The organism is Caballeronia udeis (assembly GCF_001544555.2).
Taxonomy (GTDB): domain Bacteria; phylum Pseudomonadota; class Gammaproteobacteria; order Burkholderiales; family Burkholderiaceae; genus Caballeronia; species Caballeronia udeis.
This window is the reverse complement of sequence record NZ_FCOK02000079.1, coordinates 1-46716: the sequence shown is the minus strand read 5'-3', so window position 1 is coordinate 46716 and position 46716 is coordinate 1. Positions and strand designations below refer to the sequence as shown.

Sequence of the window (46716 nt, the reverse complement as noted above, 5' to 3'; positions counted from 1 at the left end):
TGGGGGCAATCGCGATTTTGCCGGGGGTGGGAAACTCGTGGTAATCGAGCGCGGCTTCGCGGAGTTTGGCTTTGGCGTTATCGGCAGGAGTGGTCATGAGAAGAGGCGATAGAGACGGCGATTGGGCATAGACTAACGACTGTCTGTGAGCGCTAGATTGATTCTGTTGACATTAGCCAGCGCCGAAACGCGCGGGACTGTTGGCTGATCGAAATAAATCTACGTTCAGTCCTGCGCGCGAGGTGACTGTTTCGACGCTTTGCTTTCTTAATCGTGCTCGAGCGCTGCCTTTATATGGCTCGTCTACAGTCGACATGAGCTAGGAAAGTTGAAGATGCACTGGCAAAAATCCACTGATCGTCCCAGTTGCCGCCCCTGCGGACTCGGGAAAGTACATGCCAGAGTACGATCCTGTCGTCACCACCATGTCGGGGGTGAGCGTGATGCCGCGTTGGGTGACGTGATTGACCAGCCAAGGCAGCAGGGTCCGTGGGTCGCCGGCCGGATTGACAGCGGATTCCTTCATGATGGGAGCCTGCTCGAACGAAAACTCCAGTACCGGTTCGCTGAATGAATAGTCGGGATCGTAGGGCCTGAATTCTCCAACGATCAAAGCGCCGTGATTTTGGAGGTCGGCCAGTTGCAGCGACTTCTCGACATTTGGCCATGCTTTATACCGGCTGGAAACTACTTCAATCGCCGCGGCCATCGCACCTATCGCGCCGAGCACGTCCTCGGCCACATAAGGAGCGACGCGTGGTTCAAAGGCCCGGTCAAATTTGAATGCGATTTCTAGTTCGAGCCCTAGCGGAACGAAGCGGCGCCTCGACAAACGCGCTCCGCTCGGCATAACGTCGGCTGCGGGCAAAGGCGCGCACTGGGCCGGGCCTCCCGGCGATTTTGCACCCACCTTCCAGCCGCCGATGGTGGCCCTCAATGCGTCCAGTAGCTCATGCTGGATTGCGTAAGCGGCGTGGGCGTCCGCCGGCGCCACAGACGGGGTGTCGACGACAACTCGGTCGACGCGCGCCTGCGCGAGCCGTTGAAACAGTGGAATTTGGTCGGCCATATCAGACACCCATACGTGAAACAGAACCGGCGTTCGGCGCGGTGCCAGTGTCAAACTTGCTTTCGGGCTGCATGCGCAACGCGAGAACGACCCCGATTGCCATGAGCACCATGCTGCCGGCGAATGGCAACTCCCAACTGCCGAAGCGATCGATCAAAAACCCCGAAAGCACCGGCGATATGATTGCAGCCAATGCTGAACCCGTGTTCATCATTCCGCTCGCGGTTCCGGAATATTCGGGTGCGATGTCCATTGGAATCGCCCACATCGGACCAATCGTCATCTCGGCAAAGAAAAAGCCTGCCGCAAGGCATGCAAGCGACACATACAGGTCATGCGTGAACATGAGCGGGATGAGCGCGAGCAATGTAAAGAACATGCAGATTGAAACCATCCAACTACGAGCACGCTTGAGGCTGCGGGTGCGCTCGAAGATCTTGTCCGTTACGATGCCTCCTAAGGTATCGCCGAGGACACCCGCAAAGAACACAGTCGACGCGAAGAGCGCTGACTTTGTCAGGTTGAGATCGTAGCTATGCAGAAAGTATTGCGGGATCCAGCTCAAGAAAAGCCAGAGTGTCCAGCCGTAACAGAAGTAGACGATCGTCACTGGCAGCATTCGCTTAAATAGCCGCGGGAACGGTACCTTGGCGGGCTTTGCCTTCGTTGCCGGAAGAATCTGAAGTTCTGCCGCGGTGATGCGTGGATGGTCCTTAGGGTGCTCGGTAAAGGTAAGCCACCAGATAGCCACCCAAACCAAGCTGATCGCGCCGCTGATGTAAAAGGCTTCACGCCACCCGTACTTCGCCATCACGATGACGATAGCGGCAGGTGCCAGGGCATTGCCCACACGCGCCGCCGCATGCGTAATCCCCTGCGCAAATCCACGCCGCTCTTTGGCAACCCAGCGGGACATTGCAGCGGTCGCGGCTGGAAACGTCGCGCCTTCGCCGAATCCGAGCAGTACGCGTGCCGCGAGCAGTGACGCCAATCCCCCGGCAAAGCCGGTTAAGACAGTTGCGGCTGCCCACAACGTGCCGCAAAACAGGAGCGTGCGCTTGGCGCCGAATCGATCGCTGACCCATCCACCGATTACTTGAAACAGCAGATAGGGATAGGCGAAGGCGGAGAAAACAAGGCCAACTTCCGTGTGCGATAAATGAAACTCTTTCCCAAAACCTGCCGCAGCCGTACTGACGTTGACCCGGTCTAGATACGTAATGAGGTACATAACGCACAGCATGATCAGAACGATACTGGTCGCACTGCTTACACGATATCGTTTCATCGTTTGTCTCGTTTTATGTTTGGCGGTCGTCAGCGTTGACAACCTTTTTGAGGCCGCGTCTACGCGCAGCTCGTCGGGATAATTCGCTTTACGCCGCGTGCTTCAGCGTCCTCTCTTTTGACTCGGAGGCAAGGTACGCCATTGCTACGGGAAGACCGCTCGCAGCCAGTGGAACGCCCGCGATCTGGAGACCCATTTCGCATCCGCCAAGCGTTGCGATAAGCATCAAGTCATTGCAATCGCCCAGGTGCCCAATGCGGAACATGCGGCCTTTCATCTTGCCGAGGCCCATCCCAAGCGACATGTCGAAGCGTTCGTAAATCACTTTGCGCACCCTGTCTGCATCGACGCCTTCAGGCGTCATCACTCCGGTCAGCACCGGACTGTACACAGCAGGATCAGCGCATTGGATAGGCAGACCCCACGCATTGACTGCTCGACGGCAGGCTTCTGCAAGACGGTCGTGGCGAGCAAAGACGTTATCCAGACCTTCCTCCAGGATCATGTCGAGCGCCTCTGACAAGCCATATAAAAGATTTGTGTTCGGCGTGTACGGCCAATAGCCCGTCTTGTTTGACGCCAGAATTTCGTCCCAAGCCCAGAATGCGCGCGGCAGCTTCGCCGTCTTTGAAGCTTCAATTGCCTTTTGCGAAATCGCGTTGAAGCTGATCCCTGGCGGCAACATCAAGCCTTTTTGCGAACCGGATACCGTGACGTCCACGCCCCAGTCATCATGGCGATAGTCAGCGCAGGCTAAACCTGAAATCGTGTCAACCAGAAATAACGCCGGGTGCCCCGCAGCATCGATTGCGCGACGCACTGCTGCAATGTCGGACGTGACGCCAGTGGACGTTTCGTTATGGACGACACAAACGGCCTTGATGGTGTGCTCTTTGTCAGCGCGCAGCCGTTCTTCGATCATCTGCGCGTTGACTCCGCCTCGCCAACCCTCGATCCCGGGCAAGCCGAGAAACTCAGGATTGAGCCCAAGCCGGTCCGCCATCGTCTTCCAAAGCGATGCGAAGTGGCCGGTCTCGAACATCAACACGGTGTCGCCAGGGCTCAACGTATTCGTCAGCGCCGCTTCCCACGCGCCGGTTCCCGACGCCGGGTAAATAATGACCGGCTGCTTCGTTTTGAAGATCTTTTTGATTCCTTCAAGCACCTTCAGACCGAGTGCGCCAAATTCCGGACCACGATGATCGATAGTCGGATAACTCATCGCACGCAGGATGCGGTCGGGAACCGGGCTCGGTCCAGGAATCTGCAGGAAATGGCGTCCGGCGGGGTGGAAGTCCAATTTGATCACGTCGTTTCTCCATTTGTATTTTGCATTCAAAAAACTATACGCCATATCCGATTCCGTGCCAATTCAAATCTCGACTCGTGTTTACCCCGGTAACATCTGGCCTTCACGGTGAGACAGAGTTTGTAGCAACTGGTCAGATGAACTTTGTATGCAACATACAGGCCACGACGGGTTGCATTCTTTGCCCAAGGCGGAGCGACCAACTGGCATTGGGACAGTGCCCGCTGTGGCGCTAAACCATTACTTGAAGCGGTTCCAGAAGACAGAAATGAAAGGACGGATCACACAACGTGGCGTGCTTATCGCCGCATGCTCGGTTGTCGCTTGCCTGCTGGCGGCATGCGGCGGCTCGGATAACAACAATAGTTCGGTGCCGCATCTGGTGACCAATATCGCGGTGCCCAACTCGACGACCCCGGCCTTTAGTTTTGACATCGGTTATGCGGATCAGGGCAAGTATTTCCTGGCCGACCGTAATAACAAGGCCGTCGACGTGGTGGACACAGCCAGCAATAAACTGATTGCGCAGATGACAGGCAGTTTTGCCGGCAATGGCGCGACAACCAGTTCCTCCGGGCCGGATGGTTTAGTCGGGTTGCCCGGTACGAACACGCTTTATGTGGGAGATGTGAATGCCGTCAAGGTCATGAACACGTCAACGCAAACCCTGACGAAGACGATCCCGATCAGCACCACGGGCAACCGCACGGACGAGGGCTGCTTCGATCCGGACGATCACCTGATTGCCATGGCGAATCCTGCGGACTCGCCGCCGTTCCTGACGTTCATCAACACGGACACTCAGGCGGTCGTTTCGCACCTGAACTTCCCCGGCTCCGCGGGTCTCGAAGCATGCGAATACGACGCGGGCACGAGGAGCTTCCTGATCAACAACGACGGCACTGCGGCCAACCCGGATGGCGAACTCGACGTGATTCCGGCGAGCTCGGTCACCGCTGGCCAACCGGCTGTGACCAAGGCGTTTCCCTTGGGTTCGTGCGCGCCGACCGGCCTGGCACTTGGGCCGAACCAGGATGTAATGGTGGGCTGCGATCCGGGCGCGGGCAACCCACTGATCACGCTGATCCTCGATCGCACCAACGGCAGCACGCTGGCCAAATTGCCGTTTGGAGGAGTGGACCAGATCGCCTACGACAAGACGTCCAACCGCTATTTCCTGCCTGCGCGACACTGGACAGCGAACGGTGTGGCTGCGGCGTCGGGCTTTACGCCGCAGATGGCGGTCATAGACGGTACCAGCCGGACGATCATCACTCAACTGGCAGTCGGCACGGGCGCGCATTCGGTTGCGGTCGACGGCCCTTCAGGGCAGGTCTATGTTCCGTTCCAGGCAGGCAGCGGGGCGTTCCCGAACGGCGGTATCTCGGTGTTCACCGTGCGTTGAACGTGGTGAGGCCGTTGCAGCCATGACACCGTGCAACCATGACCCGATCCGCCCGGCCTTGGGTGGTCGGGCGCGAACTGCGAGAGAGCGTGCAAAGTGGGGGAGATCGGTTTCGTCATGCCGCCACGGCTTAGTGCAAAGTTGCACAGCCTGCTCTGTTCGTTGGTCGGTGCCGGCTTGGCGACGCTGCCCAGATGCATTTGCCGTGAAGCGAGGCGGCTATCTCCAGCTCCGAGACGCGATGGGGCGAGAATTCCTGATTAAAAATCGCAACCCTGACTTGCGCCACGCAATGTGCCCCTAGTGAATGGTCGGCAAGCCGACCGGAATGTCCGAAGCGGAACCACGCGTGAGTTCATTTAACGGATCGATGCACTGTCGGCGGCACTGACCGGTTTGCCGGCAAGATCGTGCGTATCTACCTCGACGGTTGTGGAGAGCCCCACGCGCAACGGATGCTCGGCCAGTTCCGCGGGATCCAGCAGCACGAGTACCGGGACACGCTGCACGACCTTGATCCAGTTTCCGGCTGCATTCTCCGGGGGCAGCATCGAAAAGGCGCTGCCTGTTCCCGGCGACAATCCGCCGATCCGGCCGTGAAACTTGACGCTCGAACCATAGAGATCCGAGACGATCGTTGCGGGCTGACCGATCCGCAAATTCCGGACTTGTCCCTCCTTGAAATTTGCCTGTATCCATAGGTGCTTGAGCGGCACGACCGTCATGAGCGGGATACCCGCGTTGACCGGCTGCCCAACCTCGACCGAGCGCTGGGCGATGCTGCCTTCGACCGGCGCAACGATCACGGTCCGCGTCACCGCGACCTGTGCAAGCTTCACTTGCTGCTCTGCCTGGACCACGGCGGGATCGTCTTCTACTCGCCCTGATCCGCTCATCGCGAGGCCACTGGCTAACTGGCTTTGCGCCGAGGCAAGATTCGCCTTTGCGAGCGCGACGGATTCTGCCGCGCGTGCAAATTCTTCCGTCGACACCACTTCAACGCTCGCCCCCGAACGGGCCTTGAGCATCTGTTCGGCAAGCTTCAGTTCGGCCGTGCGGGCGTCGACGGCGGCTGCGTACATCGCGTTCGAATAGGTCGCGCTGCGCGCCTGCCGCTTCGCCTGGACGAGGCGCGCTTGCGCCTGGGTCAGTGCGGCTTGTGTTTCGGTATCGTCGAGTAGCACGAGCGCTTGCCCCGCCTTCACGTATTGCGTATTGCCGACGGTGACTTCACGCACAGTGCCGGCAGCACGAGCGGCAATCGGCACGACATTGCCGCCGACGTACGCATTGTCGGTTTCCTCCACATAGCGGCCGACAGTCCACCAGTGCACGCCCGCAGCTAGCGCGAGCAACAGCGCTGTGCCGAAGAGCAGCAGGAAGAGCCGGTTGCGGCGCATGACTTTTTTAGGGTGCGGCGCCACGGTCGACGTTCGATCGTCAAGCAGGTTTTCTGTACTCATGCGTTAGCTTGACGAAGGAGGAATGGAAGGTGGGCTTTCACGGGATGTCCGGTTGGTGGACTCGGTTGACGAAGGCTTGGTTTGTTGCGCAGGCATCGCTTCGAAGCCACCGCCTAACGAGCGGATCAGCGCGACTTGCGCGTCGCGCCGGCGTGTCGTGAGGTCGATGAGGCGAAGCTGGTCGTCGAGCAGTGCGTTCTGTTGCTGAAGCACCTCGGTCTGGCGGACAAGGCCGCGACGATGCTGGTCCGCTGCGACTGAGACCAAGTGCTCACGCGCGTTCACGATTTCCTGCTGCTCGGCAATCAGGGCGGTGGTGCTGCGTGTTGCCAGGATGGACCGGGCGACGTCGGTCAGTGCTTCATTGAGCGTGCGGTTATACAGGGCGATCATTTCGTCTGCCTGCGCATAGTCGCCGTCGAGCTGGGCGCGCAGGCGGCCGCGCTCGAAGATCGGCAGGGTGACGGCGGGTCCTAGCGCAAAGAATGCCGACGCGCTGGAGAACAGCGAGCTGATAGATAGCGACGACAGTCCGCCCGCTGCCGACAGATTGATGTTCGGATAAAACGATGCACGGGTCACAGCGATCTTCGCCGTCGCGGCTTCAACACGCAGCCGGGCGGCGACTATATCTGGGCGGCGTCCCAGCAGGTCGAGTGGCAGGTTCGGCGGCAGGGCGGTTTCTTCATTGGCACTCGCCAGCGTTGGCCGCTGCAAGGCAAGACCACGTTCGGGACCTGCGCCAACCAGGATGCCGATCTGCAATTGCGTCTGTCTGATTGCATCGTCGATCTGCTGCGCTTGCGCCTGCAATGTGGCTTGCTCTATGCGTGTAGCCTGGATGTCGGAGGTGTTGTCCATGCCTCGCGTCTGGCGCTCGCGCCGGATAAGGTCGAGTTCTGTCGCTACGCGATGCTTGGCGTCGATGAGATCGCGGCGTTCATAGTCTCCGGCGAGGCGTACATACAGCGTGACCAGCGAGGTCACTATCGTGAGTTGGGCCTGTTGCGCATTGACACGCGAGGCGTCGCGCGAAGACAGAAGCGAACGCGTGAGCGCTTCGTTCTTTCCCCACAAATCGAGTTCATAGTTCGCACCGACAATTGCGCTCCCAGGCGACACCCAGGGATCGCTGAACAGGTTGATCGGGACGGTGGTGCCCTGCACATCGACGCTCGCCGCTCCGTTGATTTCAGGCATGCGGGCTTTGTAGGCGGACAGCATGGCGGTGCCTGTCAGTCCCTCGCTCGCACCGAACTGGTCCAGTTGCGATTGGGCCTGCGCGATCCGCGCGCTTGCTATCTGGATGTCGGGATTAGCCGAGCACGCTTCGGCGACTAGCGTATCCAGTTGACTGTCGTGGAACGATGCAACCCAGTTCGTTTGTGGCCATGAGCCGTTGGCGTCCGTTGCTGCGCTCGGAAGCAGTTCAGCCGGCGGCGTGCGCATCGCAAGCGCAGTACGTGGCGTCGTGTCGGCGCAGCCGCCCGATAGAGCGATGAGCGAACCGAGCGCAATCACGCCGATGCGTTTGCAAACCTGCGCGGAGCGAATAGCGTTGATCCTCATCCTTAGCCGCGCGCGATGCGTGCGGCGAGGCGCGGCCGCGTAGTTTCCAGCGGGCCGAGTCGTCCCAGCAGCCCGTCGACCAGACCGCAGCCAATACTCGATAGCTTCGCGCGTTTGTCCGACTCGAACAGAGAGATCTGCAAGACCTGCAGGAGCGTAATGAAATTTGGCACGAGTGCGACCGGAAAGGATTGAAAATACTTGAGGCTCAGGTGCATGCCATTGCGCGCCATGTAGTACCGGCGCATGGGAGGGTGATTCATCGACGTGACGCGTAGCGGTCCCAGCCGATGTTCCCGCTTGTTGCCAATCCGATGCGAGAGCACGAGCCTCGGTTCGACATAAAACTGCACGCCGCGCACCAGCGCGCGCATCGAATAGTCGGTGTCCACATGATCGATGAAGAGGGCTTCGGTGAAGGAGCCTAGTCGTTCATAAGCGAGCCGCGAGATGACAGAACCCGACGATATAAGGAACGAGCAGGGCTGTAAGGCCGCGCCTTCAGGGAACATCAGCGTGCGCACGTAAAAACCATTGCTGTAGAGCTGCGGCAGGAAGCGCTGGGCGTTCTCATCGTAGATTCTCGGACCGATGGCGAAGGCACGTGCTCCGAGCGCGGCGCACGAGGCGCGCATCATCGGAAAATAATTGACGCTCGTGTGCGAGTCCTGATCGAACAGCACGACGGCATCGAGACCTTGCGCGAATAGTCGCTCCAGCCCGCGGTTAAAGGCCCCCGCAATCCCGCCGCGATTGCCGTTGAACACATAGTCAATACCGTGATCGCCAAGGAGGCCGACGTTCGCGGTGTTGGTAGCCGGCGAGTTGTCGACGGCAAGCAACACGCCGCATCGTGCGCGCAGGTCAATCAGGTTGCGCAACTGCCCGGCCGTCGGTTTATAAAGCACCACCAGCGCGCCGAGCGCGGGCGCTTCGCGGGCCGCTTTACTATTCGCGCTATCGACTTTGAAAAGAATGACGTTGGTTGCGGACATGGGAAACGCCTCAGTGCCCGACCCGCGCGGCCGATATGCCGCGCCACGGTCTGGTGGTCCAGATCAATACCGCCAGCGCCAGGCATACAAGGCTCGCAACGTAGAACAGATCGTTGGTCGCCATCATGTATGCCTGCTGCTGTACGACCTGACGGATCGCGGCAAGATTGCGGTCGCCCGCGAGTCCCATGTTCTGCAAGGCGCGGGCGAACTGCCCCGTGCCCAGAGACTCGTGCGTGACCGACTGCGCCAGCGTGCCGTAGTGATGCGCGGCACGGTTATCCCACCACGTGACGCTTAATGCCGTGCCAAGTGCTGCCGACAAGGTCCGTAGAAAATTCGACATGCCCGATGCTGCAGCGAGTTTTTCATCGGAGATGCGCGACAGGGTCACCGCGCTGAGCGGGATGAAAAAGCATGGTAGGCCGATGCCTTGAACGAACGTCGGCGTGACGATTTGCCAGAACGACATGGTCAGCGTGAAATGCGTGTCCCAGTAGAGCACGGCGAAGAACACGAGAAATCCGAACGACGTGACGAAACGCGCGTCTAGCCGGTCAAGGAACAGCCCGATCAACAGGGAAAACACAAGGGCGAGGATGCCCAGAGGCGCGACCGCCATGCCTGCCTGCAAGGCCGTATAACCCATCACGGTTTGCATCCAGAGCGGAAAGATCACGCCGATGATGGAGAAGCTGATCATGCCGAGCGAGACGACGGCAACGCCGAATGAAAACGCGCGATCGCGAAAGAGACTGAGGTCGATGACGGGATACGGCTCAGCCGACTCCCAGATCAGCAGCGACAGCAGCGCGAGCGCGGCAACGATCGAGAGCGTGATGATCAGCGGCGAGTCGAACCAGCCGTGCTCGCGGCCAAGGTCCAGCACACCCTGCAGCGCACCGACGCCGACCACGAGCAACGCTATGCCGATGAGATCCTTGGGCGGCTGTTTCAGACTGGGCGGGTCGCGCCGCAGGAGCGCCGTGCAGGCGGCGAACGCGAACAGTCCGATCGGGAGGTTGATGAAAAAGATCCAGGGCCAGGAAAACTGGTCGATGATCCAGCCGCCCAGCACCGGCCCGAAGATTGGGGCGAGCAGCACGGTCATGGCCCATAACGCGAGTGCAAATATCCGTTTCTCCGGCGCGAAGGAGCGCAACAGGATGGCTTGCGAGAGCGGCACCATGGGGCCTGAGCACAGGCCCTGCATCGCGCGGCACAGGACCAGCATCTCCAGGTTGCTCGCGATGCCGCACAGCAATGAGGTGAGCGTGAACAGCAGCACGGACCAGACGAACAGACGGGCGTCGCCGAAGCGCTGCGACAGCCAGCCGGTCAACGGCACGGCGATCGCTGCCGCCACCGAATACGAACTGATCACCCAGGTCGCTTGAGCATTCGATACCGCGAGGCTCCCCGCAATGGACGGCACGGCAACGTTCGTCACAGTCGAATCGAGTACTTCGATAAACGTGGCGAGCGACAATGCAAAGCTCAGAAGAGCCAGCCATGCCCCTCGCAACGGTGCTGCGCGGGGTCCGACGCTTTCAGGGACATCGCTGCTCAAGGTGTTCATGGAGGCCGGGGCTGTTCACGTAGGGAAGGGCTGCGAATAAGGCAGCGAAGGCTGCACATAGGGCCGTGCGCGGCACTCAGGCCGCGCGTTGGGCACCGAGCCACGCAACGTCTTCGATATATCGTGCCGCCATCTCGCACGCGTCGGGAGACCTGTCGAGAAGCCACCGCACGTGCGCGCAATACCGCGCAACCAGCGGGTCCGTGGTCACGCGCTTGATTGCCGCTGCGAGTGCCCGGCCGCTCGCGGGACCGTCGATGCGCAGCCCGCAACCGCTTTTCGCCACGCGCTGCGCGTTGTCGAACTGATCGTGTGCGAACGGCGTAACGACCTGTGGAATACCCGCCGCGAACGCCAGAGCTGCCGTTCCTATGCCGCCGTGATGAACGATGGCCGCGCAGTGCTGCAACAGCGTGGACATTGGCACAAAATCGCGGGCTGTCAGGTTTGAGTCTTCAGTCCACCGGGCGCGCGCGCCGCGGGAGAGCACGATTGCCCGTACCCCGGTGCGGCGCACGGCTTCATCGACGGCGTCGAAATACGCGCGCTGGTCGATCTGGGTCGAGCCCGGCGTGAAGACGACCGGCCGCGCTCCTGAAGCGATAAACGCTTTTAGTTCGTCATCGATAGCGGCTGTCGACACATCGTTGAACAGTGGAAAACCGGCCATGAGGTGATTGCGCGGCCAGTCCGGCTGAGGTGGGGCGAACCAGTCCGGAAACAGGCACAACACGCCGTCCGGCGAGTGCAACCACTGGCCGAGGATGCGGCTTGCCGGCGGCAATCCGAGCGTTGCCCGCACGTCGTTTAGTGCGGGACCACAGGCCTTGTCGAGCACGCTCGTCTCGATCAGCGCAAGACACTTTGCCCGCACGGCGCGCGGCAGCCAAATGGGCACAGTGAGGCGCTTATGCGTCGGCGGCGCGCTCGCGGAGAGCAGGGTGGAGGGCGAGACCTGCACCGATACATACGGCGTGCCGTGCACTTCCTGCATGAGCCGCGCGGCGAACGCCCAGAGCGATCCGACAAGCACGGTATCGGGTGTCGTGAGCGCAGCGAGTGTATTGAAGTGCGGACGAATGGACGGCGCGATCAGGTTCCACAGCGTCTTGAACGATGTGCGTGGATCCCACAGCGCAGGGTTCAACATGGCACTCGCGTACTCGTCCCAGGTGCCGATCGGCACGAAGACAAAACCGTTGTCTTCGGCCAGTTCCGCAAACTGCGGATGGGTGCAAAACACGATGCGATGCCCGCGCTGCGCCAGCGTGCGCGCAATGCCGATGAACGGATGGACGTCGCCCGCCGATCCAATCGCCGTGATGATGATCTGTGTCATTTGAATGTCTCGCTGGCTCAATACAGCCAGGGCACGAGCGCGCGAACTTCGCGGCGATAGGTGCGATATGGGTTGCCGAAGTAATCCGAGAGCCATCGTTCTTCAACCCGCACTTTGTAGGCGAGCGACGCGAAGATCAGCGCGAAGCCGATGACGCCGCGCGGTTCTCCGCAGACGAGCGCAGAACCTGCGATGGCCAGCAGACAACCGGAATAAATCGGATGGCGGACGAGGGCATAGGGCCCACTGCGCACGAGTTCGTGCCCCTCCTTCAGCGTGACCGATACGCTCCAGTTGGAGCCGAGATGGCGGCGTCCCCAAACAGAAAACAACAGCCCGGCGACGACCACGGCAAGGCCGAGCCAGTGGCGTAAATCGAAGCCGGCATTAGCGCTATTCCATGAAGCCGAAGCGTCCGGCCATACGATCAGCAAGCAGCCCAAGATAAGCGGAATGGACTGCAACGTACGCGAAAGCCGGTCTTCCCGCTTGACGGTCTGCTTGGCCCAGGACGAGGCTTTCATCCAGTAGGCAAGCCACGCGGCCCAGGGTAACAAGATGGCAATCGAATGGTAAATGGTCATGTTCCGCTCCCGAGATCGAGGTTCATATCCGTGCTCGCAAACGTTTGCGCAAACGCCGGTACAACGGTTGCCTCGGCGCGCGGTTGCTCGCCGGCCTGGCCAGTGCCGAAGCAATCCAGCAGTTCTTCGCGCATGGCCGCCGCTTGGGTTCGCCCTTCGAGTTCAAGAAAATGGCCGGTATTCGGCACGCTGACAAATTGCACGTTCGTGACATAACGTGCGAGTGTCCGGATATCCTGGGTGGTCGTGTATTCATCGAGTTCGCCATTCACGAACTTGATCCGGCTCTTTATATTCACGAGCTTATCAACATAACTTTCCGGCTGGAGCGCGAGGATCTGCTCGGCATGAAATGCGACTTGAGCGTGTTGTTCCTTGGGTATGCTCGTCAGATAGCGATAATTCAGGAGTTTCATGATGCGCGGCAGATGCTTTCCGACTGTATCGTTAAGCAAATGGGCGGCTTGCAGATACTCACCAACCTTGAGATGATCGCGCGCACGGGTCACATAATCGACCATGGCGTCATTGAGAAACGGCGAGAATGAACCGATCACAGCGCGTTCCACACTCGTGTTTTCATGCGATAACGCCAGAAGCGACGCTAGACCGCCCCACGAGACGGAATATAGGAATTTCGGCTGAAACCATCGAATAACGTGCAGGAGAATCTCGACCTCGTCGTCCTTGGTCAAGGTCCATTCTTCTGGATTGTGTTGTCGGGACTGGCCCGCGTAAGGCAGGTCGAAGCAAACGACGTTATAGCGTTCGCTCAAGTACTTGATTGTTTGACCGAATGAAGCGGTGGTCGCCAACGCGCCGTTGACTAGAATGACGTTGTCTCGTCCTTCCGCAAAAACGTGCTGCTCGGTCTGTACAAAAAGTGAATTGGGCAAACGGAGTACGGTCTTCCTGATAGACATGAAACCCCCGAACGTGCTCGGAAAATGGATTAATTGTTGTTCTTGTGATCGTGCCCACAGCTTCGCCGGATATTTGCCGGCGGCGAATACCCTTTCTTCAAGCAGTGATTTGACTGGTTAAGCAGGCATACTAAAGCCTGGGCGTAAGATATGATATGAAGGTTCAAAAAACAAATAAAAAATAAAAATTTTTTACATATTGCAACTGTCACATTTTTTAAAGATTTGTAATGTGCAGCGGCTTAACCGTTCAGAAAAAGTTTGAATCAAAAAGGGTTCGATCTATTGGAAAGTTCGGCGCACCGGTTCCAATGGAGAAAAGCGCCGGGCTGATCGATGGATTAAGTCGACGGAGGTTTAAACGTTAGCGACGGCCGTAACCGCGGGGCCAGCCTGACATCGCGAGGAAGCCAGTGCGCGCCTCACACGCGCTCCGTGCAATCAAATACGTTCAGTCGTGAAGACCCATCTTCCCCGGAGTCATGGCCGCGATGCGGACAACGAGCGCGAGGAAGCAATTGGGCGGCCAGGTTTGCAGCATGTACGCTTACCCGACCGGGTAGGCCACGGCCTTCCTCGGTCGAAGGCCTCGAGTGTTTTATGAACTACGGGTTCCGAACTATCCGTGTCGCTGGATGACACCCCGGTCGATACCCCGTCGAAAAGGCTCGTTTCCGTCGGCGGTGGTCAAGGCGTGTCTTTGGCGAGCGCGTTGTCGAGAGCACAAGCCCGTTCAAGAACCTCGTGGCCAACAGTCGACAACGGCGTTCAGATACAGGTTCACTTGTGACGGAAATAGAGCAACTGAGATGTGCGTAAGGCCGTAAGCATAAATGCCGTAGCCGAACCACTCGGTCGGGTCCATACATGTCGCAGTAAGACGGGATAGACGAGCAAATTTGATTGCTATGTATTGCTTATGAAATGAGCGAGTAGAGCTGCTGCGAAAAATAAGCGCGGATTGCGAAAATCTGCGCTGCGGCCGAGGTCATTACGAACGGGATGTCAGCCAGCGCGAGCACCACCTTTCGCGCCGACGTCCATTTCTGGCGTTATTACGTCCGGAACGACCATGTCCGCCCGCTTTTTGCAGTGTCATGCTCGCTAACCGCGGATGCCCGCAATTCGGGTATGGATTTCAAGGGTTCTGGCACTTTATCTCTGTGGCGTACGGCGTCGGTGTTGCACCGCACGTTTGTGAGTTTTGAAACCGACTGTTTCAATGGCGCTGGTCGGATGAAACGACGCGCTCATTGACACCCTTTATTGGGGCGCGTACCTCATTTCCACTCACAATCGCGACGTCTCAAAACACTGTGCCATTCCGAGTGCTGCATATACTCACTGCTTCCAGATTTGCGGTCGTGAGTGGGAAGAGCGCCATCAGGACTGGGCGCGAGGTGAACGGCATCACGACCACTAACGTAGCCTCGGGCGGAGCGGGCAGTGACTCGCGTGACGCCAGCTCCGCCGGTCCGGCGACCTTACTTCATATACACGCTGTTGCGTCCAGAGGGACAGGTGATAAGACGCCCGTACCAGCGAGGTTTTACCCGATACTTTTCCCTAACATACCGTCGATGTGCGTGCTCGATGTAGTGAAATCAACACCAACGAGGTCGAGAAGTGTTTGGGAAGGTTGGGGACGAATGCGATTCCGGCGCTACCCGCTCTCTCGGACATCAAGCAAACAACTGAAAACCATCCTGCTTGTGGATGACGAACTTAGCGTCGTGAACGCGTGGAAGCGTATCCTGCAATTGGAGGGCTATCGAATCGTGACCGCTACCAATGGCCGTGCTGGGCTTGTCGCCGCCAGGGAGGAAAGGCCTGACCTCATCATCACAGACCGGTCAATGCCAATAATGGACGGCGTTAAGTTTTGCATCAACTGAAGGTTGAGCAAGAGCTTGCTCGTATTCCTCTCATTCTCACCAGCGCTGACCCGCTAGGACCTGGCGACGCGGCGCGGTGGGATGAGTTCTGGCAAAAGCCTGTGTCCATCGAGACGATACTGGCATCGCTACTGCGCCTCTTAAGCCCTTAAGCATGACGACTCAGGGCGCTCAGCTTGGTGATCTGAACGCCGGTTCGGCAGGACGCGGCGGGCGGTTCTATGACTGGCGTACCGCTGACCACCTCAACAACAATTGGCCCTTGTCCTGAGGCAAGTCTCGGACACGCCATCGAGGATTCGCCGTGTTCGCTATGAGCAGGGCGCCAGTACGCGGACTCATATGCACCGATGGACTTCTCTATGGGCTTCTCTACGGTATGACAATGACCGCGTTCGCCGAACCGCGATACGAAGGTGAAGCGACCTACGAGAACATAAACCAAAACATGGCGCCGGCCGCGGCCCCCATGGCGGCTGTGGCCAACCATCCCACCACGCGTAACCGCATCGAGATCACGAACTCGCCCATGATCTTCGGATTGACAGCCATAAACATGATCAGTCCCATGATCGGCACCGAGACCACCCCGTTGATAACTGCACTCCAATAGAGCGCCTTGATCGGGTCAATTGGAGTAAAGCCAATAACTATACCCACTATCGTTGATAACACGATGATCCCGTAGAACCGCCTCGCGAGCTGCGGTTTCAGTGCCAGGCTATTACGCCATCTGAATGTTCCAGCCATCGCGTACGCGGCTGACCCGGCCAGCACCGGCAGCGCAAGCAAACCCGTGCCGATGATTCCCAGGCTAAAGAGCAGAAATGCGAATTCGCCTGCAATGGGCTTGAGCGCGCGCGCTGCCTGGGAGGATGTCTGGATGTTCGTAACACCATGAGCGTTTAGCGTCGCCGCCGTGGTCAAAATAATGAAGAAAGCGACCAAGTTCGAGAAGCCCATTCCGATCCACGTATCCATCCGAATGCGTTTAAGGCTCGACGACCCCTGAGCCGGCGCGTTCTTCAAAGCCTTTTGACCGGTCTCGGCGCGCATCTCTTCGACCTCTTGAGACGCCTGCCAGAAAAACAGATAGGGGCTAATGGTCGTCCCGAGGACCGCGACCACCGTCGTAACGTATTCACTCTTCCAGGACCAGTGAGGAAATATCGTCCGAGTGGCTACTGTCTGCCATGGAATTTGCACGACAAAGACTGTCGCCACGTACGCAAAGAGAGCAAGAGTAAGCCACTTCAGCACGTGAACGTAGCTGCGATAGGGGACAAACACCTGCAACAAAACGGATACCAGTCCGAGCCCGATGGTATAGACGCGCGCCGGACCACCCACAACCAGATTGACCGCCGCCCCCATCGCGGTGAGATCGGCTGCGATGTTGATGGTGTTAGCAACGAGAAGCAAGGCTACAGAGCTGTAGAGCAGCCAAGCCGGATAGAAACGTCGGATGTTGGTAGCGAGTCCATGTCCGCTGACTCGCCCCAATCTTGCGCTGATCACCTGGATGGCTACCATCAGCGGGTACGTAATGATGATGGTCCACAGCATGTTGAAACCGAACTGCGCCCCCGCCTGCGAGTAGGTGGCAATACCGCTGGGATCGTCGTCCGCGGCGCCCGTAATCAGGCCGGGCCCTATTTTTTGCAGCCAGGATTGAACTTCCGTATCGGACGTGTCGGACGGGTTGATGTCGATGGACATATAAGGCATCAGTTCGGTTGAACGGCCCGCAATCGGTACGGGGGTGGGCAGCGTGCCTTATAAATCTCGCAAAATATCGAGGGTGAGTTACGTCGTTAGCAGGGCAAATGATTCCGTGTGGGGAGAAGCATCACTCTCAGCTTGCAGGACAAACCCGAATCGATAAATCTGCTCGGATTCCCCGTCTGGATGGGGAGTGGGACACGATGGTTGCCTTCACATCGAATCTCTTTAAAGGGTCATTGGCAACTACTCAGCAAATAGCGTACCGAGGCGCTACGCGCTCGTCCTTCCTCTGGAACTCCCGCTACGAACGGGAGCCCAGTGAAATTTTACTTGCAATCCGAACGAGTTAATGGGGAACTCCATGGGGTATCGAAGCGACTATGCTCTTATCAACAGACCGCAGGCGGTAGTTAAACGCGGCCTTAAATATCAAATAGCGATCTGTCAGCCCGTTCGGAACGGTTTTGGGGCTAATTCTTTCGAGCCGGCGCTGAGACGTTCGTATTCGGCGATCAACTGAGCACCGAATAACAGGAGTGTCGCAAGGGCCTCAAGACTGAAGAGGACTACGATCGCGGTGGTGAGCGATCCATATACGACGCTTACCTGAGAAAGCGTCGCAAAATACCAGACTAGTACGTGACGCGTCGCTTCCCATAGTAAGGTCGCCGCGATCGCGCCGGCCAGAGCGTGCCTGAACGTCGGGCGACCGACTGGGATCACGAGATAGATCGACGTCAACACCAAAATTTCTCCTGCAACTCCGAACAGATATAGCAATGCGCGTGAGGCACCGACAAGAGAGACGTGCCAGCCGAATGCGTCAATGCTGCTGGCGCCGACGGCCTGCAAGGCACTGGAAACGAGCGTGACGAGAAGCACACCCAGGCCCAGCGATAAGCTGTAGCAATAGGGGAGCAGCGCGGAAATTAAGAAATGTCGTCGATGAATCGCCACCCGATGTACAAAGATCACTGACATCGCGTTTTCCAGCACGGTGAACGCCAACGAACTGAAGAAAATCATGGTACAGAGGAGTACCCATCCGATCACCGCACGGTGAGCGAGAAAGTTCGTCAACTCCCGAACAATGGCCTTCGCTTGCCCCGGAACCAGCCACTCGAGCAGATGCGCCAGCGAATCAAGAAGCACCGGTTGGTTGACCAGGTGTGATAGCGCGATCACGACCAGGATGAGTAGCGGGACGATCGAAAGCAGCGCGTAGTAGGCGACCGCACCTGCGAGCAGCATCCCTTGGTTCGCGCGAAACGCTTTCAAGGTTTGCACCACGAACGTCGCCGGATGACCCGCGATGGTCCAAAACGTGCTGCCGTAGATTCGTTGCATAACGCCTCCGTGGTGCAGCCGAACGGGTAGTTTCGGGGCGCCGTGCCGCCGCTCTGGCAACCGACCGTGCTGAGTTCACCTGCCTGCGAGGTCGCGAACCGTTCTCGTGATCCACGCGGCCAGGCCCGCTCGAAACGATGTGACCAGGATTTGCCTCGGTCCGAGGATGACCGATCCGACAAGGAATAGGGCGATTAGCGCCGCATTGGGCGTGCGCAAGAGCACGGGACCGGCATCCCGTGAGACGGGTCCTGCTATTCTGTTTTCTCCAGCGCCTACTTTCGAAAGCCGGCTAGCAGACGAGAGTTCCGCGCGCGTTGCCGCCATGCGTGCGAGTACTGCTGCTTGAGCCTCCATATTTTCGTGTATCCCGCGCTTCATTTGATCGCCTCCTTGACAGACTCAACATCGCGGCGGAGTTCTCGTTGCAAAGTCTGAAATGATTGCCCAGGTCGCTGAGCACGTAAGGCAAGGAAGGCGGCAATCGTCACAACGAGCCAAGTTGTGGCAACGCCCCACACGACCCTGAGGAAATAAGGGGTCCCCCAGGCCGACGCAATGATGGCGATGCAAAGGAAGGAAAGTGTGAAAAGAGCGCCGACCGCCAACGCGACCAGCGCAATCGCTTCGTGCAGCAATCGCGTTTTCGTGTCGGCGAGTTCAATGCGGAACAATTCACCGTAGTCGGCCACTCTCTGAGCACAGAATCGGCCGACATTGCGCCATCGCATGATTTTTGATTGCACCGACATTTAACGCTCCCGCATGATGGTGAATCCGGCAATTCCGCGCGGCCCATTTTAGTGGGCGAGGTGTAGTTTTAGGACGCCGAGGTTCATAGGACCCCTCGGACCGGTACTACGACGGCATTGACCCCATTGACCTAATACGGCCGATCATCAGCGCCCGAGTTCTGCGCATAAGCCCGGGAAGGAACATTTCTGCTGTTCGCCCATATCATGCCGGCTATAAAGCTGACAGCGGCGACGATGCCTAACACCGCAAATGGATTCTCAACCGTACTGTCCCGGAAGAGGCTGGTGGTATCCGCGCAGAGTTGCTGCGCCTTAACGCTTAATTCGCGTGCTTTCCCTGATACCTGCGTGGCCGCGTCGCCAACCACACCGCCTACTGCGTCTTGGACCTTGCCTGCTGCTTCTTTCAACGTACCTTCTGCTGTGTCGGTATCCATGACATCCTCCGGTTGGTTACTCTTTCTCCATCGCACGGGACGTGCCAGCCGCCCCGCCAACGAGGTGCCGAATCAGCGCGGAGAACGCCCAAGCGAGGTGCGCTTAAGCGGCGCGAAGAGCTGCGCAAAATTGCCGAAATGCGGTCGACGCAGCGTTCGGCGAGTGTCGAAATGTCGTCACGGCCTGCTGCAGGGACGGGGTGGGTGGCATCTTTGCCATCGAGACTGTTCGGGTCGGCAAATCCTGCTAACACGCGCGCGACTTGCGGTCGCTCTGGGACTTCGACAAGAACGTTTGTCGGCAGGGGACGGCCGTGGCCGAACAAGCGGAAGCGGCTTTCGGAACGAAGTCTAAGTGGGACGGAAAGCGTTCGCGCTGCGGCGCTTTAAACCGTCCCGGCTGTTGACCGCAATCAGGGTGAGAATCATGCCAGGCATCGAAAGCACACACATGGGCTGTATGCGATCGATTCCCGTGGTAGAGACTCGCGCGAGCTGGGAACCGCCGGTCGACGAAGGGCGTCGCGGCGACGGCATAACACTTCCGTCTCTTGAAGATCGCTCGACCACTTGAGCAAGGAGACAACATCACGAAGCTTTACTATTCGCCTGGCGCTTGCAGCCTAGCAGACCATATTGCAATGCACAAAGTCGACATGACCTTCGACCGGATTCGCGTCGATCTGAAATCCAAGCTGACTGAGACCGGACAAAAATTTGAAGAAACCAATCCGAAGGGTTATGTCCCGACACTTGAGATAGACGATGGGCAGATACTCACGGAAAACGTCGCAATCCTTTCACGGATCGCGCGGCACCAGTCGGCGCTTGCGCCAGTGGGGGAACTGGGCGCGCTGTTCTGGCCGTCGCCAATGTCAGCTGTCGCGTTGATGATGTCGCCCGCGCCGTTCGTGCCCAGCGTCTGGCCGCCCGCGAGCTGGTACGCCTCGACGAAGTACAGGCCCGTTCGCTTCGAGAGGCTGTAGTACTGCGAGAGGGTGAACTGCTGATACGAAGCAGCGCTGGTGATGCCGTTCGCTTCAGTCGCGCGCGTGTAGCTGTAGCCGGCCGCGAGATCGAGCACGGTAAGCGGCTTGTAGTGCAGCACGATACCGCCCGTGTTCCAGATCTGCGTATAGAAGAACTTCGATCCCGAACCTGCGATGTATTGCACGTTCGAGTAGGATGCCGAAATGTCCGGCTCGCCGTTGCTGTTCGACGCGCCAGCGGGTGTGAAGCCCGTCATCTGGCGTCTTGTGACCAACCGCGAAGCGGGCGATACGCATGCGCTCGTCGGACTCGTTGACTGGTACCGCTCTGACTCTGTCGCGGTAAGGACGGAGGGGCGAGCGCAGTACACGGGCCGCGATCGTTTATGAGGCGAGGGAATAGAATTGATGTGCGGCGGACGCGCCAGTCCCTTTGATGCATTTCATTTGCCCCTTGCGGATCATGTGCATCATCTCAATGCCGCCCAGAATGATGCTCGCACAACGAAAATCCTTGAAACCGAGCATGGGCCGGGTTCGGCGTTTGATGGCCCGGTGGTCCTGCTCGATGCGGTTGTTCAGATACTTGACCTGACGGATGCGGATGGGTGTTTCGCGTGCGGCGTTGATGGCCTGGAGGGCGGCCAGATTGGCACCGCTCTTATCCATGTTGACCGTCTGCGCTTTCGCCCGGCCAGACCGGTTACGTGACGCCGGGCCGTAGCCCCGTGTCTAGCGGCTATGCTTCGGCGAACGTGTGGCAGAACGTCGACGCGGCCGTGTCGTACAAAATCGGGCGGGGTAGCATCGGGCTGGTCTACACGAACACCCGCTTCCAGGATATCCGGCGCACCGCTTCCACACCGAACACGGGCAACGCGTTCTTCAACAGCTCCGAAATTGACGGGCGCTATTACGTCACGCCCGCGCTGCTTATCGGCGCGTCGTTCGACTACACGAAAGCACCTCACGCAAAGTATGAGTAGATCGATTTCGGTCCGAACTACTCGCTCTCGAAACGCACGGACCTAAATCTGGTCGGCGTGTGGCAGCGTGCATCGGGTGTCGACTCGACCGGTCATGCGGCGGTCGCGGCAATCCGTACGCTCGGGCAGTCGTCCACTCCGACCCAAGTCGCCGTCAAGCTTTCGTTACGTCACCGCTTCTAAACCTGTAGGAGCTAGGACGGTGCGCGGAGATGTCGGCGGTCGGGGTGAAGGGAATGACTGCTTCGCCTCCCTCGCAAGCGGCCATTGTAAGCGCGCGGTGGCGAAATGGCTCTTGAGATGTCGACAGTGGTTCTACGTGAATCGCTACCTATCTGTTCGCCACGTATGGCCAGACGCTGCCCATTTCGATCTATATTGCGGCGACGGGGTTGTTGAGCCTGGTGTGCGCGTTTTTCCTCGCCGAGACTTTCAAGCGGGATCTGTCAATGAGCCGGAAGACGAAGCGGCCGCAGCGCTGGCCGCATCCTCTGCCGCGCTGAGCGCAAATCGATCCGGCTGTAATGCCGTGTATGATCTGGCCGTTTGAGGCGCCGGAGCGGCGGCCTGCGCGAGGCGGTCGGCGAGTCGCTAACGCGGGTTGAATGGACACCTCGTTTTTTTTTGGCGCGTTGCGGTCTTTTCATGGTGTGAACAAGGTGCGCGTTAATGCGCTGCAGAGAATAAACGCGCACCTTGTTCATCCCCCATTAACGTTGCGAGATTAGTCCCGCAGTACAAATATGCTATCGATCTCAACAGTCAGGCCCATTGGCAACGTATAAACGCCCAGCGCACTACGCGCGGGCAAATTGGGTCCGCCGAACAGGTGAAGCAGGACGTCGCTTGCGCCGTTGGCTACCTTGTAGTGCTCCGCAAAAGACGCGTTGCCCCGGACATACACCGTGAGTCGCAGACATCGTTCGATGTTCTCAAGACCATGAGACTCGTCAATGGAAGCAAGGATCATAAGCATTGTGCGTTGAGCCGCTCGTTGCGCTTCTTCCAAGCTGATGTCGTCACCAACAATCCCGACGATGGGCGCGCCATTTTCAATGGGGCCCAGTCCGGACACGTGCAGCAATTTGCCATATGTGGTGACGGTTTGGTATGTGCCGAGCGGACTCATCGGCGATGGCAACGCAAGTCTTAGTTGTTCAAGACGTTGTGAAAGTGTTGGGTTCATTTTTTCCGTTTATAAAAAGAAGCCTAGAACTTCGTCCGGATACCAATTCGCAGGGCTAACTGTTTATCATTCGATGATGCGCCTGCTTCGTCATAAGAACCGGGCGTACCGATAATGCCCGCAGCGCCCACCAATGCCGCCGGCGTATTGCCGCTGTACGATTTCTCATACGTACCGCTGACGTAGACGTCTGTGCGCTTGGAGAGCGCGTAATCCAGGATGCCGGCCCATATGCCCCATCGGCCCTGTGTGTATACCGCATGCGTATAGCCAAATGCGCTGAGGAGCGCCGGCGACAGGTGGTACAGGGCGCCTGCCTCGTACGCGGTCGCTGTCGATGTCGCACCGTTGGCTTCGCCCGCGAATTTCGCGTGCCTGATCGAAGAAAGCAGGCTTGCCGCTCCGATGTCGTATTTGATGGAGAACTCGAGATTCTTTTGGGAGTTTGCACCAAATGCCGTCTCTGCAACGCTACCACCCGTACCGTTGATATTCATGTAGCCAGCAGCGACAGTCAGATTGCGATGGTCATAGCGCAATCCGAAGTTAGTCATGCGGGGTGCACCGATACCACCACCGAAATGGCCGGCCTGATTGCTGAACGCAAACATGGCGCCGAATTTAAACCCATAAAAAACGGGGCTGTAGTATTTTGCTGCGTTGCTTACTGATTCTCCGGCTGTTCGGTCTGCATCGACGGGTATCGTGTTGTACAGGCCTACATAAGGTCCCAGGGTCTGGTACCCCACCAGTTCCGACATCGGATCATACTGGCGGCCGATTGTCAGGCGGCCCCAACTCGCGTCTTCAAAGCCAATAAAAGCTTGTCGTCCGAATATTGCACCGGATCCCATTGCGCCGGTATTCACATTGAAACCATTCTCCAGCTGGAAGATAGTGGACAGCCCACCGCCTAGATCTTCAACGCCTCTAAAGCCGAAGCGGTCGCCCTGCATGATGCCGGTGTCGACGACATAGTTTGCGTGGCCCTTTTGATTGCTGATGTACGTCAGGCCATTGTCGATGATGCCGTAAAGCGTCGTGCTGCTTTGTGCGTAACTGCCGCTCGAGAACAACGACATCAAGCACGGTAACGCGAATTGTTTGAGCTTCAAGTGTGCGACTCCAGCTGTTTTTGTGAGGGGTGCTCGCCTCGGGCTCCTTGCCGTCGCGAGATCTTTCGAAAGACGCGGTGGTCTTGCCAGCGTGGTGCAACGATATCGCTATTATTTTTGTCGTTCTTGCCGGGTTCTGAACCAGGCCTGTAACATGCGCGAAATCAGCGCTTTACCTACGCGAAGACAAGGGAAGGGGGTCAATCGTGTTGACGATCAGTGCGCAAGATATTCCGTTGAGGGCAGTTCCCGCAGGCGCCGTCAACGCCGACACGACAGACCGGGAAGACTGGTGCTCCATGCTGAGTCAGGCGATCATGCCGGCCTATAGTGTCAGACCGGTGTCCCCGCGGTTCCAGGCCAGCATTCGTGGCCGGCGACTGCCCGGCGGTGGCCTCATCGCGCAAATCGACACGTCCGCCCAGGAGTGGTTTCGCATGGGCCATGCTTCTGTAATCCGCCAGACGGATTCGTTCGTTGCGGTGATGCCGTGTGCCGGCGCCGTATCCATTACGCAGCAGGGACGATGCGTATCGTCACAGCCGGGAGAGATCATTTTCGGTCGCTCAATCTGTTCGAGTTCGGTCCTGAACCGCTTTGACGAAGGCGCGAGCGTCTACTATCTGCGGCTGCCGTTCTCGAGATTTCCCGTTCCCACCAGTCGTAAAAGCGAAGTCTTTATCGAACATTCTTCGGGCGACGACGCCGTGTCCGAGATCTTCATGGGTTGGCTGGCATCGGTGATGAGTCGTATCGACGACGTTCCGGGCACGTCATTGCCGCGGGTCGAGCGCGCGCTTTTCGAGGTGGCCGTGCATCTCTATGAGCGGCGCGCGGATAGGGAAAGCGCGTCGGTTAGTGCGCTGCAATTGCGATATCGCCAGTTACTGGACTTTATCGATCTCTCGCTGAACGATCCCAGCCTTTCCGTGAGCGCGTGCGCGAGGGCGCTCGGCATGTCGTCGCGCTATGTGCACAAGTTGTTCGCCGAGCATGGTCACCTGTATGCCGACTACGTGATGCGCAACCGGCTCGAGCGCATTCGCGAGGACTTGCTGAACGGGGCGTATCGCGGCGACGGTATTTCCACCATCTGCTATCGCTGGGGTTTTAACGACGCCGCACACTTCAGCCGGGTCTTCAAGGAGCGTTATGGCATGACGCCCAGCGCGTTCAGAAACGCGATGCCTGCGAGTGATCTTCGTCACCTACGCGGTAGCTAGCGGCGCCAGCGTATGAGCGCGCGGCACTGCGGGTCATCATGCGCTGCACCGACGCGACCGCCATTGACTACCACCTGAGATGGTGCGCTCAAGCGGAGGTGCAGGCGTTGTGGACGAAGCTAGCTACTTTCTGGTTGGCGATATGTGCTAGCTCGCAGTCGAAGAGAGAGAAGCCGTGGAATGCGCCGGGGTACACCGCGAGTTCAGCGGCGTTCGTGTAGGAGAGCCAGCGGGCGTGCATGAAAAGGCTATCGTCCAGTACCGGGTCCGTTGTACCGGCGGAGAACAGGGCTGGCGGCAGGTCATGCAACGAATAACAAAGGGGCGATACTTCCGGATCGTTGCGTAGCCCTTCCGGAACGAAACGCTCCATGAGGGTGCGAAAACTGCGTCGCCCGACGAAGCCATTGTCACTGAGCATCACGCTCGGCGTGCCGCGCAAATCGTACGTGCCCTGGAATAGATTGAGTCCCGCGAGTCCGGCGTAGCTGTGCCGATCACGCAGTCTCAACGCGGCGCTGACCGAAAGATAGGCGCCGGCTGATTCGCCGCCGATCACGATCCGCTCAACGCCGAATTCTCCGGCACACGAGCGCACCAGCCAGAATGCGGCCGCTTCCGCGTCGGCGACAGCGGCAGGATACGGGTGTTCCGGGGCGAGCCGGTAGTCGACGCTCAGAACGATGACTTGTGCATCGTGCGCCAGCCGGTTGAGCATCGCATCTTGGCCCCGTGCCGAACCGGTGCAGAACCCGCCACCATGCAAGTGGAGGTAGACGCCAGCCGGTGAGGCGCTGTTCGACGGGATGAACTTGCGGATGAGGATTGGTCCGCCGGGGCCATCGATCGAAAAATTCTCGGCGTTGAGCGGCAAGTCGTTGGTTCCGAGTTCCAGCAATCCGCTGCCCGGCCCGCGCGAGCGCTCTATGTCCAGCGACAGTTCCCAGCGCGCCGGGGCATCACTGAACTTTTTCGCAATTTTGTCGGCCAGGGCGCGGATCTCATCGTCTACCGCTGCGAGCTCGAAGCGTTGCGGCGATAGGTCAAAACTTTGTGGCATGCATTTGTCCTTGTTCGGAAGTTCGGAAAGCGGAAGCGAGCAATGGCTGCTGGTGAAACAAGACCGGCGCGGGGCGCACGGGACCTCTGAGAACAATACGATGACTTTGGCGCAACGGCTTGCCGTGAACTGCACGCGGCTATAACGACAGGGAATGCCATGGAATCCGTCTTGCAGCGCATAAAGTGCTCGAGTGCGCCATCGACGATATTTAGCGCGTATCCTGACGTTCGATAAACGAGACGGCGCTCACGATGAAACCCAATCAGCTACGTACTTTTCTTGCTGTTGTCGAACAGCAGAGCATCCGCGGCGCCGCGCGCCTTCTCAGCGTTTCGCAGCCGGCGGTGACCAACGCCATGCGTGAATTGGAGGCTGACCTGGGGGTCGTCCTGCTGGAGCGCAGCGTCTCGGGCGTCCGGCTTACGCCCTACGGGCAGGCGTTCGAACCGCGCGCGCGCTTCCTGCTCTCGGAGATGCGGCGTACCCGCGAGGAACTCGATGAGATCCGCGAAGGCAATGTGGGCCGCGTCTCGCTGGCGGCTTCCACGTCGGTAGCGCTGACCCTGCTGCCGAGCGCGTTTCGCGAATTTCGCAGCTTGTCTCCCGGCATCGACGTGCGCCTGAGCGAGGCTTCGCTGCCCACCTCGCTAGCCAAGTTGCGTGACGGAAGTGTGGATATCATCGTGTCGCAAATGATGGAGCCTTCGCAAAGCGAGTTCCATATCACGCCACTGTACTCGAGTCCGCTGGTCGTGGCGGTGCGCTCAGGGCATTCGCTGGCCAGAAGCCGCAGCTTGCGTGAGCTCAGTGACGCGGAATGGCTGCTGCCCTACGACAGGGAGACGGCGCCGCATTTGCTTGAACTACTGTTCGCAGCCCAAGGTGCGACGCTGCCCAAACGCATCGTGCAATGCACGTCGACGGCGATGGGTCTGCGGCTGGTCGGTACCCAGGATCTGATCGGCGTGTTCCTCGAAACGTTGGCCCAAACGGAATTCAAGCACTACGGTATCAAGCGGCTCAAACTGAGAGAGCCGTTGCAGGCGCTAGTGATTTGCATTATCACTCGCCGCGACAGCCAACTCACGCCGGCAGCGCAGCGATTCTTCGACTGCATCAGGCGGCAAGCGCTGCTGGCGCCGGTCTCATCGCCGGACGCCGCAAGCCTCGTGTCCTGAAGCGCCAGCGATTGCTTATCGCCGCCAACAAATTCTTGTCTTTTCCGTGGATTTTGGCGCTCATACGATCATCGCTGGTCAATCGCAGCGCTCGGCAATCACAACGTATAAGGCAGGGATTTATGGCTTCGTCCGACATCGAAGGGAAAAAGCGTTTAAGCAAAAACAAGGCTATTGCCGCGATCACAATCGGCAATGCATTGGAATTCTTTGATTTCACCGTCTACGGGTTTATGACCAGCGTGATCGGGAAAATCTTTTTCCCGTCGATGAGCGCCTATAACCAGCTACTGCTGACCGTCGCGTCCTTTGGCGTTGGGTTCTTGATGCGGCCGCTGGGAGGGATTGTGATCGGCGCGTATGCGGACCGTGCCGGACGTAAGAAAGCAATGGGCCTGACTATCACGCTGATGGCACTGGGTTGCGTGATGATGGCCTTTGCGCCGACGCCAGCTCAGACCGGCATTAGTGCTCCTCTCATCATCGTCGCCGCACGCTTGATCCAAGGCTTTTCCGCCGGCGGTGAAGTGGGCGCATCGACTACGCTGCTGGTCGAATATGCCAGCGCTAATGAGCGCGCTTACATGGGCAGCTGGCAAATTGCCAGCCAGGGCCTCGGTGTGATGGTCGGCGCGCTCTTCTCCGGGCTACTGGTCACGGTGCTTTCGCCTACGGCGCTGCAAAGCTGGGGCTGGCGCTTGCCTTTCGTGGCCGGTTTGCTCATAGCGCCGGTCGGCATGTTTATCCGCCGCCAACTGGACGAATCCGGTACCGTCTCGGTCGAGCGAGCGGGCCGCCGGGACAGCCCTCTCAAGCTGGTTTTGCGTGACCACTGGCAGTCAGTCGTGCTGGCCAGCTTGATGTTCATTTCCGGCACGGTCGGAGTCTACGTCATCGCCTTCTACATGCCGACGTTTGCAGCGAGAGAACTGGGTTTGCCGGTTCAGGTGGGCCTCTGGGCGGGCGTGCTATTCGGTGCCGTAAATTTTGTGCTGGCACCGTACTCAGGGCGGCTCGCAGATCGCTTCGGCCGCAAGCCCGTTATCGTCTGGTCGCGCGTCCTGCTGATCATGGTGCTCTTTCCCGGCTTTCACTGGTTGCTCGCCGTACCAAGTCCGGCCCGGCTATATACGTTGGTCGGCGTGCTCAGCGTGCTCGCAACGACCCAGACACCGGCCCTGCTGGTGATGTTGACCGAGATGTTTCCGAAGGAAGTGCGGGCCACCGGCCTGTCGTTCGTCTACAGCACGGTAGTGGCTGTATTCAGCGGCTTCTCGCCGTTTGTGGTGACGTGGCTGGTCCATCAATCGGGCAACAAGCTGGCGCCTGCCTGGTATTTGCTGGGGATCACGGTGATCTCCGCCATTGTGATGCTGTGGATACGCGACCGTACGGGTGAGACGCTCGACGCCGCAGACGGGGCTGATGCGATCGAGCACGGCTCCAAGTCGCAAGGACGTAAAACCGGTATTGCCTGAATAGACAATTGCCAGAATCGATAACCTTCCTAACAAACGACAGGAATCCTAATATGACGAGAGCCGTGCATTATTTCTCCGACAGCTACGCGCATGCGCGCCGGCAGTTTCGCGACGCCGCGAAGCTACGTGGCGCCGCCATCGAAAGCTACATACTGGAAGGTCACCGCGGCATTGCCGGCGAGGAACTGGCGACCGACGTGGTTCGCATCGGTGCGGACGACGCACCCAATTTGCTTGTCATCACATCGGCGACCCACGGGGTAGAGGGCTATTGTGGTTCGGGCTGCCAGGTTGCGCTGCTGCACGACGACGAGTTGCTGGAACGATTAAAGCCAGCCGGCGTCGCGGTGCTGTTGGTGCACGCTATCAACCCCTATGGCTTCTCTTACTGGCATCGTACCAACGAAGACAACATCGACGTCAACCGCAACTTCATCGATTTCGACAAAGATGCGCCGGTCAATGTCCGCTACGCTGAGCTTGAGGCGCACCTGATTCCCGCCGCTTGGCCGCCTTCGGCCGAAAACGAAGCCTTCCTGACAGACTACGCGGCTAGGCAGGGCCATGCTATCTATGCGAATGCGGTCGGCGGAGGCCAGTATAGTTCGGCGACGGGCATGTTTCACGGCGGAACTTTTCAGACATGGAGCAATCGCACGGCGCGCCGTATTCTTCGCCAGTATGGCGCAGCCGCTGAGCGACTCGGCTGGATCGACGTCCATACGGGCCTGGGTCCGAGCGGTCATTGCGAAAAGGTCTTTGTCGGTGACATGTCGGAATATGAGCGGGCCCGCGCCTGGTGGGGCGCCGATGTGTTTGCTCCGCTCAAGGGAGACTCCGTGATGTTCGAAATAGAAGGTCCGTTGGTAAGTATTCCGAAGCAGGAATGTCCTGACGCAGAGTCGACTACCATCGCGCTCGAGTACGGCACCATTCCCTTCGAAGAAATGCTCACCGGGCTGCGCGGTGACCATTGGCTGCGCCGCCATCCGGACGCAGACGAGGCGCTCAAGGTTGGTATCAAGCGAGGCATTCTTGATGGGTTCTACACTAACGACGATGAATGGAAAGCCTCGGTACTAGCGCAGTTCCGCGTGGCAGTCCTCCAAGCGGTGCAAGGTTTGCAGGACCGCACCCGGGGCTAAGGTTCGAGAAACGGCTTCGGATGGCCTCGGCGTGCCCACTGGTTCGACGCCGAGGCCAATTATTTTCGGACGACGCCATCGCTAGCGCGTCAAACGGATGCAACCGCAGACCAGGCTGCCAAAAGCCTACTTAGCTAACAACTGGTTGCGGGTTTTCCGATGGGGCCAAATTTGTCTGCGAGCATCGTTGGGACTCGGTTTTGACGCTGTTCGCAGCCGAACCACGACCGTCGGGTGCCGGTGATTTTCATCGACCGGCGCGTTGCGGACGATGCCAGCGCTTGGTCAGTCTGTGGTAGTCACTTCGTAATGGGGCGCGACGTAGCGTTATGTTTACTCGAACGCGGCTATCGGTGCTTCGCATTTATGCAGGGAGTCCAACACTTCCATCATCACGGAGCGACAGGCGGGATTCCTCGCCGGGCTCGCAGAGGCCCGGCTGCGTCGTCAGGAGATCATGGCCGAGACCTCGTTTGCGTCCTTAGCAGCATTCGTCTTCTCGGCATGGCGAAAGGACTGCGCACTGTTCGAAGTTGCTATGAAGACAATAGCGCTATTGGCAGAGTCCGTGCATACCCTAAGCCGTTAGAATAAAATTAAATTTTCTTTGACTTGCGAAAAGAAATAATATTTCATGGAGGCATTACTAAAACACGGAGACTGCTGTGTCACACCGATTTGCTGCCACCTACCTGATCGAAACGTCGCTGAACCCGCAAGACGCAGCTGCTGAAATGGCGGGTGAGTCGTCGACCGCCACGTTTGTCGCCATCCCTGGCGAACGAGCGTCGATTGCAGAACGTCACGGCGCGCGAATCGACGCGATTCAGGAGCTCGAGACTCCACCGGTTGGCTCGAACCGCTCGGCCGCGGCGATCCGCCGCTGCCATGTGACCCTGTCGTGGCCGCTTGAAAACACGGGTACGTCCCTGCCGAACATGCTCGCCACGGCGGCAGGCAATATCTTCGACGTGCAGTCGGTCAGCGCGCTGCGTCTCGTCGACATCCACTTGCCCGCCGTCCTTGCGGACGCCTATGCGGGACCGCAGTTCGGCGTGGAGGGGACGCGGCGCATGGCGCAGGTGGTTGACGGGCCGCTTATCGGAACCATCGTCAAGCCGAGCGTCGGCCTGACGCCTCAAGAGACGGCAGAGCTGGTGGGGCGTCTTGCCGAAGGCGGCATCGACTTCATCAAGGATGATGAGCTCATGGCGGACCCGCCTCATTGCCCGTTCGACAAGCGAGTGGACGCTGTCCTCGATGTGCTACGCCGTTACACGCAGCGCACGGGGCGCGAGGTGATGTACGCGTTCAATATCACTGGTGAAATGGATGACATGCTGCGCCGCCACGACAAAGTGCTCGCATCGGGTGGCAACTGCGTGATGGTCAGTCTTAACTGGATCGGCTTGCCGGCGCTCGCGTATCTGCGGCGGCATTCACAGTTGCCCATTCACGGACACCGCAACGGTTTCGGCACGATGAGCCGCTCGCCGGAATTCGGCGTCGATTTCCAGGCCTGGCACAAGTTCTTCCGTATCGCGGGCGCCGATCACATTCATGTGAACGGGCTCGACAACAAGTTCTACGAGTCGAATGAATCGGTGGCGCGCTCCGCGCAGGCCTGCGTTTCCCCAGTCTTTGCCGACGGTGGCCCGGCGTGGCCCGTCGTGCCGGTGTTTTCGTCGAAGCAGACTGTCTGGCAGGCCCTCGATACTTACCGCGTCATGAAGTCGACGGATCTGATCTACGCCTGCGGCGGTGGCATCCTTGGCCACCCGGACGGTATCGCGGCAGGAGTGGACAGCATTAGGGCGGCGTGGACGGCGGCGATCGAAGGCGTGTCCCTGGACGAATATGCGCGTGCACGACCATCGCTGGCACGTGCACTCGGCGCGTTCGCGGCCTGAGCGTCATGCGGGTAACCTCAACCCAGGAACGACTGGACGGCGCTCCATTCGCTTTCTACGGCGACGACTTCACCGGCGCAGCAGCCAACCTTCTCGAATTCCATCGCAAAGGGATGCGCGGGATGTTGTTCGTGCAGACGCCGAGCCGGGAACTTTGGGCGCAGGCAACCAAAGATCTCGATGTGGCGGGAGTAGCCGGCATCGCCCGTTCGCTGCCGCCGCCGGCGATGGTGGCTGAGATCAGACCGGCTTTCGAATTGTTCAAGGCGGCGGGCGCCCGCATCGTGCAATACAAGATTTGCGCGACCTTCGATTCATCGCCGGCTCAAGGCAGTTTCGGCGCCGTGCTGGAACTCGCGCAGCAATGCTTCGGATCGCAAAACGTGCCTATCGTTGCGGCGCATCCGAATTTCGGCCGCTACACCGCATTCGGTAATCACTTTGCGGCGTATCGCGGCGACGTATACCGGCTCGACCGGCATCCGAGCATGGCCAGCCATCCTGCAACGCCAATGCACGAGGCCGACCTGCGAACGCATCTCGCGCGGCAGACCACTTTGCCTGTCGGACTGTGTGACTTCACTATGTTGCGCAGTAAGTCCATCGACGAACTTGTCGCGCGGCTTGCCGAGCACGGCGCGATGACGGCCACGGTATTCGATGCTCTGGAAGATGCCGACCTGCGCAAGATCGCTCACGCCATCTGGGACGCGTCCGCACATCGGCCAATGTTCACGCTGGCGTCGCATGGACTGGCGGCTGGGCTTGCCGCGCATCTTGGCGAGGAGCCGGCCGCAGGCGCGCAGGGTACGCCGCAACGCCCGGTTGACAGCATCGTGGTGTTGTCCGGCAGCTGTACACCTCATACGGCTGCGCAAATCGATTATGCCAAGGCACAAGGCTGGCGCACGGTGCGACTGTCGCTGGAAGAACTTGCCGCGCGCGGCGAAGATGAATTTGCCGACATGCTCGCGTTGGATGTATGCGAATCGCTGGCCCGCAAGCAAAGCATTGTGATTTATACGGCAGCCGGTCCCGATGACGCGACCCTCCGCGCGGGAAGCACCGTGTTCGAGCGGATGCGGGCGGAGTCGTCAGCCGTGATTGGCGGTCTGTACGGCACGGTGCTGCGTCGCGTTGCAGCTCGGCGGCGTCTATCTCGCTTCGTGGTTGCGGGTGGCGATACCTCCAGCCAGACCATGCGCCGCCTGGGCATCGACGCGCTCAGTGTGGACGCGATCAACCCCGAATCGCAGGACGCGTTAATGCATATCCACGCCGCCGATCCCGCGCTGAACGGCGCGCAGGTGCTGCTCAAAGCCGGCCAGAACGGCGCCGACAATCATTTCGTGCTGGCCCGTGAGGGGCGGCAATGGCGCTGAACATCTGGCATCGGCGCTGCGTGCAGCGAGTTAAGAAACCGGGCGTCAACGCCCGCCAACAGGAGACATTGCAATGAAACTCACCCAGGCGCAGATCGACCAATACAACGATAGCGGCTTCCTGGTCCTGCCCGACGTGTTTTCGGCCGGCGAAGTGGACGTACTGCGGCGAGAGGCTGCCGACATCACGCAGGTGCAGCGCCCGGAGATCTGGCGCGAGAAGAACGGCGCGCCGCGCACGGCTTTCGGCTGCCATAAGTATAGCGACGTATTTCGCACGCTGTCGTTCGATGCACGACTAGTACAGCCGGTGGAGCAACTGATCGGGGAGTCGCTTTACATCCATCAGTTCAAGGTGAATCCGAAGGTTGCCTTCGACGGCGACACGTTCCCGTGGCATCAGGACTTCGTCACGTGGCATGAGGACGACGGCATGCCGGAAGCGCGTGCGATGAACATTGCCATCTTCCTTGATGACGTATTCACGACAAACGGCGCGCTGATGTTTGTGCCGGGCAGTCACAAGCTTGGCATGATCCCGACGTCGCCCAAGGAAAACAACCGTCGCTGGATGGACCTCGGGCGCGTGGAAGAGATCGTTCGTACCGGCAGCGATATCGAAGTGGCAACCGGACGCGCGGGCAGCGTGCTGATGTTTCATGGCAACGCGGTGCATGGGTCAGCAGGCAACATGACACCCCTGCCGCGCCGCATCGTCTATGTGACCTACAGCGCGGTATCCAACGCGATCCGTAAGCCCACGCGACCCGAGTTCATCGCGCACCAGACATTCGAGCCAGTGCATGCCGTGCCGCCCGATGCGTTTGCGGAGTATGCAAACAGCCTACATGGCTGACGGCCCGAACGCGACACCTTCATAACAAAGCGCCTCAGGCGCATCAGGAGACGACGATGGACCAGCACACGAAGTATCCCGTCGACGCAAGGCGGCGTTTGATGCTCAAAGCAAGCGTGGCCGGCGGTGTGACGGCGGGTTTCGCTGCCATCCTGCCGCGCGGAGTTCGCGCAGCAGAATTTACGTACAAGTTCGCTACTGCGCTCGATGCGCAGCATCCGCTGAACCTGCGCGCGAGCGAGGCGCTCGAACGAATCCGCGCAGCGACGAACGGGCGTGTGGATATCCGGCTATTCCCGGCCAACCAGCTCGGCTCCGATGCCGACACGCTGTCGCAGACGCGTAGCGGCGCCGTGGAATTCATGACGCTCGGGCACGGCAATCTGGGCAATTACGTCAAGTCCTCAGGGATCGCGAGCGTCGGTTTCGCGTTCACGAATTACGACCAGGTCTGGAAGGCGATGGACGGCCCACTGGGCGCAAAGATTCGCGACGACATCAGCCGCACCGGCCGTATCGTCGCGGTCGGCGGCTTGTGGGACAACGGCTTCAGGCAGGTGACGTCGTCGTCGCGACCGGTGCGTACGCCTGCCGATCTCGCGGGTCTGAAGCTGCGTGTGCCCCCGAACCCGGCCTACACCGCGCTGTTCAACGCCCTTGGCGCAGGGCCGACGCCGCTCAACTACAACGAGCTCTACAGCGCGTTGCAGACCCGGGTGGTCGACGGTCAGGAAAACCCGCTAGCGCTTATCAATACGGGCAAGTTCTACGAAGTGCAGAAATACTGCGGCCTCACGAACCATATCTGGGACGGCTTCTGGACGCTTGCCAACCAAGACGCGTGGAACCGGTTGCCGCCAGATCTGCAGAAGATCGTGGCGGCGGAACTGGCGCGCTCCGTGCAGGAACAGCGCACGGATATTGCCGCGCTCAGCAAGAGTCTCCAGGCGGATTTGTCGAAGAAAGGGCTGCAGTTCTCCCAAGTCGATCCCGCCGCATTCCGCAGCGCGCTCGCGAAGACGCGGTTCTACGCCGACATGCAGGAAAAATTCGGCAACGAGAACTGGTCGCTGCTTGAACAGGCGGTCGGCAAGCTGGGGTGACGTTCGTCACGCACGCGGATGGAGCACAGGAGACACCGATGGAAACCGATATAACCCGAACCGTGCCGTGTCCGGCGCCGGTAGACAATGTGATAGCGAGACTGGAAGGCGCCTTGATATGGACGGTCGAGGCGGTCGCCGCGATGCTCGTGCTTGGTGAGGTCGTGCTGCTTTTCAGCGGCGTAGTCTCGCGCTACGCGCTGCATCGGCCGCTCGACTGGTCGGACGAACTGGCGTCGCTGCTGTTCCTGTGGCTCGCCATGTTGGGCGCTGTGATCGCGTTCTGGCGCGGCAACCATATGCGCATGACGGCGCTCGTGGACCGCGTAAGCCCGGCCACGCGCGCGTTCTTCGATGTCTTCGCGATTGCGGCGTCGCTCGGCTTCCTGCTGCTGATCCTTAAGCCAGCGTTCGGGTACGCGTATCACGAAGCCGATGTCACGACTCCGGCGCTGGAACTGTCCTCGTTGTGGCGCGCGGCCGCCATGCCGGCGGGCGCCGCGTTGATGGCGCTGTCAGCGCTGCTGCAACTGATTCGCGTGGCGAACTGGCGCATGGTGCTGTCGGCCGTGTTGCTGGTGGCGGCCATCGGTACGGTCCTCGGGCTGGCGCAGCCGTTGCTCCTGCAGCTCGGGAACTACAACCTTGTGGTCTTCTTTGTCGGCATTGTGACGCTGACCGTGCTGGCGGGCGTGCCGATCGCATTCGCGTTCGGCCTGGCAACGTTCAGCTACCTTGCGCTGACGACGTCCATACCGCTCACCGTGGTGGTGGGGCGGATGGACGAGGGCATGTCGCACGTGATGTTGCTAGCGGTCCCGCTCTTCGTATTCGTGGGACAGTTGATGGAGATGACCGGCATCGCGCGCGCGATGGTTGCGTTCCTCGCCAACCTGCTCGGGCACGTGCGCGGTGGCTTGTCGTATGTACTGATCGGCGCGATGTATTTGTTGTCGGGAATTTCGGGATCGAAGGCCGCGGACATGGCCGCGGTCGCGCCCGTCCTGTTTCCAGAAATGCAAAAGCGCGGCTCCGACCCAGGCGATCTCACCGCGCTGCTCGCCGCGACCGGCGCTCAGACGGAGACTGTGCCGCCAGGCATCGTGCTGATCACCATCGGCTCGGTGACGGGGGTGTCGATCACTTCGCTCTTCATTGGCGGCCTGCTGCCGGCGGTAACGCTCGGACTGGCGCTATGCGGGGTGGTTTGGCTGCGCAGTCGCAAGGAGGCGAAGGTGCACGGAGCGCGGGCAGCATGGCGGGTGATCGGCCGCAGCTTCGTTGCAGCGCTGCCGGCGCTCCTGCTGCCCCTCGTGATTCGCACGGCGGTTGTGGAGGGGGTGGCAACGGCAACTGAAGTCTCGACCATCGGCGTGGTGTATGCCGCGCTGGTCGGGCTCCTGATATATCGCCAGTTCGACTGGCGCAGGCTCAAACCCATGCTCGTCGACACGTCCGCGCTCTCAGGCTCGATTCTGCTCATCATCGGTACCGCGACCAGCATGGCGTGGGCGCTCACGCAGTCCGGTTTCTCGCAGGACCTTGCTTACGCGATGTCGCATCTGCCGGGGGGTGCGCCGGCCTTCATGCTTGTTTCCGTGATCGCGTTCATTGTGCTGGGCAGCGTCCTGGAAGGCATCCCCGCCATTGTGCTGTTCGGGCCGCTGCTCTTTCCTGTCGCGCGAATGCTGGGTGTCAACGAGGTCCAGTACGCGATGGTGGTGGTCCTGGCGATGGGAGTGGGTTTGTTCGCGCCGCCTTTCGGAGTGGGATACTACATGGCATGCGCAATCGGGCGTGTCGACCCATCGCTCGCGATGCGACGCATCTGGGGCTATCTTGGAGCGCTGATCGTTGGCCTCGCCGTCGTAGCAGCGGTGCCCTGGGTATCAACGGTGTTCCTGTAACGCTTGCCAACCATTAAGACGCCTGAATCCATGACCTCTGCCAACGGAACCCTCGCGGTGATACGCGAGCGCCTGCCCGAACTGAATCCCGCGCTGCGGCGGATCGGCACGTACATCGTGCGCTCGCCCGCGCAGGCCAAATCGATGACCATTCGCGAGATGGCGGAGAAATGCGGCGTGTCTGAGGCTACGGTGACGCGTTTTGTCAAAGAGTTCAGTCTCGATAGCTTCCAGCAGATGAAAATCTCGTTGGCCGAGGAGCTATCGCGCCGGCGCGAACAGCTGCCGGCGAGCGAGACGCGCGAGATCTACGACCATATCAAGCCGGGAGACTCCCTCGACATCGTCATGCGCAAGGTGCACGGCGCGTTACGCGAGACGCTCGACCAAACCATGGCAAAGCTGCGGCCGGAGGTGGTGGCGCAAGTCGTGGAGGCACTGAGCGCCTGCGAATATGTCGTTTTCTTCGCGACCGGTACCTCTGCACTGGCAGCGGAAAACGGCGTGGTGCGCTTTTTTCGGGTCGGCAAAAAGTGTATCTTTTATCGCGATCAAAGCATCCAGCAGTTTGCGTCGATCAATCTCGATTCGAAATGTGTGGTGTTCGGTATCAGCAATTCGGGACGTACCAAGACGACCGTGCGCGCGTTGCAGGTCGCGCGCGAACAGGGCGCTCATACTATCTGCATCACGTCGTTTCCATCATCGCCCATCACGCGCTACGCCGATATTTCGCTCATCACTGCGGAGCAGGCGGACGCTATCGACCGGCCCGAAGCGCCTGAATCCACGACCGCTAAGATTGGGCAAATAGCCGTTTTGGATGTGCTGTATTCGGCATACGCCGTTCACCATCATCAAGACGCGCTACATGTGCTCGCTGAAACCGATCGTTACGTCGAGGAAGGGAAAGTTTAGCGATTGCAATGCCGTTCGCGAGAGTCGTAATTTAGGCACTGCCAACTCTGTCTGAGAGCGCATAACTTATCGTTCGCGATTCGTCGAGGATCGATCAAGATATAACGAAGCAGGAGGTACGCAGCATCGTAGCGGTAGTGGCACTGCTGGGTGCGGTGCCTGTGCCAGCGCCGCCATGCCGACCAGGCCGACTCGTACTCAAATGAAGTGAGCACCGCACCATAAGAGGCGGCACAGTAGCCGTAGCGTTGTTATAAGGGTCTCTGCCGTCATACGGCACGATGCGCCTTAGGAGAGTCACAATGAACTGGAACCTGCCGTCACTGGCTGCGCTGCGCATCCTGGAGGCGTCGGCGCGACACGGCAGTTTTACACGTGCGGCGCGCGAACTTCATGTTACCCAGAGCGCGGTGAGCCGCCAGATTCACCTCCTCGAGGAATCTCTGAACGTCCGGCTCTTCGAGCGCTCGCAGCAGCGCATTACGCTCACCCCCGCCGGCGCCGAATATCTGGATAAAATCCGCGGCCCGCTGGATCAACTCCAGAAGGCGACGCTCGAACTCGTCACTGGAGAGAGCAGTGCTGGCGTTCTCAACGTAGCGACGCCGCCCGCGTTCGGCATGCGCTGGCTGGTCCCCCGGCTGCCTCGCTTTCAGCGGCTCCATCCCGAGATCGTCATCAGTCTTGTCACCCGTAACGCGGTCTTCGATTTCTCGACGGAAGAGATCGATGCCGCTTTTCATTACGGTAACGACGACTGGCCGAATGTAGCGTCCATGCTGCTGACGGGCGACAAACTCGTGCTGGTGGCCGCGCGATCGTATCTAGGTCGCATCGCGCCGATCCGGTGCCCAGCGGATGTGGTGAACGCCGTGAAGCTGCAGCCGATACGGCGGCCCAACCTGTGGCGCGACTGGTTGGCCGCGGCGGATGTCGATGAGCCGAATCCGTGGGCGGGGCCGCGCTTCGAACACTATTACCTGATCGTCGAGGCCGCCGTGGCTGGCCTTGGACTGGCCATCCTTCCGCGCGTGATCGTGGCCGACGACTTGGAGCTCGGCCGGCTCTTGAATCCACTGGACGTAGAGTTCGACAGCACGGACTGCTATCGCCTGGTGTATCCGCCGAGCAATGAGAATGACGTCAAGCTATGCGCATTTCGCAACTGGCTCAAGACGGAATCGGCAGGTCCGTAAAAGCTGTGTTTTCCTGACTATCCACTTCGAAACCGGTGTCGAGTCTGAACGATCGTCATGCGCTTCACGCTAGTCAGGACACGATCCGCTGAGTCCGATGAAGGCCATGACGAATCGTCATGGCGTGACAACTTTATATCGTTTGCTGCGTCCCGACTGTCCACTGAAAATCAGATAACGGACTGGCTCAGATATTCAGATGCCGGTTCGCTCGACATCCACAACAGGTCGAATCCGCGGGGCTGCGTGGTCATTTAGAAGACCGCCGCGCGATTTATCGAAGGAGACAGTATGACAATCACGGTACGCCGCATAGGGCCGGGCTTTGCCGCCGAAATTTCCGGTGTGGATCTTTCGACACCATTGTCGGAGGACAACTGGGAGCGCATCTACCAGGCGTTTCTGGAACACAAGGTTATTGCTTTTCACGATCAGGCGTTGTCAGCGGCCGAGTTTCACAAATTTGGCGAGCGCTTCGGAACGATCGAACCGCACACGGTGGAGATGTATCGCCATGCGGAACGCCCCGGCATCACGCTTCTTTCCAACCGCACCGAACTCGGCAGGCCGAAAGGCATCAAGGACGCGGGTTCGCACTGGCATTCGGACTACTCGTACAAGGCCGTGCCGGCTAAGGCGACCATGCTGTATGCGCTTGAAACGCCCGATGAGGGCGGCGACACGCTGTTCGGCGATCTCGCCGCGGCCTACCAGGCACTTCCCAAGGCTACGAAGGCAAGCCTTCATGGTCTGCAGGCGCGGCATCACTACCGCTGGGACGAGAACCGTAACCATCCCGAAGGTCGCTGGCGCTTACTCACTCAGACCGAACGTGACCAGACGCCCGAAGTGGTGCATCCCGTTGTGCGTCGCCATCCCGAGACCGGCGAGCTATCGATTTTCGTATTCCCGGGCCTGACTTCCGGCGTGAAGGGCATCGTGGGCAAGGCGCCAGGCGAGAGCCGTGCACTGTTGCAGGGGCTCTATGAGCACTGCGATCAAGCCGCTTTTCACTTCCGCTACAAGTGGCGCAAGGGCGATGTCCTCGTCTGGGACAACCGCGCGACGATGCATTGCGCCACGACTGACAAGCTGGCACCGGACCAGTTCCGCTCGATGTGGCGTATCAACACGACGGGAACGGCGCCTGTTCCGGGCTGACCGAGGGTGGCGCCTTTGTACCAGACCGGGCGGCGCGTCTTCGACGCCGATCTGCCCGGCCACTACAAGAAACCAGAGACGACCGGCGGACCCCACGGCCGCCCAGGAGACAACGCAATGAGTCTGAGTCCCACGCAGGCCATCCCTGCACAGGCGTCGCAGCGACGCGACGAGCCGCAGAAGTTCCAGATCTCAACGGTATGGACGGCTTTCTTCGGCTTTTTCATCGACGTCTACGACCTATATCTCCCGGTGATGATCCTGGCGCCGGCGTACCTGTATTTCAAGCCGCCTCAGCTCGTATCGCCGCTGCTGGATTCCTTCATCTTCGCGGCGGCCTTGCTCGGGCGTCCGGCGGGCGCGTTGTTCTTCGGCTATTTCGCCGATCGCCTGGGCCGCAAGCGTGTGGCGTCGGTGACGATGGCCGGTGCGGGCGCAGCCGTCCTGCTGACCGCGTTTATGCCGGGCTATCAGAGCATCGGCATCGCGTCCATCGTCGGGCTGATCGTATTGCGCTTCCTGACCGGTTTTTTCGCGGGCGGCCAGTACACGGGCGCCGTGACCCTCGCTATGGAAACCTGTCCGAATTCACGACGCGGCTTCTATGGCGGCCTTATCGGATCGAGTTCGAATCTGTCGTTCATCGTGATGTCGCTGCTCGGGTTGCTGCTGTTCCATCTGCTGCCGCCCGCAGGACTTGACTCGCCCTACGTGCAATGGGGCTGGCGCATTCCCTTCGTGCTCGGCGCGGCACTCGCATTCGGGTTTCGCAATTACATGACGCGGCACGTGGAGGAGTCGCGGCGCTGGCTGGCATCCGGTGGAGGCAGAACGTCGTTCGCCGCACTCTTCACCGGCGTGCAGGTCGGCAGTCTCGTGCAGGGCTTCGTGCTGATGAACGGCTTGTGGCTCTCCTACATGGTTCCGGCCGTGATCGTTCCAAGTCTGCTGCGTACTATCGTCAAGCTGAGCGCCATGCAAGTGACGACGATCATGCTCTTGGCGAGCGCAATCGCCTTCTTCGGGTTCGTTCTGGGCGGCGTTGTCAGCGACAGGATCGGACGGCGCGCGGCGTTTCTATCGCAGGGAATCGCGGCAACCGTCATCGCGCCCGTCCTTGTATATGCACTGGTTAGGCTTCCAGGCGATCAACTGGTCCTTGCCGGCGCGCTGGAATCGATCTCCTTCTTCCTGGTCGGACTGGTCTGGGGCTCCGGTCCGCACAGTTACCTCAACGAACGGTTTCATACCGGTAACCGTTCGGCGGGCTACGGCATTGCGTTCAGCTTCGCGATCATCCTGCCCTCGTTTTTCGGCGTCTATCAGCACTGGCTGTCGGCAATTATGCCGATGCGAGACACAGCGCCGCTCTTGCTCGTGATCGGCGGCCTCGTGGTGGTGATCGCGGCGTTCATGGGGCCTGAAACACGCAAGACCAATTACGTGGACCAGTGACGCGCACGAAAGCGCGTGTATCGCGCGAACCCTGAAACGACGCATGACGGTTCATCATTCTTCGGAGGCTCTCTTGGATAGCAGGAAAAAAACTCGAACCGGTGGCGAAGTCCTGGTGGACGCACTGCGCATCAACGGCGTGGACCGGATCTTCTGCGTCCCGGGGGAGAGTTATCTCGCGGTGCTCGATGCGCTTCACGACGCGGGCGATGACGTCGACCTCGTCGTCTGCCGGCAGGAGGGCGGTGCCTCGTATATGGCGGAGGCCTACGGCAAGCTGATGGGCAAGCCAGGCATCTGTTTCGTCACACGGGGGCCGGGGGCCACCAATGCTTCGGTGGGCGTGCATACTGCGTTCCAGGATTCCACACCGATGATTCTCTTCATCGGGCAGGTAGCGCGCGAACAGTCGGATCGAGAGGCGTTCCAGGAAATCGACTATCGGCGCATGTTCGGCCAGCTCGCCAAGTGGGTCGTTCAGATCGACGATGCGACGAGGATTCCCGAACTCGTCGGGCAGGCGTTTCACCGCGCGGTGAATGGCCGGCCAGGCCCAGTGGTTGTCGCGTTACCGGAGGATATGTTGACCGATGCCGTTGATGTCGCCGATGCCCGCGCTTATACGCGGGTCGAAGCAAGCCCCGCCGATGCGCAGATGGAGCAGGTACGCGCGCTGCTCTCGGGTGCCGAACGGCCGCTGATGATCCTGGGCGGTGGCGGCTGGGACGCTGCTGCGGTGGACGATATCCGGCGCTTCGCGGCATTGTCCGACTTGCCCGTCGCAACGTCGTTTCGCTGCCAGGATCTCTTCGATAACACTCATCCGAACTACGCCGGTGACCTGGGGCCTGCTGCGGCGCCCTTGCTGATGCAGCGTATAAGGGACGCGGACGTGCTGCTGGTGGTGGGCGCACGCCTCGGTGAAATGACGACCGCCGGTTACACATTGGTGGACGTACCGGTTCCAAGGCAGCGTTTAATCCACGTGCATCCGGGCATCGACGAATTGGGACGCGTCTATCAGGCGGATGTTCCGATCAATAGCGGCATGAAAGCCTTCGCGGCGAAGGCATGTGCCCTGGGCCGGATCGAACGCGCGGCGTCAGTGTGGACCGAAGGCGCTCACGCCGATTACTTCGCGCATCTCTCGAACCGCGGCCAAGGGCCATCACCGGGTGCCGTACAGATGGCGGAAATCATGCAGTGGCTGCGTGGTCGTCTGCCCGCCGACGCCATTCTGACAAACGGTGCCGGCAACTATTCCGCGTGGTTGCATCGCTTCTATCAGTACCGGTCGTTTCGCTCCCAACTCGCACCGACCAATGGCTCGATGGGCTATGGAGTGCCAGCGGCGATCGCGGCAAAGCTCACGGCGCCACAACGCATGGTCGTGTGCTTTGCCGGCGATGGCTGCTTCCTGATGAACGGACAGGAACTGGCAACCGCCGTTCACTATCGCGCCAACGCAATCTTTATCGTCATGAACAACGGCATGTACGGGACCATTCGCATGCATCAGGAGCGAAGCTATCCGGGCCGGGTCAGTGGGACCGCGCTGACAAATCCGGACTTCGCGGTGCTGGCGAGCGCGTACGGGCTGCATGGCGAATGTGTCGATACCACGGCGGACTTCGCCCCGGCGTTCGAGCGTGCGGCTGCTTCTGGCCGGCCTTCGTTGATCGAGATCCGGGTCGATCCCGAAGCGCTCACGCCACGCATGAGCCTGACTGAAATAAGTGAGCAGGCTTTGGCGCAACTGGCGCGGTGAGACAAATGTACGCGGTGCCGGGCCAGCGTTAATTCACGGGCACCACATGCGATTTAATTCGACCTTGAGGGAGAGCTTTGATGGACTTTGGCTTGAGTGGCAAAACCGCACTTGTATGTGGCGCGAGCAAGGGACTCGGCTTGGCCTGCGCCCGCGCGCTTGCGGCAGAGGGCGTCGGTCTGGTTATCGTTGCGCGAGGTGCCGATGCGCTTCAGGATGCTGTCCGCGAGTTGCGCAGCCTCGGCTCCGGCGTGGTCGTCGCTGTCGCTAGCGACATAACGACGCCAGCCGGGCGACAGGATGCGCTGGCGGCCGCAGCGCAACTTCCGCGCGGCGCGCCGGGGCAATTCGATATCGTTGTCACGAATGCGGGCGGACCGCCGCCCGGCAACTTCCGGGACTGGAATATAGAGGACTGGATGCAGGCGATCAACGCGAACATGCTGAGTGCGATCGAATTGATCCGCGCTACAGTCGACGGCATGATCGAGCGCCGCTGGGGGCGTATTGTCAACATCACCAGCGCGGCGGTGAAGGCGCCGAACAGCTATCTGGGCTTATCGAATGGCGCGCGCTCGGGGCTGACCGGCTTCGTCGCGGGTGTCGCGCGTGAGGTCGCGCCGCATGGGGTGACGATCAACAATTTGCTGCCCGGCAGCTTCGATACCGACCGGTTGCGCGGCAATTTGCAAATCTTGGCGACGAAAACAGGAGTCTCCGTCGATGCGGCCCGCGAGGCACGTCTGCGCGAATTGCCACCCGGTCGATTCGGCCATCCGGACGAATTCGGCGCCGCGTGCGCATTCCTATGCAGCGTTCAGGCCGGCTATGTCAATGCACAGAACCTTCTGCTGGACGGCGGGGCGTATCCGGGAACGTTTTGAAAGTGAATGTCAAGAACGCTCTGTTCCCGTGGCAAACCGGGCGGTTTTGTCGCGTTAAGGCGGGAGGGTGTTGTCAAGTTATCCGGTTGACCGAGTAGGATGGCGCGGTGAAGAAATCGAAGTCGCTCTATCACGGTCACCGTTTCCCTGCCGGTGTCATCGGTTGCGCCGTGCGCTAGTATTTTCGCTTCCAGTTGAGCCTGCGCGACGTCGAAGTATTCCTCTTTGAGTGCAGCGTGATTGACGTACACCCCGAAGGAAGTCCCGTCGGGACCAGCCGATCCGGTACCGGTGTGACAAAGTCGGCGCGGGCTTTGCGAGCCGAGTGAAAGCGACCCGATGCAAGCCAAGCGGCACGTGGCATCACGACGAGATATTCGTACGTTGCGCGGTGAGCCTACCTGTTGTGGCGTGCGGTTGAGGTTGTCATGCTGCCGCAGAGGTCCGCTTGGATAGAGCGGAGAATGAATCGGAAGAGCGGGAAGTGGTCGCCCGCTATTTGGCGGCGACAATGATTGGGTCCAGTGTGAACGTGTTCGTCGCTGGCTTTATCGGGTCGCCCGCGATGAGCCTGATCCCGGGCGTCGAGCGGAACAACAAAGGTACAATGCAGGCCGATCTGGCGCGGGGGTTTGGCTACCGTTGCGGCAGAGGCTCGCGCAGAGGAAGGGCAGCGGGTGTTATACGGCGTGCGCCCCGAGCATTGCGCGATCGGTGCAATCGTTGCAAGCGACCTGCCGATGGAGATTGCTGGGTTTTGTCGCAGCAAGGCTCGCGGACGAAAGATGATCGATATGCAAAGTACTACTTACGTTGCCGGTTCGTAGAATTGATCGGCGGCGGATGGATGGGTTATGCGAGCGCACTTCATCTGTCCTTTGGCGATCATATGCATGGCTTCAATGCCGCCAAGAAGAATCCGGGCGCAGCGAAAAGTCTTGAACCCCAGCATGGATCGGGTGCGCCGCTTGATCGCCCGATGGTCCTGCTCGACGAGGTTGTTGAGATATTTAGACTGGCGCATCTTGATAGGCGCTTCACGATCAGCATTGATAGCTTCGAGTGCAGCGAGATTGGCACCGCTTTTGTCGATGGTCACCGTCTCGGGGACGCCGTTCTGAGCGATCGATTTCTCAAAGTAACGCCGGGCTGCAGTCTTGTCCCGATGGGCGCGCAGCAGGAAGTCGATGGTGTTGCCGTCCTTGTCGACGGCAGTAGAGTAAGAGGCAGGGCGTAGTCGAGCCATTTCCCTGCCTCTGCTCCCCGGTAGGGTCGAGCACTGGCGCGCACCCCCGGTAGGTGCCGGTGGTGATTCCACCGCTTTCGCGATGGCCCGCAGTCCGGTAACCATGGTCACGTTTCCAGCCCCGCCACGTCGAACGCAGCTTGCCGGTTTCCGGCACTACGCTCTCCTGTTTGCTTCACCCCAAGGGTTATGACACCTATCACGCTGGGGACGCTTTCGGCGCGGCAGTTCGACGAACCCGATAGACCCGCCGAAGTGGAATAGCCGTATCGGTCAGATTTCGGCTATCCATGCTGCCTTCACCTTTCCGGTTGCAGGCTCGGCCTTCGGAGTTTTTTTTCGAGGCCACTTCCACGTTCACTGTTGTTACGGCCCGATGACTCGCGCATTCCCCAAGGAAATGCACGTCGATAGGCTTCAAGGTCTTGGTTTCCCGCCACCCTGCTATCCAAGCTACGGGCCTTCTGACTCTTACCCCGGCAGGTCTGTCTCCTGCTGAACACGCCAGCCTTCGCTGGACACACAACCGGACGTGCACCTCTCAGCGCATGCGGCTCTCCATCCAGGAGTCGCTCAAAGCGAAGACAATCTACCGCAGGAGCCAGCGAGCATCCGTTGATCTCTACGCGGCATCTCATCAGTTTGCTTTGCATTTCAGTGATTATCAAAGGTCTTCACCTCACTACGGTCAGTTAATTAACCAAGCAAACCACTTCAACTGCCTCCCTTCGCCATGTAGCCGGCTTTCCCGACCTCGGACTACTACGGAGGCTCCGCCAGCCTGCACATCATCGGGGGCACACTCCCTTAAAGGCCAGTTCAAAAAGAGCTCGGAAGGGCTGTTTACTTTTCCACGAAACGGTTAACCTTGGATACCTGAAC

At 59.6% G+C, this 46716-nt stretch carries 36 protein-coding genes and 5 pseudogenes; 20 read left to right on the top strand and 21 right to left on the bottom strand.

What is annotated here, in order from left to right:
* The 4 genes from AWB69_RS46370 to AWB69_RS36805 form a co-directional block, all read right to left on the bottom strand.
* The coding region (locus AWB69_RS46370) for a hypothetical protein (protein ID WP_156529095.1) at positions 1 to 97 on the bottom strand (97 nt) is incomplete at its 3' end.
* Between the two features lie 222 nt (positions 98 to 319).
* Entirely contained in the window at positions 320 to 1069 is a 750-nt protein-coding gene (locus AWB69_RS36815; protein ID WP_062091703.1) for a 2-keto-4-pentenoate hydratase, read from the bottom strand.
* Between the two features lies 1 nt (position 1070).
* A complete protein-coding gene (locus AWB69_RS36810) occupies positions 1071 to 2357 on the bottom strand; it encodes an MFS transporter (RefSeq protein ID WP_062091702.1) in 1287 nt (428 codons plus the stop codon).
* 88 nt (positions 2358 to 2445) lie between these two features.
* Positions 2446 to 3666, bottom strand: coding sequence for a pyridoxal-phosphate-dependent aminotransferase family protein (locus AWB69_RS36805; protein WP_062091709.1), 1221 nt, complete (start codon positions 3664 to 3666; stop codon positions 2446 to 2448).
* 268 nt (positions 3667 to 3934) lie between these two features.
* Between AWB69_RS36805 and AWB69_RS36800 the strand changes: the two genes are divergently transcribed.
* Positions 3935 to 5071, top strand: coding sequence for a YncE family protein (locus AWB69_RS36800; protein ID WP_231937355.1), 1137 nt, complete (start codon positions 3935 to 3937; stop codon positions 5069 to 5071).
* A gap of 359 nt (positions 5072 to 5430) precedes the next feature.
* Here the strand turns inward: AWB69_RS36800 and AWB69_RS36795 are convergent, their stop codons facing one another.
* The 7 genes from AWB69_RS36795 to AWB69_RS36765 form a co-directional block, all read right to left on the bottom strand.
* A complete protein-coding gene (locus AWB69_RS36795; protein ID WP_082913754.1) occupies positions 5431 to 6534 on the bottom strand; it encodes an HlyD family secretion protein in 1104 nt (367 codons plus the stop codon).
* Between the two features lie 3 nt (positions 6535 to 6537).
* Positions 6538 to 8103 (bottom strand): efflux transporter outer membrane subunit, encoded by a 1566-nt coding sequence (locus tag AWB69_RS36790; protein ID WP_062091700.1) that lies wholly within the window; start codon positions 8101 to 8103, stop codon positions 6538 to 6540.
* Positions 8104 to 8105: 2 nt separating this feature from the next.
* Positions 8106 to 9098, bottom strand: a complete 993-nt coding sequence (locus AWB69_RS36785) for a glycosyltransferase family 2 protein (protein ID WP_082913753.1) — start codon at positions 9096 to 9098, stop codon at positions 8106 to 8108.
* A gap of 10 nt (positions 9099 to 9108) precedes the next feature.
* Entirely contained in the window at positions 9109 to 10677 is a 1569-nt protein-coding gene (locus AWB69_RS36780) for a DHA2 family efflux MFS transporter permease subunit (protein ID WP_062091699.1), read from the bottom strand.
* A gap of 76 nt (positions 10678 to 10753) precedes the next feature.
* Positions 10754 to 12016, bottom strand: a complete 1263-nt coding sequence (locus tag AWB69_RS36775; RefSeq protein ID WP_062091698.1) for a glycosyltransferase — start codon at positions 12014 to 12016, stop codon at positions 10754 to 10756.
* Positions 12017 to 12033: 17 nt separating this feature from the next.
* A complete protein-coding gene (locus AWB69_RS36770; RefSeq protein WP_062091697.1) occupies positions 12034 to 12600 on the bottom strand; it encodes a methyltransferase family protein in 567 nt (188 codons plus the stop codon).
* On the bottom strand, positions 12597 to 13523 hold the full coding sequence (locus tag AWB69_RS36765; RefSeq protein ID WP_075644054.1) for an alpha/beta fold hydrolase: 927 nt from the start codon (positions 13521 to 13523) through the stop codon (positions 12597 to 12599). Before AWB69_RS36765 ends, AWB69_RS36770 begins: the two co-directional genes overlap by 4 nt.
* Positions 13524 to 15103: 1580 nt before the next feature.
* Here AWB69_RS36765 and AWB69_RS50960 point away from each other — a divergent pair.
* Positions 15104 to 15418 (top strand): response regulator, encoded by a 315-nt coding sequence (locus AWB69_RS50960; protein ID WP_156529094.1) that lies wholly within the window; start codon positions 15104 to 15106, stop codon positions 15416 to 15418.
* Positions 15419 to 15844: 426 nt separating this feature from the next.
* Here AWB69_RS50960 and AWB69_RS36755 read toward each other — a convergent pair whose 3' ends face one another.
* The 4 genes from AWB69_RS36755 to AWB69_RS36735 all read right to left on the bottom strand — a co-directional run bounded on the left by AWB69_RS36755 (position 15845) and on the right by AWB69_RS36735 (position 19682).
* Positions 15845 to 17137 (bottom strand): NRAMP family divalent metal transporter, encoded by a 1293-nt coding sequence (locus tag AWB69_RS36755; protein ID WP_062091706.1) that lies wholly within the window; start codon positions 17135 to 17137, stop codon positions 15845 to 15847.
* A gap of 450 nt (positions 17138 to 17587) precedes the next feature.
* Positions 17588 to 18490 carry a YihY/virulence factor BrkB family protein gene (locus AWB69_RS36750; protein ID WP_062091694.1) on the bottom strand — a complete coding sequence of 301 codons (903 nt, stop codon included), beginning with the start codon at positions 18488 to 18490 and terminating at the stop codon, positions 17588 to 17590.
* A gap of 377 nt (positions 18491 to 18867) precedes the next feature.
* Positions 18868 to 19242: a phage holin family protein gene (locus AWB69_RS36740; RefSeq protein ID WP_062091692.1), complete on the bottom strand. Its 375-nt coding sequence runs from the start codon at positions 19240 to 19242 to the stop codon at positions 18868 to 18870.
* A gap of 131 nt (positions 19243 to 19373) precedes the next feature.
* On the bottom strand, positions 19374 to 19682 hold the full coding sequence (locus AWB69_RS36735) for a CsbD family protein (protein WP_063977984.1): 309 nt from the start codon (positions 19680 to 19682) through the stop codon (positions 19374 to 19376).
* A gap of 551 nt (positions 19683 to 20233) precedes the next feature.
* Here AWB69_RS36735 and AWB69_RS50955 point away from each other — a divergent pair.
* Positions 20234 to 20536 (top strand): annotated as a pseudogene (locus AWB69_RS50955) (glutathione S-transferase N-terminal domain-containing protein); the annotation flags it as partial.
* Here the strand turns inward: AWB69_RS50955 and AWB69_RS49875 are convergent.
* Positions 20422 to 20880 (bottom strand): annotated as a pseudogene (locus AWB69_RS49875) (hypothetical protein); the annotation flags it as partial. The pseudogenes AWB69_RS50955 and AWB69_RS49875 overlap by 115 nt on opposite strands.
* 175 nt (positions 20881 to 21055) lie before the next feature.
* Positions 21056 to 21352, bottom strand: a pseudogene (locus tag AWB69_RS36725) (DDE-type integrase/transposase/recombinase); the annotation flags it as partial.
* 47 nt (positions 21353 to 21399) lie between these two features.
* On the opposite strand from AWB69_RS36725, the gene AWB69_RS49870 reads away from it, so the two are divergent.
* Positions 21400 to 21657, top strand: coding sequence for a porin family protein (locus tag AWB69_RS49870; RefSeq protein ID WP_231937354.1), 258 nt, complete (start codon positions 21400 to 21402; stop codon positions 21655 to 21657).
* Positions 21658 to 22381: 724 nt separating this feature from the next.
* On the opposite strand, the gene AWB69_RS36715 is transcribed toward AWB69_RS49870, so the two are convergent.
* Positions 22382 to 22843 (bottom strand): RidA family protein, encoded by a 462-nt coding sequence (locus tag AWB69_RS36715; RefSeq protein WP_062091690.1) that lies wholly within the window; start codon positions 22841 to 22843, stop codon positions 22382 to 22384.
* A gap of 23 nt (positions 22844 to 22866) precedes the next feature.
* Positions 22867 to 23958 carry a porin gene (locus tag AWB69_RS36710; RefSeq protein ID WP_062091689.1) on the bottom strand — a complete coding sequence of 364 codons (1092 nt, stop codon included), beginning with the start codon at positions 23956 to 23958 and terminating at the stop codon, positions 22867 to 22869.
* A gap of 206 nt (positions 23959 to 24164) precedes the next feature.
* Between AWB69_RS36710 and AWB69_RS36705 the strand changes: the two genes are divergently transcribed.
* Entirely contained in the window at positions 24165 to 25181 is a 1017-nt protein-coding gene (locus AWB69_RS36705; protein WP_062091688.1) for a helix-turn-helix domain-containing protein, read from the top strand.
* Between the two features lie 88 nt (positions 25182 to 25269).
* On the opposite strand, the gene AWB69_RS36700 is transcribed toward AWB69_RS36705, so the two are convergent.
* Entirely contained in the window at positions 25270 to 26376 is a 1107-nt protein-coding gene (locus tag AWB69_RS36700) for an alpha/beta hydrolase (RefSeq protein WP_156529091.1), read from the bottom strand.
* Positions 26377 to 26495: 119 nt separating this feature from the next.
* Between AWB69_RS36700 and AWB69_RS36695 the strand changes: the two genes are divergently transcribed.
* The 15 genes and pseudogenes from AWB69_RS36695 to AWB69_RS49865 form a co-directional block, all read left to right on the top strand.
* A complete protein-coding gene (locus AWB69_RS36695; protein ID WP_062091686.1) occupies positions 26496 to 27422 on the top strand; it encodes a LysR family transcriptional regulator in 927 nt (308 codons plus the stop codon).
* Positions 27423 to 27544: 122 nt separating this feature from the next.
* Positions 27545 to 28900, top strand: coding sequence for an MFS transporter (locus AWB69_RS36690; protein WP_062091685.1), 1356 nt, complete (start codon positions 27545 to 27547; stop codon positions 28898 to 28900).
* A gap of 53 nt (positions 28901 to 28953) precedes the next feature.
* On the top strand, positions 28954 to 30048 hold the full coding sequence (locus tag AWB69_RS36685) for a M14 family metallopeptidase (protein ID WP_062091684.1): 1095 nt from the start codon (positions 28954 to 28956) through the stop codon (positions 30046 to 30048).
* Positions 30049 to 30713: 665 nt separating this feature from the next.
* Positions 30714 to 31958: a ribulose-bisphosphate carboxylase large subunit family protein gene (locus tag AWB69_RS36680; protein ID WP_062091683.1), complete on the top strand. Its 1245-nt coding sequence runs from the start codon at positions 30714 to 30716 to the stop codon at positions 31956 to 31958.
* Between the two features lie 5 nt (positions 31959 to 31963).
* Positions 31964 to 33340 carry a four-carbon acid sugar kinase family protein gene (locus AWB69_RS36675; RefSeq protein WP_062091682.1) on the top strand — a complete coding sequence of 459 codons (1377 nt, stop codon included), beginning with the start codon at positions 31964 to 31966 and terminating at the stop codon, positions 33338 to 33340.
* A 73-nt stretch (positions 33341 to 33413) separates the two neighbouring features.
* A complete protein-coding gene (locus tag AWB69_RS36670) occupies positions 33414 to 34196 on the top strand; it encodes a phytanoyl-CoA dioxygenase family protein (protein ID WP_062091681.1) in 783 nt (260 codons plus the stop codon).
* 56 nt (positions 34197 to 34252) lie between these two features.
* Complete coding sequence (locus AWB69_RS36665) at positions 34253 to 35299, top strand: TRAP transporter substrate-binding protein (RefSeq protein WP_082913751.1); 1047 nt, start codon at positions 34253 to 34255, stop codon at positions 35297 to 35299.
* A gap of 38 nt (positions 35300 to 35337) precedes the next feature.
* Entirely contained in the window at positions 35338 to 37206 is a 1869-nt protein-coding gene (locus AWB69_RS36660; protein ID WP_062091680.1) for a TRAP transporter large permease, read from the top strand.
* Positions 37207 to 37236: 30 nt separating this feature from the next.
* Entirely contained in the window at positions 37237 to 38124 is an 888-nt protein-coding gene (locus tag AWB69_RS36655) for a MurR/RpiR family transcriptional regulator (protein ID WP_062091679.1), read from the top strand.
* A gap of 302 nt (positions 38125 to 38426) precedes the next feature.
* Positions 38427 to 39320, top strand: a complete 894-nt coding sequence (locus tag AWB69_RS36650; protein WP_062091678.1) for a LysR substrate-binding domain-containing protein — start codon at positions 38427 to 38429, stop codon at positions 39318 to 39320.
* A 291-nt stretch (positions 39321 to 39611) separates the two neighbouring features.
* A complete protein-coding gene (locus tag AWB69_RS36645; RefSeq protein ID WP_062091677.1) occupies positions 39612 to 40481 on the top strand; it encodes a TauD/TfdA dioxygenase family protein in 870 nt (289 codons plus the stop codon).
* A gap of 117 nt (positions 40482 to 40598) precedes the next feature.
* Positions 40599 to 41936: an MFS transporter gene (locus AWB69_RS36640; protein ID WP_062091676.1), complete on the top strand. Its 1338-nt coding sequence runs from the start codon at positions 40599 to 40601 to the stop codon at positions 41934 to 41936.
* A 43-nt stretch (positions 41937 to 41979) separates the two neighbouring features.
* Positions 41980 to 43704 carry a thiamine pyrophosphate-binding protein gene (locus tag AWB69_RS36635; protein WP_156529090.1) on the top strand — a complete coding sequence of 575 codons (1725 nt, stop codon included), beginning with the start codon at positions 41980 to 41982 and terminating at the stop codon, positions 43702 to 43704.
* A gap of 80 nt (positions 43705 to 43784) precedes the next feature.
* Positions 43785 to 44588 (top strand): SDR family oxidoreductase, encoded by an 804-nt coding sequence (locus AWB69_RS36630; RefSeq protein WP_062091675.1) that lies wholly within the window; start codon positions 43785 to 43787, stop codon positions 44586 to 44588.
* A 107-nt stretch (positions 44589 to 44695) separates the two neighbouring features.
* A pseudogene (locus AWB69_RS49865) lies at positions 44696 to 45010 on the top strand (IS6 family transposase); the annotation flags it as partial.
* A gap of 386 nt (positions 45011 to 45396) precedes the next feature.
* Here the strand turns inward: AWB69_RS49865 and AWB69_RS36625 are convergent.
* Positions 45397 to 45801, bottom strand: a pseudogene (locus AWB69_RS36625) (IS6 family transposase); the annotation flags it as partial.
* Between the last annotated feature and the right edge of the window lie 915 nt (positions 45802 to 46716).

Coding starts and splice junctions, on each gene's coding strand:
- AWB69_RS36815 (WP_062091703.1), bottom strand. CDS start 1,069: ATGGCCGACCAAATTCCACTGTTTCAACGGCTCGCGCAGGCGCGCGTC.
- AWB69_RS36810 (WP_062091702.1), bottom strand. CDS start 2,357: ATGAAACGATATCGTGTAAGCAGTGCGACCAGTATCGTTCTGATCATG.
- AWB69_RS36800 (WP_231937355.1), top strand. CDS start 3,935: ATGAAAGGACGGATCACACAACGTGGCGTGCTTATCGCCGCATGCTCG.
- AWB69_RS36795 (WP_082913754.1), bottom strand. CDS start 6,534: ATGAGTACAGAAAACCTGCTTGACGATCGAACGTCGACCGTGGCGCCG.
- AWB69_RS36790 (WP_062091700.1), bottom strand. CDS start 8,103: ATGAGGATCAACGCTATTCGCTCCGCGCAGGTTTGCAAACGCATCGGC.
- AWB69_RS36785 (WP_082913753.1), bottom strand. CDS start 9,098: ATGTCCGCAACCAACGTCATTCTTTTCAAAGTCGATAGCGCGAATAGT.
- AWB69_RS36780 (WP_062091699.1), bottom strand. CDS start 10,677: ATGAACACCTTGAGCAGCGATGTCCCTGAAAGCGTCGGACCCCGCGCA.
- AWB69_RS36775 (WP_062091698.1), bottom strand. CDS start 12,016: ATGACACAGATCATCATCACGGCGATTGGATCGGCGGGCGACGTCCAT.
- AWB69_RS36770 (WP_062091697.1), bottom strand. CDS start 12,600: ATGACCATTTACCATTCGATTGCCATCTTGTTACCCTGGGCCGCGTGG.
- AWB69_RS36765 (WP_075644054.1), bottom strand. CDS start 13,523: ATGTCTATCAGGAAGACCGTACTCCGTTTGCCCAATTCACTTTTTGTA.
- AWB69_RS50960 (WP_156529094.1), top strand. CDS start 15,104: ATGTGCGTGCTCGATGTAGTGAAATCAACACCAACGAGGTCGAGAAGT.
- AWB69_RS36755 (WP_062091706.1), bottom strand. CDS start 17,137: ATGTCCATCGACATCAACCCGTCCGACACGTCCGATACGGAAGTTCAA.
- AWB69_RS36750 (WP_062091694.1), bottom strand. CDS start 18,490: ATGCAACGAATCTACGGCAGCACGTTTTGGACCATCGCGGGTCATCCG.
- AWB69_RS36740 (WP_062091692.1), bottom strand. CDS start 19,242: ATGTCGGTGCAATCAAAAATCATGCGATGGCGCAATGTCGGCCGATTC.
- AWB69_RS36735 (WP_063977984.1), bottom strand. CDS start 19,682: ATGGATACCGACACAGCAGAAGGTACGTTGAAAGAAGCAGCAGGCAAG.
- AWB69_RS36715 (WP_062091690.1), bottom strand. CDS start 22,843: ATGAACCCAACACTTTCACAACGTCTTGAACAACTAAGACTTGCGTTG.
- AWB69_RS36695 (WP_062091686.1), top strand. CDS start 26,496: ATGAAACCCAATCAGCTACGTACTTTTCTTGCTGTTGTCGAACAGCAG.
- AWB69_RS36690 (WP_062091685.1), top strand. CDS start 27,545: ATGGCTTCGTCCGACATCGAAGGGAAAAAGCGTTTAAGCAAAAACAAG.
- AWB69_RS36685 (WP_062091684.1), top strand. CDS start 28,954: ATGACGAGAGCCGTGCATTATTTCTCCGACAGCTACGCGCATGCGCGC.
- AWB69_RS36675 (WP_062091682.1), top strand. CDS start 31,964: ATGCGGGTAACCTCAACCCAGGAACGACTGGACGGCGCTCCATTCGCT.
- AWB69_RS36670 (WP_062091681.1), top strand. CDS start 33,414: ATGAAACTCACCCAGGCGCAGATCGACCAATACAACGATAGCGGCTTC.
- AWB69_RS36665 (WP_082913751.1), top strand. CDS start 34,253: ATGGACCAGCACACGAAGTATCCCGTCGACGCAAGGCGGCGTTTGATG.
- AWB69_RS36660 (WP_062091680.1), top strand. CDS start 35,338: ATGGAAACCGATATAACCCGAACCGTGCCGTGTCCGGCGCCGGTAGAC.
- AWB69_RS36655 (WP_062091679.1), top strand. CDS start 37,237: ATGACCTCTGCCAACGGAACCCTCGCGGTGATACGCGAGCGCCTGCCC.
- AWB69_RS36650 (WP_062091678.1), top strand. CDS start 38,427: ATGAACTGGAACCTGCCGTCACTGGCTGCGCTGCGCATCCTGGAGGCG.
- AWB69_RS36645 (WP_062091677.1), top strand. CDS start 39,612: ATGACAATCACGGTACGCCGCATAGGGCCGGGCTTTGCCGCCGAAATT.
- AWB69_RS36640 (WP_062091676.1), top strand. CDS start 40,599: ATGAGTCTGAGTCCCACGCAGGCCATCCCTGCACAGGCGTCGCAGCGA.
- AWB69_RS36635 (WP_156529090.1), top strand. CDS start 41,980: ATGACGGTTCATCATTCTTCGGAGGCTCTCTTGGATAGCAGGAAAAAA.
- AWB69_RS36630 (WP_062091675.1), top strand. CDS start 43,785: ATGGACTTTGGCTTGAGTGGCAAAACCGCACTTGTATGTGGCGCGAGC.